46 protein-coding genes, 1 pseudogene and 1 riboswitch are annotated in these 54,130 nt (G+C 28.2%); of the genes and pseudogenes, 40 read left to right on the top strand and 7 right to left on the bottom strand.

Going from position 1 to position 54,130, the window contains the following annotated elements:
• Positions 1-413 precede the first annotated feature (413 nt).
• From RWY47_RS15120 to RWY47_RS15090, 7 genes are all read left to right on the top strand, one after another.
• Entirely contained in the window at positions 414-1,712 is a 1,299-nt protein-coding gene (locus tag RWY47_RS15120; RefSeq protein WP_168932552.1) for a C40 family peptidase, read from the top strand.
• Between the two features lie 369 nt (positions 1,713-2,081).
• Entirely contained in the window at positions 2,082-3,008 is a 927-nt protein-coding gene (gene pyrB, locus RWY47_RS15115) for an aspartate carbamoyltransferase (protein WP_021428336.1), read from the top strand.
• Positions 3,001-4,176, top strand: coding sequence for a dihydroorotase (locus RWY47_RS15110; RefSeq protein WP_150842771.1), 1,176 nt, complete (start codon positions 3,001-3,003; stop codon positions 4,174-4,176). The genes pyrB and RWY47_RS15110 overlap by 8 nt, the downstream gene beginning before the upstream one ends.
• Complete coding sequence (locus RWY47_RS15105) at positions 4,176-4,868, top strand: dihydroorotate dehydrogenase electron transfer subunit (protein ID WP_150842772.1); 693 nt, start codon at positions 4,176-4,178, stop codon at positions 4,866-4,868. Before RWY47_RS15110 ends, RWY47_RS15105 begins: the two co-directional genes overlap by 1 nt.
• A complete protein-coding gene (locus tag RWY47_RS15100) occupies positions 4,861-5,763 on the top strand; it encodes a dihydroorotate dehydrogenase (RefSeq protein ID WP_150842773.1) in 903 nt (300 codons plus the stop codon). The genes RWY47_RS15105 and RWY47_RS15100 overlap by 8 nt, the downstream gene beginning before the upstream one ends.
• A 174-nt stretch (positions 5,764-5,937) precedes the next feature.
• Positions 5,938-6,522 carry an orotate phosphoribosyltransferase gene (gene pyrE / locus RWY47_RS15095; protein ID WP_168932550.1) on the top strand — a complete coding sequence of 195 codons (585 nt, stop codon included), beginning with the start codon at positions 5,938-5,940 and terminating at the stop codon, positions 6,520-6,522.
• A 259-nt stretch (positions 6,523-6,781) separates the two neighbouring features.
• Positions 6,782-9,430 carry a collagenase gene (locus RWY47_RS15090; RefSeq protein WP_150842775.1) on the top strand — a complete coding sequence of 883 codons (2,649 nt, stop codon included), beginning with the start codon at positions 6,782-6,784 and terminating at the stop codon, positions 9,428-9,430.
• A gap of 106 nt (positions 9,431-9,536) precedes the next feature.
• Here the strand turns inward: RWY47_RS15090 and RWY47_RS15085 are convergent, their stop codons facing one another.
• The 3 genes from RWY47_RS15085 to RWY47_RS15075 all read right to left on the bottom strand — a co-directional run bounded on the left by RWY47_RS15085 (position 9,537) and on the right by RWY47_RS15075 (position 11,924).
• Positions 9,537-10,421, bottom strand: a complete 885-nt coding sequence (locus RWY47_RS15085; protein WP_150842776.1) for a LysR substrate-binding domain-containing protein — start codon at positions 10,419-10,421, stop codon at positions 9,537-9,539.
• A gap of 194 nt (positions 10,422-10,615) precedes the next feature.
• Positions 10,616-11,269, bottom strand: a complete 654-nt coding sequence (locus RWY47_RS15080) for a deoxynucleoside kinase (protein ID WP_021428315.1) — start codon at positions 11,267-11,269, stop codon at positions 10,616-10,618.
• The gene (locus RWY47_RS15075; protein WP_021428329.1) at positions 11,262-11,924 is read right to left on the bottom strand and encodes a deoxynucleoside kinase; all 663 of its coding nucleotides are present in this window, start codon (positions 11,922-11,924) and stop codon (positions 11,262-11,264) included. The genes RWY47_RS15080 and RWY47_RS15075 overlap by 8 nt, the downstream gene beginning before the upstream one ends.
• 169 nt (positions 11,925-12,093) lie before the next feature.
• Here RWY47_RS15075 and RWY47_RS15070 point away from each other — a divergent pair, with 169 nt between their 5' ends.
• The 14 genes and pseudogenes from RWY47_RS15070 (at position 12,094) to RWY47_RS15005 (ending at position 30,947) form a co-directional block, all read left to right on the top strand.
• On the top strand, positions 12,094-12,969 hold the full coding sequence (locus RWY47_RS15070; RefSeq protein WP_150841856.1) for a DNA-3-methyladenine glycosylase family protein: 876 nt from the start codon (positions 12,094-12,096) through the stop codon (positions 12,967-12,969).
• Positions 12,970-12,984: 15 nt separating this feature from the next.
• A complete protein-coding gene (cls, locus tag RWY47_RS15065) occupies positions 12,985-14,475 on the top strand; it encodes a cardiolipin synthase (RefSeq protein WP_150841857.1) in 1,491 nt (496 codons plus the stop codon).
• A gap of 171 nt (positions 14,476-14,646) precedes the next feature.
• On the top strand, positions 14,647-14,931 hold the full coding sequence (locus RWY47_RS15060; protein ID WP_021428256.1) for a co-chaperone GroES: 285 nt from the start codon (positions 14,647-14,649) through the stop codon (positions 14,929-14,931).
• 23 nt (positions 14,932-14,954) lie between these two features.
• Positions 14,955-16,577, top strand: a complete 1,623-nt coding sequence (groL, locus tag RWY47_RS15055) for a chaperonin GroEL (RefSeq protein WP_150841858.1) — start codon at positions 14,955-14,957, stop codon at positions 16,575-16,577.
• A 1,121-nt stretch (positions 16,578-17,698) separates the two neighbouring features.
• Positions 17,699-19,825, top strand: coding sequence for a DUF1430 domain-containing protein (locus RWY47_RS15050; protein WP_224170812.1), 2,127 nt, complete (start codon positions 17,699-17,701; stop codon positions 19,823-19,825).
• On the top strand, positions 19,822-20,466 hold the full coding sequence (locus RWY47_RS15045) for an ABC transporter ATP-binding protein (RefSeq protein WP_224170813.1): 645 nt from the start codon (positions 19,822-19,824) through the stop codon (positions 20,464-20,466). Before RWY47_RS15050 ends, RWY47_RS15045 begins: the two co-directional genes overlap by 4 nt.
• Before the next feature lie 62 nt (positions 20,467-20,528).
• Complete coding sequence (locus tag RWY47_RS15040) at positions 20,529-20,669, top strand: hypothetical protein (protein WP_167402736.1); 141 nt, start codon at positions 20,529-20,531, stop codon at positions 20,667-20,669.
• A gap of 169 nt (positions 20,670-20,838) precedes the next feature.
• Positions 20,839-21,582, top strand: coding sequence for a nickel pincer cofactor biosynthesis protein LarB (gene larB / locus RWY47_RS15035; protein WP_142729644.1), 744 nt, complete (start codon positions 20,839-20,841; stop codon positions 21,580-21,582).
• Between the two features lie 3 nt (positions 21,583-21,585).
• Positions 21,586-22,772, top strand: a pseudogene (gene larC / locus RWY47_RS15030) (nickel pincer cofactor biosynthesis protein LarC).
• 64 nt (positions 22,773-22,836) lie between these two features.
• Positions 22,837-22,938, top strand: a riboswitch (purine riboswitch).
• A 250-nt stretch (positions 22,939-23,188) separates the two neighbouring features.
• Complete coding sequence (guaB, locus tag RWY47_RS15025; RefSeq protein ID WP_021428322.1) at positions 23,189-24,652, top strand: IMP dehydrogenase; 1,464 nt, start codon at positions 23,189-23,191, stop codon at positions 24,650-24,652.
• Positions 24,653-24,654: 2 nt separating this feature from the next.
• The gene (gene guaA, locus RWY47_RS15020; RefSeq protein ID WP_021428293.1) at positions 24,655-26,193 is read left to right on the top strand and encodes a glutamine-hydrolyzing GMP synthase; all 1,539 of its coding nucleotides are present in this window, start codon (positions 24,655-24,657) and stop codon (positions 26,191-26,193) included.
• Positions 26,194-26,304: 111 nt separating this feature from the next.
• Entirely contained in the window at positions 26,305-27,639 is a 1,335-nt protein-coding gene (locus RWY47_RS15015; protein ID WP_025161351.1) for an NCS2 family permease, read from the top strand.
• 344 nt (positions 27,640-27,983) lie between these two features.
• Entirely contained in the window at positions 27,984-29,381 is a 1,398-nt protein-coding gene (locus RWY47_RS15010) for an MFS transporter (protein WP_224170814.1), read from the top strand.
• Positions 29,382-29,612: 231 nt separating this feature from the next.
• Entirely contained in the window at positions 29,613-30,947 is a 1,335-nt protein-coding gene (locus tag RWY47_RS15005; RefSeq protein WP_025161349.1) for an NCS2 family permease, read from the top strand.
• 139 nt (positions 30,948-31,086) lie between these two features.
• On the opposite strand, the gene rbr is transcribed toward RWY47_RS15005, so the two are convergent.
• On the bottom strand, positions 31,087-31,668 hold the full coding sequence (gene rbr, locus RWY47_RS15000; RefSeq protein ID WP_021428250.1) for a rubrerythrin: 582 nt from the start codon (positions 31,666-31,668) through the stop codon (positions 31,087-31,089).
• 191 nt (positions 31,669-31,859) lie between these two features.
• Between rbr and RWY47_RS14995 the strand changes: the two genes are divergently transcribed.
• The 14 genes from RWY47_RS14995 (at position 31,860) to RWY47_RS14930 (ending at position 47,483) form a co-directional block, all read left to right on the top strand.
• Positions 31,860-32,228, top strand: coding sequence for a hypothetical protein (locus RWY47_RS14995; RefSeq protein WP_025161348.1), 369 nt, complete (start codon positions 31,860-31,862; stop codon positions 32,226-32,228).
• Between the two features lie 56 nt (positions 32,229-32,284).
• Positions 32,285-32,416 carry a hypothetical protein gene (locus tag RWY47_RS14990; RefSeq protein WP_021431614.1) on the top strand — a complete coding sequence of 44 codons (132 nt, stop codon included), beginning with the start codon at positions 32,285-32,287 and terminating at the stop codon, positions 32,414-32,416.
• 193 nt (positions 32,417-32,609) lie between these two features.
• Complete coding sequence (gene purE / locus RWY47_RS14985) at positions 32,610-33,086, top strand: 5-(carboxyamino)imidazole ribonucleotide mutase (RefSeq protein WP_224170815.1); 477 nt, start codon at positions 32,610-32,612, stop codon at positions 33,084-33,086.
• A gap of 5 nt (positions 33,087-33,091) precedes the next feature.
• Positions 33,092-33,787: a phosphoribosylaminoimidazolesuccinocarboxamide synthase gene (purC, locus tag RWY47_RS14980; RefSeq protein ID WP_021428354.1), complete on the top strand. Its 696-nt coding sequence runs from the start codon at positions 33,092-33,094 to the stop codon at positions 33,785-33,787.
• Positions 33,788-33,803: 16 nt separating this feature from the next.
• Complete coding sequence (gene purF / locus RWY47_RS14975) at positions 33,804-35,174, top strand: amidophosphoribosyltransferase (RefSeq protein ID WP_150841860.1); 1,371 nt, start codon at positions 33,804-33,806, stop codon at positions 35,172-35,174.
• Positions 35,168-36,196 carry a phosphoribosylformylglycinamidine cyclo-ligase gene (gene purM / locus RWY47_RS14970; protein WP_150841861.1) on the top strand — a complete coding sequence of 343 codons (1,029 nt, stop codon included), beginning with the start codon at positions 35,168-35,170 and terminating at the stop codon, positions 36,194-36,196. Before purF ends, purM begins: the two co-directional genes overlap by 7 nt.
• Entirely contained in the window at positions 36,190-36,783 is a 594-nt protein-coding gene (gene purN, locus RWY47_RS14965; protein WP_150841862.1) for a phosphoribosylglycinamide formyltransferase, read from the top strand. Before purM ends, purN begins: the two co-directional genes overlap by 7 nt.
• On the top strand, positions 36,776-38,308 hold the full coding sequence (gene purH / locus RWY47_RS14960) for a bifunctional phosphoribosylaminoimidazolecarboxamide formyltransferase/IMP cyclohydrolase (RefSeq protein ID WP_150841863.1): 1,533 nt from the start codon (positions 36,776-36,778) through the stop codon (positions 38,306-38,308). The genes purN and purH overlap by 8 nt, the downstream gene beginning before the upstream one ends.
• 11 nt (positions 38,309-38,319) lie before the next feature.
• Positions 38,320-39,579 carry a phosphoribosylamine--glycine ligase gene (purD, locus tag RWY47_RS14955; protein ID WP_150841864.1) on the top strand — a complete coding sequence of 420 codons (1,260 nt, stop codon included), beginning with the start codon at positions 38,320-38,322 and terminating at the stop codon, positions 39,577-39,579.
• Between the two features lie 38 nt (positions 39,580-39,617).
• Positions 39,618-43,439 (top strand): phosphoribosylformylglycinamidine synthase, encoded by a 3,822-nt coding sequence (locus RWY47_RS14950; protein ID WP_150841865.1) that lies wholly within the window; start codon positions 39,618-39,620, stop codon positions 43,437-43,439.
• A gap of 299 nt (positions 43,440-43,738) precedes the next feature.
• Complete coding sequence (locus RWY47_RS14945; protein ID WP_224170816.1) at positions 43,739-44,590, top strand: hypothetical protein; 852 nt, start codon at positions 43,739-43,741, stop codon at positions 44,588-44,590.
• 17 nt (positions 44,591-44,607) lie between these two features.
• Entirely contained in the window at positions 44,608-45,846 is a 1,239-nt protein-coding gene (locus RWY47_RS14940) for a glycosyltransferase family 4 protein (RefSeq protein ID WP_224170817.1), read from the top strand.
• A 244-nt stretch (positions 45,847-46,090) separates the two neighbouring features.
• Positions 46,091-46,930: an Mrp/NBP35 family ATP-binding protein gene (locus RWY47_RS14935; RefSeq protein ID WP_150841867.1), complete on the top strand. Its 840-nt coding sequence runs from the start codon at positions 46,091-46,093 to the stop codon at positions 46,928-46,930.
• Between the two features lie 190 nt (positions 46,931-47,120).
• A complete protein-coding gene (locus tag RWY47_RS14930) occupies positions 47,121-47,483 on the top strand; it encodes a C-GCAxxG-C-C family (seleno)protein (protein ID WP_021428340.1) in 363 nt (120 codons plus the stop codon).
• A gap of 28 nt (positions 47,484-47,511) precedes the next feature.
• Here RWY47_RS14930 and RWY47_RS14925 read toward each other — a convergent pair whose 3' ends face one another.
• Positions 47,512-48,645 (bottom strand): AI-2E family transporter, encoded by a 1,134-nt coding sequence (locus RWY47_RS14925; RefSeq protein WP_224170818.1) that lies wholly within the window; start codon positions 48,643-48,645, stop codon positions 47,512-47,514.
• A 149-nt stretch (positions 48,646-48,794) separates the two neighbouring features.
• On the opposite strand from RWY47_RS14925, the gene RWY47_RS14920 reads away from it, so the two are divergent.
• Positions 48,795-49,718 (top strand): ROK family protein, encoded by a 924-nt coding sequence (locus RWY47_RS14920; protein ID WP_150841868.1) that lies wholly within the window; start codon positions 48,795-48,797, stop codon positions 49,716-49,718.
• Positions 49,719-49,823: 105 nt separating this feature from the next.
• On the top strand, positions 49,824-49,994 hold the full coding sequence (locus RWY47_RS14915) for a hypothetical protein (RefSeq protein ID WP_021431629.1): 171 nt from the start codon (positions 49,824-49,826) through the stop codon (positions 49,992-49,994).
• 63 nt (positions 49,995-50,057) lie between these two features.
• On the opposite strand, the gene RWY47_RS14910 is transcribed toward RWY47_RS14915, so the two are convergent.
• The gene (locus RWY47_RS14910; RefSeq protein ID WP_224170819.1) at positions 50,058-50,330 is read right to left on the bottom strand and encodes a hypothetical protein; all 273 of its coding nucleotides are present in this window, start codon (positions 50,328-50,330) and stop codon (positions 50,058-50,060) included.
• Positions 50,331-50,557: 227 nt separating this feature from the next.
• Between RWY47_RS14910 and RWY47_RS14905 the strand changes: the two genes are divergently transcribed.
• On the top strand, positions 50,558-52,159 hold the full coding sequence (locus RWY47_RS14905) for a GGDEF domain-containing protein (protein WP_224170820.1): 1,602 nt from the start codon (positions 50,558-50,560) through the stop codon (positions 52,157-52,159).
• Positions 52,160-52,235: 76 nt separating this feature from the next.
• Positions 52,236-52,499 carry a hypothetical protein gene (locus tag RWY47_RS14900; RefSeq protein ID WP_035117623.1) on the top strand — a complete coding sequence of 88 codons (264 nt, stop codon included), beginning with the start codon at positions 52,236-52,238 and terminating at the stop codon, positions 52,497-52,499.
• Positions 52,500-52,712: 213 nt separating this feature from the next.
• On the opposite strand, the gene RWY47_RS14895 is transcribed toward RWY47_RS14900, so the two are convergent.
• Positions 52,713-53,291, bottom strand: coding sequence for a beta-class carbonic anhydrase (locus RWY47_RS14895; protein WP_053833240.1), 579 nt, complete (start codon positions 53,289-53,291; stop codon positions 52,713-52,715).
• Between the two features lie 209 nt (positions 53,292-53,500).
• Between RWY47_RS14895 and RWY47_RS14890 the strand changes: the two genes are divergently transcribed.
• Positions 53,501-54,130, top strand: a 630-nt coding sequence (locus RWY47_RS14890; protein WP_332843902.1) for a hypothetical protein, incomplete at its 3' end; no start/stop codon positions are given.

The raw sequence follows: 54,130 nt of genomic DNA, 5'->3' as shown, positions 1-54,130 counted from the left end.
GTCTTATACTGATTAAATGTACACTTTTATTTTTATGCAAAAAATAAAAAAAGCATATAAAAAAATTTATATACTAGATATAAAAAATTCCATGCTAATATCTGCTAAAATATCCAAATTTATTTACTTTTTGAAAAAAATAGTATATAATTAATATAAAAATGTATATTAAAAGTTATTTTTGGATAAAATAATAAATTTTTAAATATTATATACAAGATATAAGTTAAATATTGTTAATATAAGAATACTATATAACTTGTAACAATTATTTACAAAACAGTTACAAAGTTGTGACATATAAATACAAAAATGAAAATATCTTGTGTATTAGTATTTTATCCTACATAGGTTTCAGCTATGAAAATAACACGTAAGAATACTTATGGTGAATTTTTGGAGGGAAAAACATTATGAAGAGAAAAATATTAGTACCAGTATTTGCATCATTTATGGCATTATCAATGAACGGGATAGCGCATGCAGACGATGCAAAAGTTGAGAAGGCAACAGATAAAAAAGACGTTAATGAAAAGAATGTAATAAATTTAAAAGACTATAAAGATGTAGATTTTAAAGTTGCAGAAGTTAAAGATGGAGTTGCTGTAAAAGTAAGAAAGCAAGGATCAGTTCAAACTATAGCATACACAGGTGACCAATTTAAAATAGTTGGAGAGCAAGATGGATGGTATAAAGTTCAATTAGATGATGAAACTGAAGGATGGATAGCATCTAGATACGTTGATGTTAAAGCAGCTAATGCTTATATAACAGCAGATAAAGTAAATTTAAGAAAAGATGCTCATGTAGAGTCTGATGTAAAAGATAATTTACCAGCTTCTACAAAAGTTCAAGTTTTAGGAACTGAAGGTAACTGGGTAAAAGTTAAAAATGGAGAAAATGAAGGATTTGTAAGAGATTTATACGTATCTGATAAAGCTCCAGTAGTAGAAGAAGAAAAGACTCAATCAGATGTTAAAGATCAAAATGATGGACAAGTATCTGATAACAATCAAACAACAAACAATGATGCTACTAATGAAAATGAAAGCAACAATGTTGAAAACAACAATAACAACAATAACAACAATAATGATGCTGTTGAAGATAACAATGACAACAGTACAACTAACAATGACAATAATAACAACAGCAACAATAATGTAGATAATAACGAAAATAATAATGATAACAATAGCAACACTAATAATGATAACAACAGTAATGTAGATAATAACGATAATACAAATAACAATAATAACAATAACCATAACAATAACAATAATAACAACAATAACTCAACTGAAGAAGAAAAGCCAGCACCACCAGTTAATAACTCAAATGCTGCCTCAGCTGTAGTTGACTTAGCTTATGCTAAGTTAGGATCTCCTTATGTATGGGGAGCTGAAGGGCCTAACAGCTTTGACTGTTCAGGACTTACTTCATATGTATTTAGAAATGCTGCAGGAGTATCTTTACCAAGAACTTCATCTTCTCAATACGGAGTTGGTAGATCTGTAAGTAAGGCTAATTTACAAGCAGGAGACTTAGTATTCTTCGCAACTGGCGGAGGAGGAGTAAGCCACGTTGGTATATATGTTGGTGGAGGAAACATGGTTCATGCACCAAACTCAGGAGATGTTGTTAAAGTTAGTAACATAAACTCATCTTACTGGCAAAAAGCTTACGTAGGAGCTAAGAGAGTATTATAGTATAGAATTTACAAGGATGTAGTTTAAAATAGATAGACGCTTTAGCAAATATATATGTTTTGCTCCATCAAAGCTGAAAAGATGCTTTGAAATGTCGCTAAAACATATATATTTGATTTCGCTATCTGTTTTAGATACATCCTTTTTTATATTCTATAAAAGTGGGAAGGTGAGTTTGAAATGTCGCTAAAATTCATATATTAACTCTTTGCTAAACATATTAAACCTGTTTTTTTACATTCAAATAAAGCCTAGATTTTTTGAAACTCATATTGACATCGTTTCTTAAAGGTGATAATATTCTATAAAAGAAAAAAATTAAAATACTTTTAAATTTAGTCCAGAGAGGCTAAAAAAGGAGGAACATATATGAAATTACAGGGAAGAAATTTAATCCAACCAGAAGACTTTTCGATAAATGAAATAGATGAAATTCTATCTTTATCTCAAAATATAATTGACAATCCGTCAAAATACTCACGAGTTTGTGAAGGTAATTTACTAGCAACTTTATTTTATGAACCATCAACAAGAACAAGATTTAGCTTCGAAGCTGCAATGAACAGATTAGGTGGAAAGGTAATTGGCTTTTCAGAACCAAATTCTTCATCAACAGCAAAAGGAGAAACATTAGAAGACACTATGGAAACAGTATCTTGTTATGCTGATGCTATAGTCATGAGACACCCAAGAGCAGGTTCAGCTTTAGAGGCGTCAAGGTTTGCTAGAGTACCATTTATAAATGCAGGAGACGGAGGAAATCAACATCCAACTCAAACACTTACAGATATTCTTACAATAAAATCACTTAAAGGAAATTTAGAAAATCACACTATCGGATTATGTGGAGATTTAAAAAACGGAAGAACAGTACATTCACTAGTTAAAGCTATGGCAAGATATAAAAATACTAAATTTGTATTTATATCACCTAAAGAGTTAGAAATGCCTCAATATATAAAAGAAGTTATAGCTGGGCACGAATATGTGGAAACTAATAGTTTAGATGAGGTTATAGAAGACTTAGATGTTCTTTATATGACTAGAGTCCAAAGAGAAAGATTTGAAGATCAAGAACAATATGAAAGACTTAAAGATTGTTATATATTAACAACAGAAAAAATGAAAAAAGCTAAACCAGATATGTTAGTTATGCATCCATTACCAAGAGTAAATGAAATTGATACAGAGGTAGATAAAGATGATAGAGCGGTATACTTCGATCAAGCAAAATATGGAATGTACGTTAGAATGGCGTTAATAATGAAACTTCTGGGGGTAGATGCAAATGAGTAAACTTCTTATAAAAAACGTAAAAATAATTGATTCTAGTATGAACTTTAAAGGAGATTTACTTATTGAAAATGGTAAGATTTCTAAAATAGACTCGAATATAAATCCTACTGATATTGAAGGTTTAAAAATTATAGATGGAAAAAATAAGATTTTAATGCCGGCATTTATAGATTTACACACACACTTAAGAGATCCGGGGTTAACACATAAAGAAGATTTAGAAACAGGACAAAAGGCAGCATTAAAAGGTGGATTCACAGTGCTTTGTCCAATGGCAAATACTAAGCCGGTTTGTGACAACGAACAGGTTATGGAATATGTGTTAAGCAAAGCTAAGAAGTTAGATTTATGTGATATAAAGCAAGTTTGCGCTATAACAGAAAACCTTGAAGGTGAAGAAATTATAGATATAGAAAAAATGAGAACGTATACAGACTTATTCTCTGATGATGGATACACCCTTCACAATGAAAACATAATGAGAGATGCACTTAGTTTATCTAAAAAATTAGATTTTAAAGTTCTAACACATTGTCAGCCGGAATTTGAAATAGTAAAAAGAGATTTGAACATGCTTAAAGAGGTTGGAGGAAACCTTCATATCTGTCATATAAGTTTAAAAGACACTTTAGATGAAATTAAAAAGTATAAAAATGATGGATATAAGTTCACTTGTGAGGTAGGACCTCATCATATATTCGGATATGGATTAGAATATAAAGTTAACCCAGCTTTTGCAGAGGAAGAAGACATGAAACACTTAATTCAAGGAATAAAAGATGGATATATAGATATGATAGGAACGGATCATGCCCCTCATACAAAAGAAGACAAAGAAAAGGGAGCTCCTGGAATATCTAATATAGAAGTTGCATTCCAAATGGTAAACAAAGTATTTAATGAAAATAATATATCTTTAAATAAATTAAGTGAGATGATGAGTGCAAATCCTGCTAAATTACTAGGGTTAAATCAAGGATTAATAAAAGAAGGTTTAAGAGCGGACTTAGTTATAGTAGATTCGGAACAAGAAGAAGTTATAGATGTATCTAAGTTTATATCTAAAGGAAAAAACAATCCATTTGATGGTCAAAAAGTTAGAGGGAAAATAATAATGACTATAAGAGATGGAAGAGTTATGTATGACGTAAAGGGGGATATTCAATAATGTACAAAATTTTAGAAAATAAATATATAGGCGAAGATATGTATTTTATGAAGGTAGAGGGTGAATTTGAAGCTAAGATGGGTCAATTTTACATGCTTAGAGCCTGGGATACATACCCATTACTTTCAAGACCGATAAGTGTTCATGATGTAAATGAAGATAGTATATCTTTTTTATATAAAGTTGTGGGAGAAGGAACTAAAATATTAAGTAATTTAAGGGTAAATGATGAAATTAAATTAGAGGGCCCTTATGGAAATGGATATGAAAATGTAAAAGGGAAGGTTGCTTTAGTAGGAGGAGGCATAGGTATAGCTCCACTATACCTAGTAGCTAAGAACATTGAAAACTGTGATGCATACCTAGGATTCAGAAAAGAAGCTATATTAGAAGAAGAATATAATGAAGTATGTAATGAAGTAAACATAGCTATAGGAGACACTTTTGTTACAGATATATTAGATGTAGAAAAATATGATTATATATTAACTTGTGGCCCTACACCCATGATGAAAAAGTTAGTAAACATGACAGAAGGAACCAATACAAAGATAATGGTATCTTTAGAAAATCATATGGCATGTGGGGTAGGAGCTTGCTTAGTTTGTACTTGTAAAACTAAATTTGGAAATAAAAAAACATGCAAAGATGGTCCAGTGTTCTGGGGAGAGGACGTGATATTTAATGGCTAATTTAAATGTTAAATTCGGAAATATAGAATTTAAAAATCCTTTAGTTATGGCATCTGGGACTTTTGGATTTGGAAAAGAATATGCAGAAATTTATGATATAGAAAAATTGGGTGGAATAAGTAGCAAAGGGCTTACATTGGAAAAAAGAGATGGAAATAAAGGTATGAGAGTCCACGAAACTCCATCAGGGATGATGAATAGCGTAGGACTTGAAAATCCTGGAGTAAGAGGTTTCATAGAAAATGAACTTCAGTTTTTTAAAGAACTAGATACGGTTAGAATTGCAAATTTAGGTGGAGGAACATTAGATGACTATATAAGCGGTGTAGAGTTACTAAACGACCAGCCTATAGATATGATAGAATTAAATATTTCTTGTCCAAATGTTAAGGCAGGAGGTATGGCCTTTGGGATAAAAAATGAGGTTGCAAGGGAAGTTGTTAGAGCGGTTAGAGCAAAAACTAACTTGCCATTAGTAGTTAAACTATCTCCAAATGCTGAAGATATAGTTGGGATGGCTAAAGTTTGTGAAGAAGAAGGTGCGGATGGAATATCTTTAGTAAACACTTTTAAAGCTATGGCTATTGATATAAATAAGAAAAAGCCAATATTTGAAAATGTATATGCTGGATTATCTGGACCTGCTATAAAACCTATAGCACTTAGAATGGTACATGAAGTTTGTAAAGCAGTAAATATACCAGTAATGGGAATGGGTGGAATAACTACTTGGCAAGATGCTATAGAGTTTATAATGGCTGGAGCTACTTGTATACAAGTTGGAACTGCTAATTTTATAAATCCTAGAATTGGATTAGATATAATCAAAGGAATAGAAGATTATATGGATAGAGAAGGAATACAAAGTTTAGATGAAATTAGAGGTATAGTTTAAGTAATTTTAATGAGGTAGCTACGGATGATAAATAGTTGTTTCAGTCGCTAAAGACCTAAAAAACATGGTCTTTAACGCTTCTTCAACAAACTATTTATTATCCTGAGCTGAGCTTAAGTTAAAATTACTGTGGATTAGGAAAAAGAAAAATTAACTATAAGGGAGAATATAATTATGAGTAATGTAAATGTTGTTGAAATATTAAAAGAATGTGATGCTTTATTAGAAGGGCACTTTTTATTATCTTCAGGAAAGCATAGTAATAGATATGTACAATGTGCTAAGGTTTTAAGATTTCCAAATCAAGCTGAGAAAGTATTAAGTACTGTAGTTGATCAAATAAAAGATTTAGGAATAGACTTAGTTGTTGGACCAGCTATGGGAGGAGTTATAGTTTCATATGAATTAGGTAGACAATTAGGAAAAGAATCTGTGTTCACAGAGAGAAAAGATGGAGAAATGCAATTAAGAAGAGGATTTGAAGTTAAGCCAGGGGCTAAGATAATAATAGCTGAAGATGTTGTTACTACTGGAAAGTCTACAATAGAGACAAAGAAAGCATTAGAAGCTTTAGGCGGAGAAGTTATAGGGGTTGCATGTATAGCAGATAGAACTAATCATGATATAGGAATGCCTATATACAGTGCAATAAAATTAGATATACAAGTTTATGAAGCTGATGGATGTCCTTTATGTGAAGCTGGAGATATAGATTTAATAAAACCAGGAAGTAGAGAATTTAAAGAACTAGGCATGTAATATAATTAGTGGGTTTAATTGGAGAATTAATTATCTCAGTCGCTAAAGACCTGAAAATACAGTCTTTAACGCTCATTCAATAATAAATACTCCAATTAAAACATAATGATAGCTACATTTGATGGGGAAAAAAGAAGGTAATAAATGATTAGTCATTTATTACCTTCTTTTTGTTTGGAACGCTTATCCTTATTTACGCATATAGATAAAAGTATATCTTGACTACAAGATTATATTTTAAAGAGCATAAGGAGGCACTATGAAGAAGAGACATTCTAAGTTTTTGATTTTTACTTTAGCTTTAGCCTTGGTTTTAACTAATTTAACATTCATTTCATTTGCAAATACTCAACCACCTAGTTCTAGTAATATTCCAGGTGATATAAATACTATGCCTTTCCATATAGGTCAAAAGATTAAGCACGATACTAAGGAAAATCAGTTCAAGAAAGATTTAAATATTGAGCCTTTAGGAAAGCAAGATACAGACACAAAACTTAAGTCAGGGAAGTCCGCAAAGCTAAGTAAGTCTGCTACCTATACCTATAATGACCTTAATAAATTAAGCTATAAGGAGTTAACAGATTTACTAGTTACGATAGATTGGTTTCAAATAAAAGATATTTTTGTTTATAATGAAGATGCTTACAAATTTTATAACGATGAAGCTCGTGTTAATGCAATTATTAAGACGTTAGAAGATAGAGGAGCAACTTATACTGCTACTGATGATAAAGGAATACCTACTTTGGTAGAAGTTTTAAGATCTGGTTTTTATTTAGCTTATTATAACGATTCACTTAGTCATTTATACGATAGAGCTTATAGAGAAAAATGTATACCTGCCATGATTTCAATTCAGAAAAATCCTAATTTCAAGATTGGGGAGTCTGGTCAAAATAATGTTATTCAGTCTTTGGGTATGTTAATTGGAAATAGTGCTTGCAATGTTGAGGTTATAAATAATTGCGTGCCTATTTTAAATCAGTTTAATAGCAGTTTAGATGCTAATTTAAAAGATTACTCAAAAACAAATGCTGTATTCCAAATCACTAAGGGTATAGAATATGATTTAAATTCCTATTTGTACAATTCTAATACAACTGCAGACAAATCACCTTGGTTTTCTAAAGTTGATGGATATATAGATGCTGTTACAAACTTTGCTATATTAAGCAATGTAACTGATGATAATGATTGGTTAATTAATGCAGGGATGTATTATTGCGCTAAATTATCGAACTTCCATTCAAATTCAACAAATATTCAAAAGAAACTTGATAGCTGTTTAGAAATTTATCCATATTTATCTATTCAATATTTTGATGCAGTCGATTTTATTTCATATTACTTCAATGGGAAGTTAGTTGATGGAACTGTTCTAGATATTAATAAAATAAGAGAAGAGGGAAAATCACACTATTTACCTAATGTGTATACTTTTGAAGATTCATCTATGGTAATTCGTACTGGTGATAAGGTTACGAAGGAAAAAGTTCAAAGATTATATTGGGCATCTAAAGAAGTAAAAGCTCAATTCCATAGAGTTATAGGGAATGATAATGAACTAGAAAAAGGAAATCCAGACGATGTTTTAACTATGGTTTTATATAATAGCCCTAAGGAATATAAACTTAACCAACCTCTATACGGATATAGCACTGATAATGGTGGTATGTATATAGAAGGTGACGGCACATTTTTTACTTATGAGAGAACTCCTGAGGAGAGTATATTTAGTTTAGAAGAGTTATTTAGACATGAGTACTGTCACTATTTACAAGGTCGTTACATGGTTCCTGGTATGTGGGGAACGGGTGATTTTTATCAGGGTAAGGATTGGAGATTGACTTGGTTTGAAGAAGGTAGTGCAGAATTTTTTGCAGGGTCTACTAGAGATAATGATGTACTTCCTAGAAAATCTCAAGTTTCTGGTTTAGCAACTGACCCAGCGGAAAGATTTTCTACAGATAAATTACTTCATTCTAAGTATGGATCTTGGGATTTCTATTATTATGGTTTTGCATTTTGTGATTATATGTACAATAATAGATTAGATATATTTAATAATTTAGTTGATAACATTATATCTAATAATGTATCTGGATATGATTCTTATATAGAAACATTAAGTAAAAGTACTACAGTAGATCAAGGTTATCAAACTCATATGCAAAACTTAGTTGATAAGTATGATTCTTTGACAGTTCCACTTGTTTCTGATGATTATTTGGCTACTCATGATGCTATTGATTTAAATAAAATTTCTTCTGATATTAAAAATATAGTTCCATTAAAAAATGTAAATATAGTTAGAGAAAAAGGCGAATTTTTTGATACATTTACTTTAACAGGAACTTATACAGGAGATACTTCTAGAGGAGAAGCTAAAGATTGGGAAGCTATGAATAACAAATCTAATGAATTTTTAAATTCCTTAGAAAAACTTCCTTGGTCTGGTTATAAGACTGTTACTAATTACTTTGTTGACTACAAGGTTAATAATAATAAATATGAATTTGAAGTTGTGTTTACCGGTATTTTACCAAAAGGTGAAGTTGTAGAAGGTGATATTAAAGAAATTGAGCCAAATGATAGTTTTGAAACTGCTAATACAATATCTTTAGGAAGTGAAGTAAAAGGTTCTTTAAGCAAAGATGATACTAATGACGTTTTTTCTTTTGAAATTAAAGATCCTAAAACTATAGATATAGTTTTAGATAATTTAGATGGTCATGGTATTAACTGGATACTATATAAGTCTACTGATTTAAATAATTATGTTGCTTACCCTAGCATTGAAAACAATTTATTAAAAAATACTTATAATGCAGATGCTGGTTTATATTATTTATATGTCTATAGTTATGACTCTTTAGATAGTAACTATACAATTAATATCAAATAAGTTATAAAATTTGAAAATAGATTAAAAGTGATAGTGTATATTAATTAAATAATAGACCTCGGAAGTATGTTAGTTATAAGACATTTCCGAGGTCTTTGATTTTCTTTTATTTTTCAAAATTTGAAAATTTATTTAACTCATCTATAAATAAAGTTGTTGTACTTGATGGTTTTATATCTTTTGGTGTTATAAAAGAGAAGTATCTATTGTAAGTATCATTTAAACTAACAGTTGCTAAAGAATCTCCTTCTGAGTCTGTTACCAATTTAGATATAATTGAAACTCCAAGATTGCTTTTTACAGCTTCCTTTACAGCATGATTGCTTCCTAATACCATTATTTGTCTAGGTGTTATTTTATTATTACTTAAGAATATGTTTAAATATTCTCTTGTTCCAGAACCTTCTTCTCTTACTATCCATTTTTTATTTTTTATTGAATTTATATTAAAATTTAATGGATCAATTTCTAAATCTGGAGAAAATGTTAAAATCATACTATCTTCAAAGAAGAATTTTTGATTGAAATCAAATGAAGTAAGGCTTCCTTCAACCAACCCAATATCTAGGTTTGAACTTTTTACTTTTTCACAAATTTTATGTGTATTTTCAACAAGCATTTCTACTTCTATATCTGGATATTTTTCAGAAAATACAGCTAAGAAGTTAGGTAAAAAGTATTCGGCAATAGTTAAACTAGCACCTATCTTTATATGACCTTTGATTGAACTAGAAATACTGTTTAGTTCATCCTTTACCGACTCTATAGATGTTATTATTTCTCTAGCTCTTTTATATAATAAGTATCCATTATCAGTTATAGATATGTTTTTCTGCTTAATAGATCTGTTTATTAGAGTTGTATTAAAATAATTCTCTAAATTTTTTATATGAGTACTTACTGTTGGTTGAGATAAATTTATACTTTCACCGGCTTTGGTAAAATTTTGATGTTCAACAACTGCTATAAATGTTTTAAACTCTTCTATCATTAAAAATTCCTCCTTGGATTAAATCATCAAAAAAAGTAATGGTTCATGAAATATATATCTATTTTACCAATAATCATAAGTTTCATATACTGTTTTAAGTAAAAAAATAAAAAAAATAATAAAAAAGATAGAAATATAATTTTAAAAATTTAATAAATTATATTTCTATCCTAGTTAATTCACTATTTTAAATTTTATATATTTAATAAGCTTTTTATTTCATTACATAAAGCATCTAAGTGTTCTGGGTTATTTTTTAAGTCAATTTCATTTATATTTACATAAAGAACAGGAGACTGGTCATACTCAGCAATCCATTTTTTATATCTGTTATGAAGATTAGTCCAGTAATCTAAATCAACAGACTTCTCCATCTCTCTACCTCTCATATTGATTCTATTTACGATAGTATCTATAGATCCATCTAGATAGATCATTAAATCGGGTCTTCTTAAGTGAGGAACCATATCATTAAATAAATCTCTATAAGTTATATAATCTCTTTTACTCATCTTCCCGTTATCATATAAATTTCTAGCAAATATTTCAACATCTTCATATATACTTCTATCTTGAATATTATTAAGTCCGTTACTATCTATTTCTTTTTGTTGTTTGAATCTTTGAGCTAAAAAATATAATTGTAAGTGGAATCCCCAAGTATTTTGATCTTTATAAAAATCTTCTAGGTATGGATTTCCATTAACTTTTTCAAAATGAGTTTCAAAACCTAATTTTTCACCAACTAATTTAGTAAGTGTAGATTTACCCGCACCAACATTTCCTGCAACAGTTATAAATAAATCTCTATTTAACGGTTTATTACACTGATTTACCAATTTAAACATTTTCATGTCCTCCTAAGCTGTTAATAGCATCTTCTACTTTTTTTATTATAAATTTTCTATCATTGTCATTATTTAGAAAATCTAAATTAGAGTTATCTATTTCTAATATAAGAGGTTCTTTACCTACAAAATTATGTTTTATAGATAATGGATTAAAGTAATATTTATACTCTGTACTTAATTCTTGTATATAGTTTCTATCCATTTGTCTTTCAAAGCTTCTATCTCTCATAGCTATTCTATTCATTAATACATCTGTATTTGAGTTAAGATAGATTATTATATCTGGTTGAGGCAGGTCATTAATAAAAATATTATACATTTGTTTATATTTATAAAACTGCATATTATCAAGCGTTATTCCTGCGAATATAAGATTTTTAATAATGTGATAATCACTAACAACACTTGTGCCTTGACTCAATAAATTTTTCTCAGTATCTTCTAATTGTTTGATTCTATTAAATAAAAAAAATGATTCCGTTTGTAATGCGTATTCCTTAATATCTGTATAAAATTTTGATAAAAATGGATTCTCTTCTACTATTTCCCTTAGTAAAGTACAGTTAAAATGATTGTTTAAAATATTAGCTAATGTTGTTTTACCAACTCCTATAGGACCTTCTATAGCTATAAATATACCTCTACTATTCATATAATCACCCTCTAAAAATAATGTCTTATGTATTTTAGCAAAAAAGAATCACTAATTCTACTCTAGACTTTTTAAATTAAATTTGTATTAAAAATAAATAGTTAATTTAAATTTAACGAAATATGGGTAGAATTAAAACTATAAGTTTATATAAAAAGGAGCGAAATTTATGAAAGTTTATGAAAAAGAAAATTCAGTGGTTATAGAAGGTGCATTAGATTTTGATCCTAAGCATATATTTGAATGTGGACAATGTTTTAGGTGGAAAGCAGAAGATGATGGTTCATATACAGGGGTAGCTAAAGGTAGAGTAATAAATGTATCTAGAGAAGGAAATACAGTTTATTTAAAGAATACTAATTTAGAAGATTTCAATACAATATGGAAATCTTACTTTGATTTAGAAACAGATTATGCAAAAATAAAAAATGAACTAAAAAATATGGATGAGTATTTAGAAAAGGCAACAAAATTTGGATGGGGAATAAGAATTCTACGTCAAGATCCATGGGAGATGTTAATTTCATTTATAATATCGTCTAATAATAGAATTCCTATGATTCAAAAAGCTATATCTAATTTATCAAGGGAGTATGGTACTTATATTGGAAAGTTCAATGGAGTAGATTATTACGATTTTCCAACACCAGAGCAATTAAGTAAAGCCAGTATAGCTGATATAAGAGCTTGCTCTACAGGGTTTAGAGATAAATATATAAAGGCAACTACAGAAAGAGTTATAAGTGAAAATGAAGATGTATATAACTATGAGAATTTAGGAACAGAAGATTGCAGAAAAAAACTTATGGAATTTAATGGAGTAGGTCCAAAAGTTTGCGATTGTATAGCGTTATTCGGTATGCAAAAGTATGATACATTCCCTGTTGATGTATGGGTAAAAAGAGTTATGCAAGAATTTTATGTAGAAGATGATATGAGTCTGCCTAAAATAAGAAAGTATGCGATAGATAAATTTGAAGATTTATCAGGATTTGCACAACAATATCTATTCTATTATGCTAGAGAATTGGGAATAGGAAGATAAAAATAAGGAGGATATATGAGTGCTTTAGACATACTAGTTTTAAGTTATGTAGGAATATCTTATCTAGCTAGTATTGTGGTTGCTATAAATATAATACTCGAAAATCGAGATCCAGCTAAGACTATGGCATGGTTACTAATATTTATGGTACTTCCTGGGATTGGGCTAGTTATATATGGGGTGCTAGGCCGAAATATAAGAAAGAGAAAAATATTTAAAACTCAGAAACTAGCCACAGATATAAAAGAAAATAATTTATTTCAAAATTTGAGGTCAATAGAAGAGTTAGTAGATCTTGAACAAGAAGCTATAAAAAATAAAGAGTTATCAAAATTAGATGATTCTGAAGGATTAAAAAAGAAAGTTATAAGTTTGCTTTTAAACACAGGAAAGTTCCCATTTACAGCTAATAATAAAGTAGAAATATTTATTGATGGGAATGAAAAGTTTGAAAGACTAATAAAAGATATAGAAGAAGCTAAAGAACATATCCATTTAGAGTACTTCATAATAAAAGATAGTGAAATTGGAAGAAAGATTAAGGATTTGTTGATAAAAAAAGCTCGAGAAGGTCTGAGTATAAAAATTTTATATGATGATGTAGGATGTTGGAGGTTTTGGTTTCATAGAAAATTCTTTAAAGAGATGAAAAAAGAGGGCATAGAAATAGTTCCTTTTTTACCTGCAAAGTTCCCTCTAATGGGAGGGAAAATTAACTATAGAAATCATAGAAAGATTGTTATAATCGATGGATGCATAGGATATACAGGTGGTATAAATATAGGTGATGAGTATATGGGTAAAAACAAAAAGTTTGGATATTGGCGTGATACTCATATAAGAATTGAAGGAAGTTCTGTTTATATGTTACAAATGGTATTTTTAATAGACTGGTATTATACAACTCAAAAGTCAGTTTTTGATGAAAAATATTTTCCTAAACTAGATTACAAAGGAAATAGCATGATACAGGTGGTAGCAACAGGTCCTGATAGTGACTGGGAAGCTATACACTATGCATATTTTTCAGCTATTTGTAATGCTAAAGAAAGAGTTTATATAGAAACTCCATACTTTATACCAGATGAAAGTTTATTAAGAGCATTAAAGAGTGCAGCATTAAGAGGCGTTGATGTAAGAATTATATTCCCTGGTATAGCTGATCATAAAATAGTACATCAAGCATCATATTCATATTTTGATGATATTTTAAGGTCTGGGGGAAAAGTTTACTTATATAAAAAAGGATTTATACACGCTAAAGTAGTAATTATAGATGATAAGATTGCATCAACAGGTTCTGCAAATATGGACTTAAGAAGTTTTATGCTAAACTTTGAAATTAATGCATTTATGTATGATGAACAAATAGTAAAAAAAATAACTGAAGACTTCTATGACGATTTAAAAAATAGTAAAGAAATACACCTTAAAGATTTTGAAAAAAGACCTTTAATAAAAAAATGGGTTGAATCAGTAGCAAGATTATTTTCACCAATTTTATAAGTTTATAATATGCGAGGAGGTTTGTCGATAACAGTAAAATTTCCTCGCATAAAAATTGCATAAAATTAATTAAGGGTATTGAAAAATAAGCAAATATAATATATTATAAAGTTGTTAGCACTCTAAGTAATAGAGTGATAAAATACATAGATTTCATTAGGAGGGATAATTATGAAAATAAGACCATTAGCTGACAGAGTAGTAATAAAGAAAGTAGAAGCAGAAGAAAAAACTGCAAGTGGTATAGTTTTACCTGGAACAGCTAAAGAACAACCTCAGATAGCAGAGGTTGTAGAAGTTGGACCTGGTGGAATAGTAGATGGTAAAGAAATTAAAATGGAATTAAATATTGGAGATAAAGTTATATATTCTAAATATGCAGGAACAGAAATTAAGTTAGAAGGACAAGAATACACTATATTAAAACAAAGTGAAATATTAGCAGTAGTTGAATAAGTATAAAGGGAGGATTATGAGATATGGCTAAAGAAATAAAATTCGCACAAGATTCAAGAACAGCTTTAGAAGCTGGTGTAAACAAATTAGCAGATACAGTTAAGGTAACATTAGGGCCAAAAGGAAGAAATGTTATATTAGATAAAAAATTTGGGGCTCCACTTATAACAAATGATGGAGTTACTATAGCAAAAGAAATAGAATTAGAAGATAGATTTGAAAATATGGGAGCTCAATTAGTTAAAGAAGTTGCAACTAAGACTAATGATGTAGCTGGAGATGGAACTACAACTGCTACAGTTTTAGCTCAAGCTATAATAAGAGAAGGGTTAAAAAATGTAACTGCTGGATCTAACCCAGTACTTTTAAGAAAAGGAATTCAAAAAGCTGTAGAAGTAGCTGTTGAAGAATTAAAGAAACAATCAAGAACTATAGAGACTAAAGAATCTATATCTCAAGTTGCGTCTATATCTGCAGGAGATGAAGAAGTAGGTAATTTAATAGCTGAAGCTATGGAGATAGTAGGTAAAGATGGAGTTATAACAGTTGAAGAGTCTAAAACTATGCATACAGAGTTAGATGCAGTTGAAGGTATGCAATTTGATAGAGGATTTGTTTCAGCATATATGGTAACAGATGTTGATAAAATGGAAGCTGTTTTAAATGATCCATATATATTAATAACAGATAGAAAAATAAATAATATACAAGATATATTACCTGTACTTGAGCAAATAGTACAACAAGGTAAAAAATTATTAATAATAGCTGAAGATGTAGAAGGGGAAGCTTTATCTACATTAGTAATAAACAAATTAAAAGGTGTATTTGATGTTGTTGCAGTTAAGGCTCCTGGATTTGGAGATAGAAGAAAAGCTATGTTAGAAGATATAGCTATACTTACTGGAGGAACTGTTATATCTGAAGAATTAGGATATGACTTAAAAGATGCTGATATATCTATGTTAGGTAGAGCTGGATCTGTAAAAATAACTAAAGACAACACTACAATAGTAGATGGATCTGGAGATAAAAAATCTATAGAAGACAGAGTAAATCAAATCAAACATCAAGTAGATCAAACTACTTCTGATTTTGATAAAGAAAAATTAATGGAAAGATTAGCTAAACTTGCAGGTGGTGTTGCTGTAATAAAAGTTGGGGCAGCTACAGAAGTTGAGCTTAAAGAAAGAAAATTAAGAATAGAAGATGCATTAAATGCTACAAGAGCAGCTGTTGAAGAAGGTATAGTTGCAGGTGGTGGTACTGCATTAGTTAGTGTAATACCAGTTGTAGATAAGTTAATAGAAGAACTTGAAGGAGAACTTCAAGTAGGAGCTAAGATAATAAGAAGAGCTTTAGAGGAGCCATTAAGACAAATAGCAATTAATGCTGGTCTTGAAGGAGCTGTTATAATACAAAAAGTTGTAAATGAAGATCCTGAAATAGGATTTGATGCATTAAATGAAAAATACGTGAACATGGTTGAAGTTGGTATAGTTGACCCAACTAAGGTTACTAGAACTGCGTTACAAAATGCAGCATCTATAGCAGGTGTATTCTTAACTACAGAAGCAGCTGTTGCAGACCTTCCTGAAAGTGATCCAGTACCAGGAATGGGTGGAGGAATGCCTCCAATGATGTAGGATGGTAAAGCTTGAACATACTTGGCTTCGTGTTGATGATATTGCTTCATGCACTAAAGACCTGAAGAACGCGGTCTTTAACGTTTATTCAGCAAATATAATCAACACTTCGCCTTTAGAAAAGTTCAATACTTTATTGCGGGATGATAGGAATTAAGGATAGTTGCTTCATGCACTAAAGACCTGAAGAACGTGGTTTTTAACGTTTACTTAGCAAATATCATCAACACTTCGCCTTTAGGTAAGTTTAATGCTTTATTTATGATTAAGATAAAATTTATAAATAAATCCCAAGTTCGATAAGAACTTGGGATTTTTTGTGATTTATATATGATTGAATATTATACAAGTTAAATATGTTAATTATGATAACAATTATTAATTAGAACTATATTGATTTTAAAAATATTTAAAATATAAACGAAGTTTTGAATTTATTTTTAATATTAAAATTAAAGAAATTTATAGTATTTATTTACCTTATATATATTTGATTTAGAATAGAGGTAAGGATAGAATATTACTACAATTGAGATTGATAGATTTTCACGATGAAAATCTATAATGTCGAATTATGAAATAATTTGAATGTTGAATTATGTTGAAATTTATTTGTATACAATGTAATAATGAGAATTGTAAAATTTTTACATTATATATTTCATTGGTAGGTTTTATTTTATGAAAAGAGTAAAAAATTTGTATTTTTAACATTAGCAACAGTTTTATTAGTTGAACCTACGGCATCTTTTGATGATTCTACAATCATTGAGCCTTAAGAAGAAGTTGGAATAGAGGTACATAGCCCAACTATGCAAAATGAAAATTTTTCAATGCTTAGAAGCGATAGAGCTAATGATATACAGTGTAATAAAGTTTCTGTCTCAGGAGGATTGGGGCTACGTGGAGCGGTAATGGTAAATCATTTAGAGCTAATTTTTATCATGGTAGTAAAGAGCATAGATCTTCATCTGTGAGTGATAATGGGATACCTCTAAGAAGTGGATTGGCTAGTAAACGAAATACAGCTATTTCTCATTGGAATTACCAAACATTATATGGAAATAGAGTTTTTGGAGCAACTAAATAAGCATAAATAATTTGTAAAGGAGGTTAGGTATTTGAAAAAGAAATCAGTTTTAGTGATCATTATTCTGACTGTATTAATGAATATATTTTCTTTTATACATATTAATAAAAACTTAATTGATAATTTACTATTTGATAAAACAAGAGTTGTATTCCGCTTTAATGAGACAAGTGTAATAGACCAAAAGTTTTTGAATAAAATTATAAACTTTTCTAAAAGTAAAGATGTTGAAATTTCACAGTATAGTTTTTTAAGCAATAATAAAATAGATATATATTCTACTATGAAAGATGATTATAAAGAAATCTTACTTATACCTAACCTTTTATTAAAAAAAGATGTAAAAGTACATGATTTTGATGAGATTTATAATGTTGGATTTAAAAATTTATTTTATTTTGATACAAAGGATAAAAATATTATCCTTGAATTTTCAAAAAAATTTACTAGTTATGGAAAACTTTATGATGATTTAGGATCAGAATATGAAGGTAGTGGAGTTTCTTTTAACAAGATAATTAAATATATGGATGCTGATTTTTTATCTGTATTTACATTATTAATTTTTGTTTTTACTTTAATAATTCTTTTTAACTATTTAAACAATAAAAAGAAATACTTGATTTATAAGCTATGGGGATATTCAAAGATAAGAATATATTGTATTTTAAATAAAACTTTGTATAAGACGCTATTTATAACTACACTTTTATGTAGTTTAATTATGATTGGAATTATATACATTTGTGAATTAACTAGTATTTTATCAGAATTTATTCCTATGATAATTGTGTTAAATTTATTTATGGTGTTATTGTTACTTTTATTTTCTATTATTTTATTTTCAGTATCTTTTATCAACTTGAATAATAAAAATGAAAAAAGAAGACTTTCAAAGATAAGGTTTATTGCTAATTTATCAAAATTTTGTCTATTATTATTAATAATTTTATCATTTAAAAATTTATCATATCAAATGTATATGCTTAAGGATAATGAAGAAAGTTTAAATTTATGGAAAGATACTAAAAATTTATATAATATAGAGGGAATGTATTATGTTGATGAGGAGCATCTAGATATAGATGACGAGATTAATGAAAAAGTATTAAAAGTTTATAAAGAATTAAGCAAGTTAGATAAGATTTTTATAATTAATTCACTTAATTTTGAACATACACCACTTATAAATTCTGAAAATAAAAATATAGATTATAATTATAAAAAAAATGTTAAAGATGAAAAAGATTTATATTCACCTGATGGAAGAAATATAATGGTGGATAAAAATTACTTAAAGAGAAATTCGGTAAAAACTTTCTCTGATAAAAAAAATGTTATTGATAAGATAGATAATAATAGTGATGTTTTAAATGTATTGGTTCCGCAAAAATTTAAAAAATATGAGAAAGATATAGAAAAATCATATAGAGAATGGTTTTACTTCCAAAAGATATATGTATATAATATGTACAAAAATGCTAGGTATCAAGAATTAAGTAAAAAGAAAATTGATGAATTAAAAATAAACTTAATTTATGTAGAAAATAATAAATTTTATTTTACGTATGATACATATAGTGGAGATTATCTTAATAATATTAAAGACCCATTAGTTACTGTGTACACTGAAAATGTAGATAATTCACTTTTAGCATCAACTTTAGGAGCGTACATGTTTCTAGAATCAGCAAATGAATATAGCGCATTAGAAGAAGTTAAAAATATTACGCAAAAGTATAATGCTAATGAATTAAATGCAATTACATCGGTTTATGATAAAAAAGGACAGCAAATTAGTGATATAGAGGATAAAATAGATAGATTAACATTAAATATTATAGTTATATCTTTAGTGTTAATTACGTTAATTGTAGTTATAACGTATGTTTACTATAAATCTTATATCTCAAAAATAGTTATAAAATCTTTATATGGATATAACTTTATAGATACTTACAAAGATTTACTTTTATCAAATACGTATATATATACTTTAGCATTTTTACTTATGACTATTGTCTATAAAGAAATAGATGTTTTTATAGTTATACTTATTATATCTATGTTAGTTATAGACATTGTTACAACAAAAATGGTAAATAATACTTTAATACGTAAAAGTGAGATTAAGTTAATTAAAGGAGAGTTAAAATGATAAAATTAACTAATATTAATAAAAGTTTTGATGAAAGAGTAGTTTTATCAAATGTGTCACTATCTATAAAAAAGAATGAATTTGTATGTATAATTGGAGAAAGTGGTGTAGGGAAAACTACATTATTAAATATTATTGGGTTATTAGATAAAGCAGATAATGGAGAAGTAAATTTGTGTGGGAAAACAAAGTTTTCTCGAAAAGACATATTAGAACTTAGAAGAAATTTTTTTGGCTATATATTTCAAGATTTTTTATTAATGCAAGATGAAACAGTGGAAGATAACATTAAAATATCTAAAAAATACAACAAAGAGTTAACTAAAAAAGATATAGAAGAAGTTATGGAAAAAGTTAGATTAAATAATAGCTATTTAAATAAAAGAGTTTGTTATTTGAGTGGAGGAGAGCAACAAAAAGTTGCAATTGCAAGGATGATGCTAAAACCATATGAATTAGTTTTAGCTGACGAACCCACTGGGAATTTAGATGAAAAGAATAAAAGAGAAGTTATTGAGATTTTCAAAGATATCAAAAAATCTGGGAAAACAATAGTTTGTGTTACACATGATAAAGATGTTTCAGATTCAGCGGATAGAGTTATAAATTTAAATAATTTACAAGTTGGATTTATTAAATAGATAAAAATAAAATAAAAGTAAGCTAAGTATACACTTAGTTTACTTTTATAAAAGGGGGACACATGGAAAAAAACAAGAGAAGTGTTTTAATAATTGGTTTTATATTAATTTTTTGTTCAATGTTAATATTTATTTTAAATAGATACGGATTAACTCAGTTGTATGTAATTTTTCAAAGGATAATACATTTTTTAACAGCATAATGTATTGGAATGGATTAAATATATATAATTAAAATTGTATAATGATATTAATTATTAGAATAAAGTATATTTTATACTTTATTCTTTTTTTATGAAGTTTACTAGATGGAAAAGGTATGCTTACTGTGTTAAAATTAATATTAACAACTTAGAATAGTGGGGGGTACTTATGGATATTAGAGGTTTATTAGAGCAAGTTAAAAATAATGATATAGATATAGATATAGCAATGGAAAAACTTAAAGATTTACCTTATGAGGATATTGGATATGCAAATATAGATCATCATAGACAAATAAGAAATGGGTATCCGGAAGTTATTTACTGTGAAGGTAAAAGTGATGAACATATATTGGGAATTATAAAAAAGATGAGTGAAAAAGGTTCGAATATATTAGGAACTAGATGTAGAAAAGAAACATATGAAAAAATTAAATCTTTATATCCGCATTGTGAATATGAAGACTTATCTAGAATATTAAAGATTCAAAATAAACCTATAGATAATATAGGAAAAGGAAAGATTGTAGTTGTTACAGGTGGAACATCTGATATTTCGGTTGCAGATGAAGCATATTATACTGCAACATTTCTAGGCAATGATGTTGAGAGAGTTTATGATGTAGGAGTTGCAGGTATACATAGATTACTAAATAAAATGAATATAATTAGAGATGCTAGAGTATTGATAGTTGTAGCTGGGATGGAAGGTGCTTTACCAAGTGTGGTAGGAGGTTTAGTAGATGTTCCTGTTATAGCTGTACCTACATCAGTTGGATATGGTGCTAATTTTAATGGTCTTTCAGCTTTATTAACGATGCTAAATAGTTGTGCATCAGGCATATCTGTAGTTAACATAGATAATGGATTTGGGGCTGGGTATCTAGCGGCTACAATAAATAAATTAGACTAAAATATGAAAGAAGGTATTCACATGGAAGAGAGAATTTTGTATTTTGACATAGTAAATGGTATATCTGGAGATATGACTATTGCGAGTTTATTAAACTTAGGGGTACCTAAAGAAATTTTTTTAGAGGAATTAAAGAAATTAAATTTAAATAATGAATTTAGTATAGAAATAGATTCTAAAAATGAAAGTGGTATAGTTGGAACAAAGGTTAATGTAATAGCTAAAGAATCTAATGCACACAGACATTTAGTAGATATTTTTGATATTATTGATAAATCTAATTTAAACGATAGAATAAAAGATAGAGCTAAAAAGATATTTATGACGGTAGGAGAAGCAGAAGCTAAAGTTCATGGGACAACTATAGATAAAATTCATTTTCATGAGGTTGGAGCAATAGATTCTATTGTAGATATTGTTGGATGTTCTATATTAATAGATTTATTAAATATAGATAAAGTGTACTCTAGTTGTGTTCCAGTTGGATCTGGATTTGTGAAATGTGATCATGGGATTATGCCAGTGCCAGCACCTGCAACTATTGAAATATTAAGAGGAGTACCAGTTAGACTAAATAGTGTAGAAGGAGAGTGTACTACACCTACAGGGGCAGCTATAATAAAAACATTATGTAGCGAGTTTATAGATAAATTAGAATTTGAAGTTAATCAAATTGGATATGGGATAGGACATAAGAAATTTGAAATACCAAATATGTTAAGAACTATAGTAGGTATAAAAAAAAAGAAGAAGTAATATATGAAATAAGTTGTAATATAGATGATATGTCGTCAGAGATATTTTCATATTTATATGATAAGGTCATAGAAGAAGGAGCGCTTGATATATACACTGAAAGTATACATATGAAAAAAAATAGACCAGCGATAAAACTGTCTATATTATGTGAAAAAAAGGATTTAGATAAATTTAATGAAATTATATTGATGGAAACTAGTACCTTTGGAATTAGGTATAAGGAGTATAAAAGAAAAACCTTATCAAGAAAGTTTGAAAAAATAAATTGCGAATATGGAGAAGTAACAGTTAAAATTGGGTATTACAAAAATAAAATTATAAAAGTTACTCCAGAGTATGAAGAGTGTAAAAATATAGCTAAAAATGCTAATATATCCATAAAATTTGTATATGATAGCATAAATTGCTCAATAAAAAATAAATTTTTTTAAAATTGTTGACACAAGTAAGAAAATTTGATAAATTAATAAACAACTCATACAACATTGTATACAAAATCATAAATAAAAAATCACTCATATATACTCAGAAATATGGTCTGAGAGTTTCTACCGGAGTACCGAAAATACTCTGACTATGAGTGAAATTATTATAGACAAAACTCTATCATTAATAAAGTAAATCTATAGGCTGAGCATATTCCCTATAGGTTAGCTACAAGTTAAAAGAGTTTTGAGAACCTGTATAGTAATTTCACTTATAAAATGAAGTTATTATACAGGTTTTTTTGTACCCATTTTTAAGGAAATTAAAGTTTTAGGGTAGAAACAGTATAAAAACAACTGATTATATAAAAAATAATAAATAGTAAAAAAATATATATAAAATAACGAAGGGGGCAACCGATATGGCAAAAATATTAAAAGAAGGATTAACATTTGATGATGTACTTTTAGTTCCACAAAGATCAGAAGTGTTACCTAAAGATGTTTGCACACAAACACAATTAACAAAGAGCATTAAATTAAATATACCTCTAATGAGTGCAGGTATGGATACAGTTACTGAATCGAAAATGGCTATTTCAATGGCAAGACAAGGTGGTATAGGAATAATACACAAAAACATGTCTATAGAAGCACAAGCTTTAGAAGTTGATAAAGTAAAAAGAAGCGAGAGTGGTGTTATCGTAGACCCATTCTTCTTAACAAAAGACCATACAATACAAGATGCTGATGATATAATGGCAAGATATAAAATATCGGGTGTACCAATAGTAGATGATAATAATAAATTAATCGGAATAATAACAAATAGAGATATAAAGTTTGAAGCTGATTTTACTAAAAAAGTAGAAGATGTTATGACTAAAGAAAATCTTGTTACAGCAAGAGAAGGAATAAACTTAACTGAAGCTCAACAAATATTAAAGAAACATAAGATAGAGAAATTACCTATAGTTGATGCAGAAGGAAACTTAAAAGGATTAATAACAATAAAAGATATAGAGAAGAAGATACAATATCCAAACTCTGCAAAAGATTCTCAAGGAAGATTATTATGTGGAGCTGCTCTTGGAATAAGTGCTGACTTAATGGATAGAGTTGCTGCATTAGTTAAAGCTAATGTTGATGTAGTTGTACTAGACAGTGCACATGGACACTCTATGGGTGTTATAAATGCTCTTAAACAAGTAAAAGAAAAATATCCAAACTTACAAGTTATAGCTGGAAATGTTGCAACTGCAAAAGCTACAGAAGATTTAATAAAAGCTGGAGCTGACTGTGTAAAAGTAGGAATAGGACCAGGGTCTATATGTACAACAAGAGTTGTTGCAGGTATAGGTGTTCCACAAGTAACAGCAGTTATGGACTGTGCAGAAGTTGGACATAAGTATGGAGTACCAGTAATTGCTGATGGGGGATTAAAATTCTCTGGAGATATAGTAAAAGCATTAGCTGCTGGAGCATCAATATGTATGATGGGATCTATGTTTGCAGGAACAGAAGAAAGTCCTGGGGAAACAGTTCTATATAGAGGAAGATCATATAAAACATATAGAGGAATGGGATCTATCGGAGCTATGGAAAAAGGATCTAAGGATAGATACTTCCAAAATGATGCTAAAAAATTAGTTCCTGAAGGTGTTGAAGGAATGGTTGCATATAAAGGTAAAGCTGAAGATATAGTTTACCAAATGATAGGTGGAATAAGAGCTGGTATGGGATACTGTGGTGCCGCTACAATTAAAGACTTAATGGAAAATGCTGAGTTTATAAAAATAACAGCTGCTTCATTAAAAGAAAGTCACCCACATGATATAACTATAACTAAAGAAGCGCCAAATTACAGCACTCAAGGGGAGGTATAAGAATGAAAAAACAACATGAAATAGTTTTAGTAATAGATTTTGGTGGTCAATACAACCAATTAATAGCAAGAAGAGTTAGAGAAAATAACGTATATTGTGAAATATTACCACATACTACAGATATAGAAGTAATAAAAGCTAAAAATCCAAAAGGAATAATCTTTACAGGAGGACCTAACAGTGCATACTTAGAAGAGTCTCCAAAGATAACTAAAGAAATATTCGAAATAGGAGTACCTATACTTGGAATATGTTATGGAGTTCAGTTAATGGCTCACTTATTAGGTGGTAATGTAAGAAGAGGAAATAATAGTGAAAAAGAATATGGAAAAACTTCTATAACATATAACGCTTCAAACATATTTGAAGGAATTTCTACTAATACTGTTTGGATGAGTCATACAGATTTAATAGATGTTCTTCCTGAAGGATTTGAAGTTGCTGCATATACTGAGGATTGTCCAGTAGCTGCAATGCATCACCCAGAAAAGAAATTATACGGAGTTCAATTCCATCCAGAAGTTGAACATTGCTTAGAAGGAGATAAAGTTTTAAGAAACTTCTTATATAATGTATGTGAAGTAACTGGAGATTGGACAACAGATTCATTTATAGAAGAAAAGATAAAAGAATTAAAAGAAACTATAGGAGATAAGAAAGTACTTTGTGCTTTAAGTGGTGGAGTAGATTCATCAGTTGCAGCTGTACTTGTTCATAAAGCTATAGGAGATAACTTAACTTGTGTATTCGTAGATCATGGATTACTTAGAAAAAATGAAGGTGATGATGTTGAAAGAATATTTAGAGATAAGTTTGATATGAACTTAATAAGAGTAAATTGTGAAGATAGATTCTTATCTAAATTAAAAGGTGTAACAGAACCTGAAGCTAAGAGAAAAATAATAGGTGAAGAGTTTATAAGAGTATTTGAAGAAGAGTCTAATAAATTAGGAAAAATGGATTTCTTAGCTCAAGGAACTATATATCCTGACGTTGTAGAAAGTGGACTTGGAGAATCAGCTACAATAAAATCACATCATAATGTTGGTGGAATACCTGAAGATATAGAATTTGAAATAGTTGAACCTTTAAGAGAATTATTTAAAGATGAAGTTAGAAAAATAGGATTAGAACTTGGAATAGATTATGATTTAATATATAGACATCCATTCCCAGGACCAGGTCTTGGAATAAGAGTTATAGGTGAAGTAACTAAAGAGAGATGTGATATATTAAGAGAAGCAGACGCTATATATATGGACGAGCTTAAAAAAGCTGGTTTATATAGTGAAATATGGCAAGCATTCGCAACTTTACCAGATGTAAAAACTGTTGGAGTTATGGGAGATGAAAGAACTTATGCTTATTTAGTAGGTATAAGAGCTGTTACTTCTTCTGATGGAATGACTTCTGATTGGTACAAAATGCCTTACGATGTATTAGAAAAAATATCTAATAGAATTGTAAATGAAGTTGATGGAGCAAATAGAGTAGTTTACGATATCACTAGTAAGCCTCCAGGAACTATAGAATGGGAATAAAACCAGTTTATTCAAACACTTACAATAAATTATAAAAAAATAAAAAGCTTATGCTTTTTATTTTTTTATAAGGATTTTATCACAAAAAACTTAGCATCAATGGAGGAAAATATGCAAAATTCAAGTGTTAAAGGCTCTAATAATGGATTATTAGAGAAAGTTTTTAAACTAAGTGAAAATAACACAAATGTAAAAACAGAAGTATTAGCAGGAATAACAACATTTATGACAATTGCTTATATATTAGTTGTAAATCCTACTATATTAGGTGAAGCTGGTATGGATAAGGGCGCTGTTTTTACAGCAACTGCAATAGCTTCGGCAATAGGATGTATAATAATGGGATTCTTAGCTAATTATCCTATAATATTAGCTCCTAGTATGGGAATAAATGCGTTCTTTACATATACAGTAGTTTTAGGTATGGGATATACTTGGCAATTTGCACTATGTGCTATGTTTATCGAAGGTATTATATTTATTTTATTAACAGTAACTAATGTTCGTGAAAAGATAATAGAGTGTATGCCAGATGTCTTAAAACATGCTATAACGGCAGGAATTGGATTGTTTATAACATTTATAGGACTTGTTAATGCAGGTATTGTTCAACAAGGTGGAGCTATAATATCATTAGGAAATGTTAAGTCACCAGTTGTATTATTATCTATAATAGGATTAATGATAGCTGCAACTTTATTAATAAAAAATGTGAATGGAGCATTTTTAATATCTATAGTAATTACATCTGTAATTGGGATGGTATTTTCAATAGTTCCTATGCCAACAGGAGTGATAGACTTACCTCCATCAATACAGCCTGTATTTATGAAAGCATTTGATGTAGGTAAAAGCCAAATATTTAGCTTAGATATGTTAGTAATAGTTCTTACATTATTATTTGTTAATATGTTTGACTCAATAGGATTTTTATTAGGAATTGCAGATAAGGCTAATTTATTAGATGAAAATGGAAATATGCCTAATGTAAAAAAAGCATTATTAGCAGAATCTGTTTCAACTACTATATCTTCAGTATTAGGAACATCAACGCTAGCTACAACAGTTGAAAGTGGATCTGGAATAGCAGTTGGAGGAAGAACAGGATTAACAGCAGTAATTACTGGAATTTTATTCTTAATTTCATTATTTTTTGCTCCATTATTTGTTTCTATACCACCTCAAGCTACAGCTCCGATACTTATACTTGTAGGATTCTTAATGGCAAGTTCAATATTAAGAATTAACTTTAATGATTTTACAGATGCAATACCAGCATTTATAACATTTGTAATGATGCCTTTATCATACAGTGTTGCAGATGGTATTATGTTCGGAATCATATCATATACATTTTTAAAGTTAGCTAGTGGGAAGAAAGACCAAGCAAAACTGTCTTTAATTATACTTAGTATAGTATTCATACTAAAATTTGGATTATTATAAAATGAAAAAGATATGTAAATATTTATATTTATATATCTTTTTTTTTTATTTATTTTTATTATTTTAAAAAAGTTTGAATTTTGTTTAAATATGATGAAAATATGAATTATATAGCTTAAAGGTAGAGGAACAGTGCGTTTCAGAAAAATATTTGTGTATTTTATAAAATTTTTATTAGTTTTTAATTTTCTGTATTTTTAAAATAAAACATAAATTTTGATGTGTTAAACAGTTTAAAAAATAGTTTTTATATTTTTTATATGTAATAATTATGTAAACAAAATATAGGTAAACGTTTTCAAAAAAGGTGTATAATTAAAAAAAACGCTCAAGGGGGAACTTGTATGGAAGAAAGATTAGTAGGTTTTGTTACTAGCAATGATAAGAATTGGGACAAAAGATGGAAGTATAATTGTGCAATTTTCATTATTAGTTACATTTTTATGGGAGCCGTTACAGGTATAACCAATGACTCTTATATATCTTACTTGAATTTAACTGTACCCGATGTTGTTAAAGCTTTACCTATGTACACATCAATAGGAACATTTATAATGGCTATGATGCTTTTATTAGTGCATAAGTTAGGGTATAAAAAGATAATAGTATTTGCACCAGTTGTTTTAATAGGGGCATTATTATCTTGTATATACAGTAGTAATGGTAAAGTAATCTTAGTAGCTAACATATTAGTTAATGTAGGTGCAGGTTTATTTGACTTTATATATCCTTTAATGTTCACATCATACACACCTAAAGAAAAAAGAATTTCAATGTTTTCAAGAGTAATGTATTGCAACTTAATCAGTCAATCAATATTAACATTTTTAAATGGTAAAATAGTTGTTTGGAAGTTTAGTAAATATCTAGGTATAAGTTATGATAAAGCATCTGCTTTATCAGAGAATGCAAGCAAATTAACTTCTACACAAATGAGTTATTATATTAATTCATATGAATTTGCATTATGGATAGCAATTGTATTTGCAGTTCTAGCTTTAGGATGTCTATTCTTCTTAAGAGAAAAAGTAGAAGATTATAGAGAAACTGAAGAAGAAATTGCAGCTAGAAAAGCTGAAAATAAATTTAGTTTAAAAGTATTTTGTAATAAATATATAATAATGTGGGTTGTAATATTTAGTACTATAAGATTTGGAGCTCTTTTAATAACTCCTTACTTCCCAATATATTTAAACAATTTCTTACATATAAGTAGAGGTACCGTATCAACAATAATAACATTCCAGACAGTAGCTATGGTATTAGGATTTTTAGCAGCACCGTATTTAGAAAAGAAATTAGGATCAATCGTAACAATATCATTATCCATGATATTATGTATACCGCTTATGTTAATAATGGCAAATGGAACTATATTTGGAGGAAATATAGCTTGGATAATAGGAAGTGTATTATTCTTAAGATCAGGACTTGCAAATGCTTCAAACCCTATTCAACAATCATTGCCACTTACATTTGTTCCTAAAAATTTAGCTCCTGCATATAGTTCAGTTATACTTATATCAAATTCTATAGTAGGTATATTTGCAGGTTTATTTGCTAGATACTCTTTATTAAAAACAGATACTGGATACGGAAAGGCATATTATATAGCTAGTACGTTATATTTTATTGCATCTGTTGTTCTACTAATTGTATTTATTAAAAAATATAATAGAGGTTTAAGTGAAGAAGAAATAAAAATAAATGAAGTAAAAGAAGAGTTTATAGAAGAAAAATAAATACTTTATATAAAAATAAGTTACTTTTATAGAGAATACAGTTAAGTATGTTGTATCTTGAGGTAACTTATTTTTGTACAAATAATAAAAACGAATAAAAAAACTAAAAAATATAAAAATATTCGTAATTTCTATTGCTTAAAACCGAACTATATTATATAATTAACATGTAAGATAAGTTAAAAGACGAACGAAATCATAATTATATTTTATAAAATAAGGAGGAAGGATATGCAAGCAGCGCAAACTTCAAATAATAAGAAATCTATGTTAGATAGAGTTTTCAAATTAACAGAGAATAACACGAACGTAAAAACAGAAGTTATAGCAGGAATGACAACATTTATGACAATGGCATATATACTAGTTGTAAATCCTAGTATATTAGGAGATGCTGGTATGGATAAAGATGCTGTATTTGCAGCAACTGCAATAGCAGCATTTATAGGAAGTTGCATAATGGGATTTTTAGCAAATTATCCAATTGCTTTAGCGCCAGGTATGGGACTTAATGCATTCTTCGCATACACAGTAGTTTTACAAATGGGATATAGTTGGCAATTTGCATTATGTGCAGTTTTAATAGAAGGAGTAATATTTATATTATTGACATTAACTAATGTAAGAGAAAAGATTATAGATTGTATACCTGGAGTTTTAAAACATGCAGTTACGGCAGGTATAGGATTATATATAGCATTTATAGGATTAGTAAATGCAGGAATAGTGCAAGGTGGAGGTGCAATATTACAACTTGGTAATATGCAAAGTCCAACAGTAGTATTAGCTATATTAGGTCTAGTAATAGCGGCAGTTTTACTTTCAAGAAATGTTAAAGGTACATTTTTATTAGCTATGGTAGTAACTACAGCTATAGGAATTATAGCGGGATTAGTTCAACTACCACATGCTTTAGTTTCATCAGTTCCATCACTTAAGCCAGTATTTTTACAAGCATTTTCAGTTCCAGTTGATCAAATATTTAGTTTAGATATGCTAGTAGTAGTATTTACATTCTTATTTGTTGACTTATTTGATACAGTAGGATGTTTAGTAGGAGTAGCATCAAAAGGTAATATGTTAGATGAAAACGGAAAATTACCAAAGGCTAAAGAAGCATTATTTGCAGATGCAATAGCAACTACTACAGGATCTTTATTAGGAACTTCAACAGTTACAGCATATATTGAAAGTGCAGCTGGTATAGGAGAAGGAGGAAGAACTGGATTAACAGCAGTAACGACAGGAATATTATTCTTACTATCGTTATTCTTTGCTCCAATATTTACATCAATACCTCCACAAGCTACGGCGCCAGTACTTATATTAGTAGGTGTTATGATGGCTAGTTCATTACTTGAAATAGACTTTAGCGATTTTACAAATGCAATACCAGCATTTTTAACATTTGCAATGATGCCTTTAGCTTATAGTATAGCAGATGGTATTATATTCGGAATAATATCATTTACAATATTAAAACTAGCTACAGGAAAGAAAAAAGAAGTTAATATATCACTAATATTATTATCAATAATGTTTATACTAAAGTTTGTATTATTATAAATTATAATTAAAATGATCGGATAAATTAAATGCTGAGATTGATTTTACAATTGATCTCAGCATTTTTATTTTATATAAAAAAAGGTTAAACACATATACATATATGTACTTAACCCTTTTTTATACTTAGCTTTAGACTTTAGAAGTTATCAGCTTTTATTTCATAATATCCTTGAGGATGTTTACATGCTGGACATACTTGTGGAGCTTCAGTTCCTACATGAACATATCCACATACTGTACATACCCACTCATGAACTTCTGGTTTTTCGAATACTATATTTTCTTCTATATTTTTAGCTAATCTTAAGAATCTATCTCTATGATGAGCTTCAATTGAATGTATATGAGTGAATGAAGATGCTATTTCTTCAAAACCTTCTTCTCTAGCTTCTTCAGCAAATTTTAAATACATTGTATCTTCTTCATCTTCGCCTTTTGCAGCACCTTTTAGATTTTCTAAAGTAGAACCCATTCCAACACCATAAGAACCTGTTACTTGAACATCATTTCCAGTAAAGTCATTTAATAAATATCTAAAGAATATCTTAGCATGCATTTCTTCGTTATGAGCAGTTTCATCAAATATATCACCTATTTGAACATATCCTTCTTTTCTAGCTATTTTAGCATAAAATTGATATTTATTTTTTGCTTGAGATTCTCCAGCAAAAGCATTCATTAAATTTTGTGCAGTTTTAGTTCCTTTTAAAGATTTCATCTTTAATTCATCTCCTAAGTATAAAATTTATTTTTAATTATAGTAAATAAATACCACTTTAATTTATCTTAAAACAAAATAATTATTTTTCATATAAAGTTGTAATTTTACAAATTGATAGAATTTTGAATGAAATTCATAAATATGTAAATCATATTAGATAGTAAATTTTGTAAGATGGAGGGCTAAAGATGAAACTATATGGAGTTTTGATAACTAGTATATTTATATCAGGTTTTTTAATAATTGGATATGCTAGTACTTCAGATAAAAACTTAAATTCAGTTGAAAAAAGTGCAAAAGAAGTAGTATATGAAAATAAAGAAAGTAAAACTGAAAAGTTAACAGAAAAGGAAGCTGTTGATTTGGTTAAAAAATATATGAAAGAAAAAAATATGTATATACCTAATTTTGTAGAAGTAGATAGCAAATCTAAAGATATATACACAATACATGCATATGATGTTATTACAAATGAAGAAGAAAGCCATGTTGCTACAAGTGGATGGTTTGAGGTTAATGTTAATACAGGTAAAATAAAAGATATAATGAATGAGTAGAAGTGTTGAATTAATAGTAGTACAATTAAACTATAAACTTAATAGGAAGTGATATTTTGGATAGTATTAAAAAGAAATCTATAATATTTTGGTTTATTGATTTAGTTTATGCTATTGTATTTGGATTAATAATAGGCGCTGATTTAGGGTTTGATGTAACTAAAAAGTTAAATAAGTATTTCGGATAATTAAACATAAAAAAGGAGCAATCTAGAAATGGATTGCTCCTTTTTGAGCTTTAAATAAAAATCCGAACAAAATTAAAAATAAGGTTGATAATATACGTATAATAGTATATTATTTAAATATAAAGTTCGTTATATATAACGTATATTCAAAAAAACAAAAAAATATATATACGTAAAAATAGGGAGGATTATGATGAAAGTAGCAGTAGTTATGGGTTCAAAGTCAGATTATCCAAAGTTAGAAAAAGGAATAGAGCTTTTAGAAATGTTCGGAATAAAAGTTGTAGCAAGAGCACTATCAGCACATAGAACACCTAAGCAATTAACAACTTTTTTAAACGAAATTGAAAATGATACAGATGTAATAATAGCAGCTGCAGGAAAAGCGGCACATTTACCAGGAGTAATAGCATCACATACTTTAATACCTGTAGTAGGATTACCAATAAAATCATCTACAATGGATGGGTTAGATTCTCTTCTTTCAATAGTTCAAATGCCACAAGGTATACCAGTAGCTACTGTAACTATAGATTCAGGAATAAATGCAGCATTAATGGCAGCACAAATAATGAGTATAAAATATCCAAATATAAAAGAACAATTGAAAGCTTATAGAGAACAAATGGAACAAAAAGTATTAGACGATGATAAAAACTTAAGGGGGTAATTGAAATGTTATTATACGAAGGAAAAGCAAAACAAATATTTAGTACAGAAAATGAAAATGAGTATCTAGTTTATTATAAAGATGATGCAACAGCTTTTAATGGAGAAAAGAAAGCTTCAATAAACTCAAAAGGAATTTTAAATAACAAGATTTGTACAGTTATGTTTGAGATGTTAGAAAAAGAAGGTATAAGTACACATTTCATAAAAGGTGTATCAGATAGAGAAATGATAGTTAAAAAGGTTGAAATATTACCACTTGAAGTAATTGTAAGAAATATAACTGCTGGATCATTTTGTAAGAGATATGGAATAGAAGAAGGTATTGTACTAGATGAACCTATATTTGAACTATCTTACAAAAATGATGATTATGGAGATCCGATGCTAAATGATGATCATGCAGTTGCTATGAAACTTGCAACTAGAGAGGAAATAGCATTTTTAAAACAAGAAACTTTAAAAATAAATGAAATAATGAAGAAATTTTTCTTAAAGTTAAACTTTAAGTTAGTAGATTTTAAATTAGAGTTTGGGAAAGATGAAAATGGAAATATAATACTGGCAGATGAAATATCACCAGATACTTGTAGATTATGGGATGTAGATACAAATGAGAAGTTTGATAAAGATAGATTTAGAAGAGATTTAGGTGATTTGGTTGAAGGGTATACAGAGGTTTTGGCTAGGATAGAAAATTAATCAGGGGGATATTTAAATGTGCGGTGTAGTAGGAATATACTCAGATAGAGATATATCTAAAGAATTGTATTATGCGTTATACTCGATACAACATAGAGGTCAAGAGAGCTGTGGAATATCTGTTTTAAATGATGGTCAAATAAACCATAAAAAAGACATGGGTCTTGTGGGTGATGTTTTTAAATCTAGTGAGTTAGAAAAGCTAAAAGGAAATATAGGAATAGGACACGTAAGATATTCAACTGCAGGAGGCAGCAGTTTAGACAATTGCCAGCCACTTGTAGGAAGATGTAGAAAAAGACAGTTATCAATAGCTCACAATGGAAATCTTGTTAATGCAAATTATTTAAGAAATATGTTAGAAGAAGAAGGGTATATGCTTCAATCAGATTCGGACACAGAAGCTATCCTTTGTATATTAGCTAGATACTATAAAGGTGATATAGTTGAAAGTTTAAAAATAACAATGGACTATATAAAAGGTGCATATTCATTAGTTGTATCAAGTAGTGAAAATGAACTTGTAGCAGTTAGAGATCCTCATGGGTTTAGACCATTATTATTAGGAAAAAAAGATGATATGTATATAGTAGCATCAGAAGATTGTGCAATAAATATTTTAGGTGGAGAAGTTATTAGAGATATTGAACCTGGAGAGATAGTAGTTATAAAAGACAATAAATTAACTTCTTATCATTATAGAGAAAATTATAAGCCTGTTAAATCAAGTTGCATATTCGAACATATATACTTTGCAAGAAATGATGCAACTATAGATAATGTAAACGTATATGAGTTTAGAGTTAAATGTGGAGAAATTTTAGCTAAAGACGAAAAAATAAAAGCTGATATAGTAGTACCCGTTCCAGACTCAGGATGGGCTGGAGCAATAGGATATTCAAATGCTAGTGGAGTTAAACTTACAGAAGGATTAGTAAAAAATAGATATGTGGGAAGAACATTCATAAAGCCTACTCAAAAAGAACGAGAAATAGGAGTTAAAATAAAATTAAACCCTTTAAGCAATGTAGTAAAAGGTAAATCAATAGTTTTAGTAGATGACTCTGTAGTAAGAGGAACAACATCTAAGCAAATTGTTAAATCATTAAAAGATGCAGGAGCAAAAGAAATTCATTTAAGAATAACGTCACCACAAGTAACACATTCATGTTATTACGGTATAGATACTCCGCATAGATCTAATTTAATAGCATCTAAAAATAATTTGGATCAGATAAGAGATTATATAGGTTGCGATACACTAAAGTTTTTAAGCATAAAAGGAACTTTAGAAGCAGCGGAAGATAAAACAACTTTCTGCAAAGCATGTTTTGATGGAAAGTATCCTGTTGAAAAAATTGATGAGGGGGAACTAATATCATGTTAACATATAGAGCTTCAGGTGTAGATATAGATGAAGGAAATAGAGCTGTAAATCTTATAAAAGATAAGATAAAAGGAACATATGATAAAAATGTTATAGGAGATTTAGGAAACTTTAGTGGTTTATATAGTTTAAAAGATTTTATAAATATGGATGAACCTGTACTGCTGTCTTCTACAGATGGAGTTGGAACAAAATTAAAACTAGCTCAAATGATGGATATTCATAATACTGTAGGTATAGATTTAGTAGCCATGTGTGTCAATGATCTTATATGCCAAGGAGCTAAGCCACTGTTTTTCTTAGATTATATAGCTACTGGAAAATTAATTCCTGAAAAAATAGATGATATAGTATCTGGAATAGTTGAAGGATGTAAGATGGCAGAATGTGCTCTTATCGGAGGAGAGACAGCTGAGATGCCTGGTATGTATTCAGAAGATGATTATGATTTAGCAGGTTTTTCAGTAGGAATAGCAGATAAATCTAAAATAATAAGTGGTCAATATGTTAACTCTGGAGATACATTGATAGGAATATCATCAAGCGGAATACACAGTAATGGATATTCATTTATAAGAAAAATATTTCTAGAAGAATATAAGTATGAACTAACTGATTATATAGAAGAATTAGAAATGACTTTAGGAGAGGCGCTTCTTATTCCGACAAAGATATACGTGAAACTTGTTATGGATTTAATAAAAAAATACGAGTTAAAAGCTATAGCACACATAACAGGTGGAGGTGTTATAGAAAATATACCTAGAGTTATACCGAATGGATTAGGTATAGATATAGAAAAAAATTCTTGGGAAAAACCAGCTATATTTAAAATGATAGAAAAGTTTAATGCAATAGATGAAGTTGAGCTTCATAAAAGTTTCAACATGGGTATAGGACTTGCAATAGTAGTAGATTCAGATAAAGCAGAGGAAATAGTTAGCTATTTAAATGAAAGTGAAAAACAATCATATATAATTGGAAAAGTTGTAGATACCCATGAAGGAGTAAAGCTATGCTAAATATTGCTGTTTTAATATCTGGAGGAGGAAGCAATTTACAAAGTATTATAGATGGATGTGAAAGTGGATATATAAATGGAATTGTTAAATTAGTTATCTCTAATAAGGATAATGTTTATGGATTAGAAAGAGCAACAAAACACAATATCAAAACTTTTGTAGAAAAAGAAGATGAAAAAATAATAGATTTACTAAATAAAGAAAATATTGATTTAGTTGTTTTAGCAGGGTATTTAAAAATTATAAGCCCTAAATTTGTAGAAGCTTTCAGAAATAAAATAATAAATATACACCCATCATTAATTCCTGCATTTTGTGGAGAAGGATATTATGGTAAGAAAGTTCATGAATCTGTAATAAGTTATGGTGTAAAGTTAAGTGGAGCTACTGTGCATTTTGTAGATGAGGGAGCAGATACAGGTCCAATAATAATGCAAAAAAGTGTAGAGGTTAAGGTTGATGATACCCCACAGAGTTTATCTGAGAGGGTACTAGCAGTGGAGCACGAGATACTTAAAGAAAGTGTAAGACTATATTGTGATAATAAGTTAACTGTAAATGGAAGGGGAGTAATTGTAAATGACTAAAAGAGCATTAATAAGTGTAACGGATAAAAGTGGTGTAGTAGAGTTTGCAAGAAGCTTAAATGAATTAGGGTATGAAGTAATATCAACAGGAAATACATTTAAAACTCTGAAAGAAGAAGGGTTAAAAGTTATACAAATAGATGAAGTTACAAACTTTCCTGAGATATTGGATGGAAGAGTTAAAACATTAAATCCATATATACATGGAGGAATATTATACAAAAGAGATAATGAAAAACATGTTAATACAGTTAATGAGCATAAAATAGGAGCAATAGATTTAGTAGTAGTAAATTTATATGATTTTGAAGGAAATTTAAAAGATAACAAATCTCATGATGTAATGATAGAGAATATAGATATAGGTGGACCATCTATGATACGTTCAGCAGCTAAAAATTATAAAGATGTTTTAATAGTAGTTGATACAAAAGACTACGATTCTATAATAGAAAGCTTAAAAGCTGGGGAAGTATCATTAGAAGATAGAAAAAAACTAGCATATAAAGCATTTTCAACAACTGCTAGATATGATGCATTAATATCAAACTATTTCAGAGAGCAATTAGGAGATAAGTTCCCTGAAAGTCTAACAATGACATTCCAAAAAGAAGATGCTCTAAGATACGGAGAAAATCCTCATCAAGGAGCAGTATTATATAAACAGTCTAATGCAAAAAATCCAATATTAAATTATGAACAGCTAAATGGTAAAGAACTTTCTTTTAATAACATAAATGACCTACATGGATGTTTAGAAATAATGAGAGAGTTTAAAGACAGTGAACAAGTAGCTTGCGTAGCTATAAAGCATACAAATCCATGTGGAGTAGCAGTAGCTAAAAATAGCTTTGAGGCTTACACAAAATGTTATGAGGCAGACAAAGTATCTATATTTGGGGGAATTGTAGGATTTACATCTGTAGTAGATGTAGAAACAGCTAAAAAATTAAATGAAATATTTTTAGAAATAGTAGTAGCTTATGATTTCACAAAAGAAGCACTTGAAGTTTTAACTCAAAAGAAAAACTTAAGAGTATTAAAATTATCAAATATAGAAAATAGTCTTCAAGGATTTGACCTTAAATACTTAGATGGCAAATTACTAGTTCAGGATAGAGATGAAAAATTAGCTAATGAATACAACTGTGTTACAAATGAGATAGCAGATGAACAAATATTAAAAGATATGGAATTTGGAATGAAGATAGTTAAAAACATGAAGTCTAATGCAATAGCTATAGTAAAAGATGGACAGACACTAGCTCTTGGATGCGGTCAAACTTCAAGAATATGGGCATTAAAAAATGCTTTAGAAAATAACCAAGATAAAAACTTTGAAGGCGCAGTATTAGCATCAGATGCATTTTTCCCGTTTGATGACTGTGTGAAGTTAGCTAATGATTATAAAATAAAATCTATAGTTCAGCCTGGAGGATCTATAAAGGACCAAGATTCAATAGATGCTTGTAATGAAAATGATATGGTTATGGTGTTTACAGGAATAAGACACTTTAAACACTAGGAGGTAAATACATGAAGATTTTAGTTGTAGGATCAGGTGGAAGAGAGCATGCGATTTGCTATAGTTTGTTAAAAGGAAAAAAGGGTAACGAGATTTATTGTGCTCCTGGTAATGCAGGAATAAGTGAAATAGCTCAGTGTTTAAGTATAAAAGATAATGATATTGATAATTTATATAAATTTGCTAAAGAAAATAAAATTGATTTAACTATAGTTGGACCAGAAGTTCCATTAGTAGATGGAATAGTAGATAAGTTTGAAAAAGAAAACTTAAGGATATTTGGGCCGAATAAAAAGTGCTCAATGTTAGAAGGTAGTAAAGCTTTTTCAAAAGAGTTTATGATCAAACATGATATTCCAACTGCAAAATATAAAGAATACATGGACTTAGATGAAGCTATAAATGAAATTGATTCATTTGGATATCCGGTAGTTATAAAAGCAGATGGTTTAGCGGCAGGTAAAGGTGTTGTAATAGCAAAGGATAAAGAAGAAGGTATAAAAGCTTTAAGAGAAATGATGAGTAACAAAAAATTTGGGATAGCTGGAGAAAAAATAGTTATTGAAGAGTTTTTAAAAGGAATAGAGACATCTATACTAGCGTTTGTTGACAATAATACTATAGTACCTATGGAAAGTGCTAAAGATCATAAAAAAGTCTATAACAATGAAGAAGGACCTAACACAGGAGGAATGGGGACATTCTCTCCAAGTAATATATACGATGAGCAATTATCTCATATAGTAAAAAAAGAAGTTTTAGATAAGACATTAAAAGGATTTAAAGATGATAACTTAGACTATAAAGGTATTTTATTTATAGGACTAATGATAACAGAGGATGGACCAAAGGTATTAGAATATAATGTTAGATTTGGCGATCCTGAAACACAATCAGTACTTTTAAGATTGGAAACAGATTTAATTGAAATAATAGAAGCTATTTTAGAAAATAGACTAAATGAAATTCATATAAAGTATGATGAAAAAAATGCAGTATGTGTGATGTTAACATCAGGTGGTTATCCTGAAAGTTACGAAAAAGGTAAGGTTATAACAGGCCTTGATAAAGTGGATGAAGATATAGTTATATTCCATAGTGGAACTAAAATAATAAATAATAAATTAGTTACTAATGGTGGGCGAGTTATAGGAATTAGCGCAAAAGGAAACTCACTTGAAGAAGCTAGTAAAAAAGTTTATGAAAACATAGAAAAGATAAAATTTGAAGGAATGCATTACAGAACTGACATTGGAGTATTATCAAATTAGTATAAATATACTTAAATAAAAAATTATGGGGGTATACTATGACTACTAGTAATAGTTTGAAATCTACTGTAAAAAGAATATTAGTTGAGAAAAAACAAGGATTTGACTTAGAAGCAAAACATCTAAAATGTGAAATAGAAGAGAGTTTGCATATAGATGGAATAAAAAGTCTAAGACTTTTAAATAGATATGATATAGAAGGAATAGAAGAATCTGTATATGAAAAAGCAGTTAGAAATATATTCTCTGAGCCTAATACAGATAATGTATATCAAGAGGAAGTAAACATAAATATAGATGATAAAGTATTTGCAATAGAATATTTACCAGGACAATATGATCAAAGAGCTGATTGGGCAGCTCAATGTATTCAAATTATAAATGAAGGTGAAAGACCTATAATAAATACTTCAAAGCTAGTAATAATCAGTGGAGATATAACAGATAAAGATCTTAAACAAATAAAATCATATTGCATAAACCAAGTAGATAGTAGAGAAGCTGACTTAGAAAAACCTGAAACATTAAAAATACAAACTGAAATACCTACAAGTGTAGAAACTATAGATAAATTTATAAGCTTAAGTGATGAGGATTTAATGGAATTCATGGATTCTATAGGACTTGCTATGACATTTGAAGATTTAAAGCATGTGCAAATGTACTTTAAAAATATAGAAAAAAGAAATCCAACTATAACCGAAATAAAGGTATTAGATACTTATTGGTCAGATCACTGTAGACATACTACATTCATGACTAAAATAGAGGATGTAGTTATAGAAGAAGGCAAGTACACTAATGTTGTAAAAGAAGCATATGATATGTACTTACAATCAAGGGATTATGTATATGGAAAAACAGATAGAGATATTTGTTTAATGGATATAGCAACAATTGCTATGAAGGAATTAAGAAAATGTGGCAAATTAGAAGACTTAGATGTAAGTGAAGAGATAAATGCTTGTAGTATAAATGTTGATGTTGATATAGATGGAAAAAAAGAAGAATATTTAGTGATGTTTAAAAATGAAACACACAACCATCCTACAGAAATAGAGCCCTTTGGAGGAGCAGCTACTTGTTTAGGAGGCGCTATAAGAGATCCTTTATCAGGTAGAAGTTATGTTTATCAAGCTATGAGAGTAAGTGGAAGTGCAGATCCAAGAACATCATTAAAAGATACATTGCCAGGAAAGTTAATGCAAAAGAAAATAACCACAGAAGCAGCTAATGGGTATAGCTCTTATGGAAATCAAATTGGACTTACAACAGGTCAAGTAGCAGAAATTTATGATGAGAATTTCGTAGCTAAAAGAATGGAAATCGGGGCTGTGATTGCAGCAGCGCCAAAAGAAAATGTAATAAGAGAAACTCCTAAAAATGGAGACGCTGTAATATTATTAGGTGGAAAAACTGGAAGAGATGGATGCGGAGGAGCTACAGGATCATCAAAAGAACACAGCGAAAAATCTTTACAAACATGTAGTGCAGAAGTTCAAAAAGGTGATGCACCAAATGAAAGAAAAATACAAAGATTTTTTAGAAACAAAGAAGTTGCACAAATGATAAAAAGATGTAATGACTTTGGAGCTGGTGGAGTTTGTGTAGCAATTGGAGAGATAGCAGAAAGTATAGATATAAACTTAGATCTAGTGCCTAAAAAATATGACGGATTAGATGGAACAGAGTTAGCTATATCTGAGTCTCAAGAGCGTATGGCTGTAGCAATAAAAAAAGAAAATATAGATAAGTTTATAGAAATGGCTATAGAGGAAAACTTAGAAGCTACTCATGTTGCGAATGTAACTGATAGCGGAAGAGTTAGAATGTATTGGAATGGAACAGCTATAGTAGACATGTCTAGAGATTTTATAGAAACGAATGGAGTAAAACAAAAAATAAATATAAAAGTAAGAAATGTTGAAGAAATGTCTTTATATAAGACAGAAGAAAATTTAGAAATAGCAATAAGTAGTGAATTGAGTTTAAAGGATAAATTTATAAATAACATTACTGATTTAAATGTTTGCTCACAAAAAGGTCTTGTTGAAAAATTTGATAATACTATAGGAGCAAATACTGTGTTGATGCCATTTGGAGGTAAGTATCAAGCTACTCCAGCTCAAGGTATGGTTGCCAAAATACCTGTTTTAAATGGAGAGACTAATACATCTACAATAATGACATATGGATATAATCCGAAGATAGGAAAAGAAAGTCCATTCCATGGTGCGCTTTATGCAGTTGTAGAATCTGTGTGTAAAGTTGTGGCTATTGGGGGTAACTTTAGCACTATAAGACTTACTCTACAAGAATATTTTGAAAAACTGGGGATAAGTGAATATAAGTGGGGGAAACCATTTTCAGCATTGCTTGGTGCATATTACGCTCAAAATAAATTACAAATACCTGCAATAGGTGGAAAAGACAGTATGTCAGGAACTTTTAAAGACATAGATGTCCCTCCAACACTAGTTTCATTTGCTGTTGATACTGTGGATGCAAAACAAGTGTTATCCCCAGAATTTAAAAAACCAGGTTCAACAGTAATAATGTTATTAACAAATGTGTTAGAAAATAAAGTTATAGATTTTGAAGAATTAAAGAAAAATCTTTCAAAAATAACAGAGCTTATAGAAAATAGAAAGGTACTTTCTGCATATTCAGTAGGTTATGGAGGGGTAAGTGAAGCTATAAGTAAAATGAGCTTTGGAAATAAGATTGGATTTAAATTTAATAATGAAAATAATATAAATGATCATTTGTTATTTAATGCATCTTATGGAAATATGATTCTTGAATTAAAAGGAAATGATATAGATGTAAACGAGTTATTGAAAGAGTTAGATGGATACAATTATCAAATATTAGGAAACACTATAGAAGAAAAAAATATAATTATAGAAGATGAAAGCATAGATATAGATTATTTATATGATAAATATAACGGTGTTTTAGAAAGTATATTCCCTGTTAAAACTGAAGAAATAAAAGAAAAAATAGAAACTATAAACTTTTTAAGCACTGAAGAAAGAAGAAATAGTGTTATAAGCTTAGCTAAACCCAAAGTATTTATACCAGCTTTCCCTGGAACTAATTGTGAATATGATTCAGCAAGAGCATTTGAAAAAGCAGGAGCTAAAACATCAGTTAAAGTATTTAAAAACTTAACTTATAAAGATATAGAAAGCTCTATAGATACTATGGTAGAAGAAATTAAATCATCTCAAATAATAATGTTACCAGGTGGATTCAGTGCAGGAGATGAGCCAGATGGATCAGGTAAATTTATTGCAACTGTATTTAGAAATCCTAAAATTGCTGAAGCTATAAATGAATTTTTAAACAATCAGGATGGATTAATGTTAGGTATATGTAATGGGTTCCAAGCTCTTATAAAATTAGGATTAGTGCCTTATGGAGAAATAAGAGATATAGATGAAAGCTGCCCAACTCTAACTTATAATAAGATAGGAAGACATCAAGCTAAAATGGTTAATACAAGAATTGCATCTAATAAATCTCCTTGGTTGTATGATACAGAAGTTGGTGACATTCACAGTATAGCAGTCTCACACGGTGAAGGAAGGTTTGTAGCCAGTGAAGATGTAATGAGAAAATTAATACAAAATGGACAAATTGCAACTCAGTATGTAGATTTTGAAGGAAAAGCAACTTATGATATAGAGTTTAATCCAAATGGATCAACATATGCAGTTGAAGGTATAACAAGTTTAGATGGAAGAGTATTTGGAAAAATGGGTCATTCAGAAAGAATTGGAGACCAAGTTGTTAAAAACATCCTAGGTGAAAAAGATCAAAAGATTTTTGAAAGTGGAGTTAAATATTTTAAATAAAAATATATAAGGTATCTCAAAGTAAACATTATAGTACTTATTTTGAGGTACCTTTTTTGTTTAAATAAATGATTTTTACTAAAATGATGTTGAATGAATATGCTATGTTATGAATGTAAAGAAGTGTCTAAAAAATATATAGAGGAAATTTATCGATTAATGGAGAATAAACTTAAGTAAAGTAAGATATTTGGGTATTAGTGTATATACATATATAAAGCGAAATTTTTATATAATTTTCGACAAGTTTTTCAAAATTAATATGGTAATATATATATGCCATACGCGGAGGGTATGATATGGAAATAAAGGTTTGTGACACTTTATGTTATCAAGGAAGTGCAAAATACAATGAAGATATAATAGGATTTAATCCATTTGGAGCGTGGGTTTTAGATGGAGCTACTGGGCTAAATAATAAAAACCTAATTTCATGCAAAAGCGATGCAAATTGGTATGTAAACTGGTGGAATAATTACTTACACAAAAACATACATAATGAAATAACTTTAAAAGAATTGATGTTTAATGGAGTTAAATGCATAAGCGATGAATATTATAAAAAAGTTGATAAGAATGATATTGAAAGGTTAGATACTCCATCCAGTTCTATTGCAGTTATAAAATTTTATAATAATAAACTAGAGTATTTTTTACTTGGAGATTGTACATTTTATTTTAAATTAGGAAATGAAAACTCTGTAATAAAAGATAGAACTTTATGTGTTTTAGATAAAAGGGTTTATGATGAAATGGAAAAACTCCCTAATTTAGACAGGCTTACGTTTGAAGAAATAAAAAATAGTGTGATGAGTACAATAATAAGCAATAGATTGAAAAAAAATACAAAAGATGGATATTGGATATTAGATTTTGATGAAAATGCTATAGATAATGCTATAAATGGATTTATAGATATAAATGATAATATAAAAATAATGCTTACAAGTGATGGATTTTCATGTATTAGTGATAGATATAAAACTATAGAAGAGGAAAACTTAATAAATGAGGTAGAAAAATATGGAGCAGGAGAAATTTACTCTAAACTTAGAAATATAGAATCAGAAGATTTTTCAACAACTAGATTTCCAAGATTTAAAGTAAATGATGATTCTTCTTGTATATATTTAGATATAGATTTTAGTTAATAATTGAAGGGAGAACTATGAAAATACTACATATAATAACACAAAAACCAAATAGCACAGGTAGTGGTATTTACATGAGTGGAATGATAAAAGGGTTTAAAAAGATGGGATATAATCAAGGGGTAATAGCAGGAATAGATGTTGATGACCCAAAAGAATGTTTTGGGGAAGATATAAAATTTTACCCTATAACTTATAATACAAAAGAGGTCCCTTTTAGCGTTGTAGGGATGAATGATGTCATGCCATATAATAGTACTTTATATAAAAATATGAGTGAAGATATGGTATTAAAATTAAAGGATGCATTTAAAAAAAGGATAGACGAAGCTATTAAAGATATAAAACCTGATTTAGTAATATGTCATCATTTATATTTAATAACTGCATTTGTAAGGGAAATTATCAAGGATATACCTGTAGTAGGAATTTGTCATGGAACATGTTTAAAGCAATTTCAAAGCAATGAATTAAAAAGTAGTTATATAAAAAATAATATATGTAACTTAGATATGATATTTTCGTTGCACAATGAGCAAAAGAAAGAGATTGAAGATATATTTAATCTAAGTGAAGATAAAGTATATACCCTTGGAAGTGGGTATGATGAAAATATATTTTTTGATAAAGAAATAGATAATGATATTATCAATATTACTTTTGCAGGTAAAATTTGTAGATTAAAAGGTATGGAGTCTTTAATAAAATCACTAAATTATATAAGTTATAAAAAAGATATTATAAAAATAAATATAGTTGGGGATGGAAGTAATGAGAAAGAATTTAATTATATTAAAAAGCTTAGTGAAGAAAGTAAATTTGATATAAAGTTTTTAGGAAAAGTAAAACAAAATGAATTAGCAGAAATACTTAGAAAAACTCATATATTTATGCTTCCATCATTTTTTGAAGGGTTACCTCTAGTAGTTATAGAAGCTTTAGCAAGTGGGTGTACTGTTATAACTACCGATATACCGGGGGTTAGTGAATGGATTGGAGAATATATAAATACATCAGGTAAAATTAAATATATAAATTTACCTGAAATGAGAAAAATTGCTGAACCTTTTGAGAATGAACTTCCTGAATTTGAGAAGAATTTGGGTATTGAAATAGATAAAATGATAAATAGCATACTTGAATTTAACGTTAGAAACAAACCTTTAAATATGGAAGACAAAACATGGACTGGTCTATGCCTAAGATTAGAAAATGCAATATCGAACAAATGGTTTATAGCAAAAAACAAAAACTAGAATTATCTTAAATGTTTATTGTGTAACAATTTATTTTATATTAGTTAATAATAATATTAAAATATAAAGTTTAGAAAAATTAAATATAAAATATAAAAATTTGAAAAGGAAAATATAAAAATTTAAAATTTGTATTTTTCTTTTTTGTGTATAAGGGATGAATTGTAATTGGCATTTGACAATAAATAAAAATATAAGTAAAATTAAATTAGCAAATGCCAATTATGTGTAAGGGGATGAAATTATGTCAATGTGCAAAACATGTCCATCTAATAACGGATGTACAAAAGACAAAAACAATTGTGGAGTTAAAAATAATAATTTGAACAATGTAAAAAAAATTATTGGGGTTATGAGTGGAAAAGGAGGTGTAGGAAAGTCTTCTATTTCAGCAATTATAGCAAAACAGTTAAATCAATTAGGATATAAAGTAGGGGTTTTAGATGCAGATATAACAGGGCCTAGTATTCCTAGATTGCTTGGAGTTAGTGGGAAAAAAGCAATTATGTCAGAAGATATGATTTTACCGGTTAACACAAATGATGGGATAAAAGTTATGTCATTAAATTTTCTTATGGAAAATGAAGGTGATCCTGTTATATGGAGAGGACCTATGATTTCAGGGGTTGTTGAACAATTTTGGAAAGATGTTCTTTGGGGAGAACTTGATTATCTAGTAATTGATATGCCGCCAGGTACAGGAGATGTTGCTTTAACTGTAATGAACTCAATTCCGATAAGCGGAGTAGTTATGGTTTCGGTGCCACAAAATCTTGTTTCTATGATAGTTTCAAAAGCTGTAAACATGGCTAGAAAAATGGATATTAATATACTAGGGGTTATTGAGAATATGAGTTATATAACTTGCCCTGACTGTGATAAAAAAATAAGATTATTTAATGGAGAAAATACTGATAAATTCTTAAAGGAAATGAATTTAAAATTGCTAGCAGAATTACCTATGTTAAATAGTGTAAGTAATTTAAGTGATGGAAATACAGCAGATGAAGAAAATAATCTTAAATTGGTGTTTGAGCCTATAGTAAATAAGATAATAGATGAGCTGGAAACTATTCAAAGGTAGAAATCTCATATAGGTTAGAAAAGACAATTTACCTAAAATATGGTAAAATTATTATTCAGATATAAACTATTAATGTGATATTATCACATATAATTTATTTTAAATAGGGTAATATTATTTAAGAAAAGTTAATTTGAAAAGATTATAACATTGATTATTTAAATAATAGAGGAAATTGGAGGATAATAAAATGACAAAACCATCAGAATATCATAAACAAGGATATACATGTGCAGAAGCTATAATAAAATCATATAATGAAGAACATAATACTGATATTCCAGTTGCGTTAGGAAGCGGAATGGGAACAGGAGTTACAGTTGGAAGTTTATGTGGAGCTGTAAATGCGGCTGTATTAGTATTAGGATATATAAAGGGTAGAGAAGATAACTCTCAATCAAACGATGCCAGAGCTTACTCAAGAGAATTAATGAATAGAGTTAGAGATAAATATAATAGTGAGATATGTTTAGACCTAAAGAAAAATAAAGTTAGCTGTTCAGAAATAATAGATTTTTCATATGATGCATTAAAAGAAATTTTAGCAGCATAAAAAAAGATGACATTTAGTCATCTTTTTTTTATAGATTAATATTCTTTTCTTTTATTCTTTTATTTACATATCTAGATAATAGAGTATAAATTACACTAAAAAGAGGAACTCCTATTAAAATACCTAAAACACCGAACATAGAAGAACCTACAAATATAGGTACTAATATCCAAAATGAGGATAGTCCTATAGAGTTACCTACAACAAATGGATATATTAAGTTACCTTCAATTTGCTGAATTACAAGCATCATTATTAAATAATATAATGCCGTTATAGGGTTAACCATAAATATGATAAAAACTGAAAGTGCAGTTCCTATAAATGTTCCGAATATAGGTATTAACGCAGCTATCGCCACTATAGTACTAACAAGCAATGCATAAGGCATACTAAATATAGTCATACCTATGAAACATAAAATACCTAATATAGCACCATCCATACATTGCCCAGCTATAAATTTTGAGAATTTAAATTCTACTAAATGAGAAATTTCTACTAACTTATTTGCATATTTTTCGTCTAAAAAAGCGAAAGTGAATTTTTTACATTGAAGCAAAAGTTTTTCTTTACTTAAAAGTATATAAATTGCAATTATAAATCCTATAACAAAATTAGTTATAGCAGATGTAACACCAACTGTAAATCCTAATATATTTGAGATAAAATAGTTTGCAAATTTAATTACAAAACTTGAAACTTTATCTAATCCAGATAAGATATTAGCATGAATACTATCTGGAATATTTATATGTGAAAAATAATTTGTAACATAAGATTCTAGTGAATCTATATACTGAGGGACCGCACTTATTAAACTAGAAGTACTTTTACCTAATTGAGGAATCACAAAGTTTACAAATGAGTTCACTAATACAAATAAAATAAGTAAAGTAACTAAAAGAGATAATGCTCTGGCTAAAGTTTTTGGATTTTTTAATTTTGTCTTTTTTAAATAGGGTTCTATAATTTTCCTTTCAAAAAACTTCATAGGAATATTTATTAAAAATGCTATTGCTATACCTATTATAAAAGGTTTTGATATAGAAATTAGTTGAAGAAACATATTTCCAACAGACTTTATATTTAAAAGTAAAAAAGATAAAATTATTATATAAGTTGAGAGTAAAATTTGATTTTTAAATTTGAGATTTTTCATAAAATTACAACTCCTTTCATAAATTTATAATTATACAATCAGTATACAGTATAAAAGTATTTTTTTAAAATCATATTACATATATTGGGAAAAAATTATGATAAAATTAATTGTATAAAAAGTATTATTTTAATTGGGAGGTGATATAGTTGAACACTTATTTAGGGATAGATGTTGGAGGAACTTCTATAAAGTATGGAGTTTATGATAAATATGGTAATGAAGTAAAAAAAGGTAAAAGTAAAATAAGAACACCTAAGTACGATATGTCAAAATTTATAAAATCAATAAAATCAATAATGGATGAATGTGGACCTGTAGATGGAGTAGGTCTTAGTTTACCAGGGTGCGTAAATCCCAACAATGGATATATCCAAGATGGAGGATCTATACGGATTTTAGATAAGATAAATATAAAATATATTTTAGAAAAAGAGTTAGGCAAAACAGTAGAAGTAGAGAATGATGCAAACTGTGCACTATTAGCTGAAAAATGGATTGGAAATGCAACTGAATGTAGTAATTTTGTATGTATTACATTAGGTACTGGAATAGGTGGAGCTTTGTACATAAACAATGGATTGGTAAGTGGAAATAATTATTTCTCAGGAGAATTTGGATATATGATTTTAGACAATATACATGAGAAATATAGGCTGAAAACTTTGAATAAAACAAGTTCAACTGTATCATTCGTTAGAGAAATAGCTAATAAAAAGGGAATAAACTCTAAAAGTTTAGACGGAGTATCTGTATTTGATATGATTCAGAATAAGGATAATGAAGTTTTAGAATTATATAAAATGTGGATAAGAAGAGTAGCAATTTGTATTTACAATGTGGGGTTTATAGTTGATCCAGAAAAAATTCTTATTGGAGGGGGAATAAGCAATCAACCTATTTTTATAGAAGATTTGAAATCTGAAATGAAAAGACTTTCTATAGAACTTATAAAAGAAACTGGAAAAATTGAGAATTTATATAAAAAATGGAATATTGGACCTTGTAAGTTTTTTAATGATTCAGGGCAGATAGGAGCTATATATAATTATATAGTTAGAAATGAGCTTTAGGAAATATACATTTATGTTAATTTTACTTATTATGTATAAATAACCACACTTATAACAATAATGGTAGATAGAGTTAAATTTATTGAGGAAAGGGTGTTTATTTAGATGGAAATTTTAAAAACTAGAAAGTTAAAAGAATCAGTTTTTTGTGATAACTGTGAAAAAGAAAGAAAGCATACTATAGTAACATACCAAAATATCAATGAAAATAACGAAGAGTGTATAGTTGAAATGAGAAGATGTAAAGCTTGTGGAAAAGAGCAGTCACTAATGTAATTTATTACTTAAATGTATCGAATAAAAGGAAAAAGACTATCTAATAAGATAGTCTTTTTCCTTTTATTCGATACATTTAAAATTTATATGTGTATACCCTTCAAATGCAGGTTGAGATTGGATTTCAGTTATTATACATTTTTTAAATTCGCCATCTAATAGTAAATCAACACTAAGATCGATATTATCTTCTGCAAATCTTAAAAATGGAGTTTTAGGTATTTGAATAGGGATGTCTTTATCAAGATTAGTACCATAAATTAATCCTAAAATGTAACCAGATTTTCTAAGCTTTTTATTATTTTGACTTAAATCTCTTTTAAATACTTCTAACATAAGTTTCCCCCTAAAATTTTTTTATAGCTTAAAAACTATATTAAATAATATTTAAAATAAATTTAATATATTCGTAAATTTACAAATATAGCGTAAATTAATAAGATATAATAATATATGTTAACTTTAACATAATACAGTTATAGGAAGTTATAAATACATATGCTATAGATATAAAGTTTTTATATGAACAAAAGTGATCAAATAAAGGATCTATGGGGTGATTTATGAATTTTAAAATTAAAGAAAATTATGTAATAGTATTTGCATTTGCAGTAATTTTATTAATTTTTATATTAAAATTAAATAATTTAAATAATTTTAAGCAAGAAGAAAAAATAAAAATTCAAGAGGCAAATGCCCTTATACAAGATGGAGATTATGATTTAGCTGAAAAAAAATTAGAACAAATTGAAAAAAATAAAAAAATATTTAATAGATTAGATAAGTCAGATAAATTTAATTTATATAATTATCTTGGAATTATAAATACATTTCAAGGAGAGACTGTAAGTGCAATACTTATGTATGAAAAAGCTGAAAAATATGTAAGTAAAGAAAATAAGTATAAAGTTGAGATAAATTCCTCTATAGCATACAGGCACATGGGGGAATACATAAAAAGTGCGGAATCTCTTATAAAAATAATAAATTCATTTAATGAAAATAAAACTGAAAATGCTAGAATAAAAACTTATGCATTATTAAACTTAGCAGAAATTTACTTTCAAGTTGGAAGTATGGATGAATACAGTATAATTTTATCTAAAATTGAGCCATTTATTGACTATTTACCTAAATCTCATAAAGATGATTTATTAATAATGTATTACTCAGACTTAATAATAAAAGAATTAAATAAAAAAGATTTTAGTAAAATTGATTTTTATTTTAAAAAAATAGATAAACTAGAAAAGGGAAATAAAATTGTCCAATACACTGAAAGTAAAATGTTAAAGACTAGGGCATATGCATTGTATTTTAAGAAAACTAGAGATATTGATAAGACTATTGAGTACTTTGAGGAATTAGAGGAGTATGGTAAAAAAGAAGGGGACATATATATATGTCAATTTTCTATAAAGGAAAGGATAGAAATTTATAAAAAGTTAAAATATCATAATGAATATGATAAATTAATACAAAAATTTTATGAAAATGAATTGGACATGTCAAAAATAAATAATGAGCAATATGAATTTCATTTGAATAACAAGATAAAAGAAGAAGAAGACATAAGTATTATGAAAAAAACTATCACATTAATAATAATAAGCAATTTGTTTTTAATTGGAATTATTATACTAGTATATAAAAAGATGAAAAAATCTAGATATGAATCGATGAAAGACCCGTTGTGTAATGTTTATAATAGACGATATTTAGAACTATATAAAAAAAATGTAAAAATTAAAGATGTTCCAATATCAGTATTTATGATAGATGTAGACTATTTTAAATTATATAATGATAATTATGGTCATCAGCGTGGAGATGAAGTTTTAAAATCTATATCAGAAGTTTTAAAAAGCAGTTGTAGAAAAAGCGATATGATATTTAGATATGGAGGAGAAGAATTTTGCATTGTTCTTAAAAATACTGTAAAAAAGGAATCTATGTTTTTTGCAGAAAGAATACTTAAAAATATTTCAGATAAAAAGATAAAGCATGAATATTCAAAAGTAAGTAATTATATTAGTCTAAGTATAGGTATTTCAACAATATATTCAAATAAAGATATAAGAAATGCTATAAATTTAGCAGATAAAGCATTATATATATCAAAGGAAAATGGTAGAGGTAAATGTACGCATATAGAAGATATATAATTAAAATAATAAAGTGATATTAATAGCTTTTAATAAATATAATTTATTAAAAGCTTTATTTAATATGGAGGTATATATGAGGATAGTTTCAAAGCCTGCAAAATCAAAAAGAGCAAGTATGAGTAACATACCTAATACTTTTGCATTTACATTTATTAGAAATTGGCTTTCAGACAAACAATATGAAAAAGAAAGAGAAGAGTACTTTATAGGAAATTTGTCATCACAAGAGGTGAGTTTAGCTATGAAGGAAATCAAGTGGCTTTCAAGAAACTTTAAAGATTTAGATATAATAAGTGTTGAAGATAGCAGTGGAAACATAACTCAAGTAATACTTTAAAAAAAGAAGACACCTAAAAGATGTCTTCTTTTTTTCTTATATAGAAAGACCTATATAAGATATTTTTAACAAACAAATAAAATAAAACAAAGTCAGGAGTATGATATTTTATATATCACACAATGTTCATGTATTAAAAATATAATGAACACTTTTATTATATTCCTAATGTTAAAATTTGTAAATGGTAAAAAATCTAATAATCTGATATACCTATTTGTTTTTATAACCGTCTACAACTATCGATAGTTCACCTGTACTAGGAGACATAACTAAACCATGAACTATCATGTCCTTAGGTGTTAAAGGATGCTTTTTAACCATTTTAACACTATCTATTATAGAGTCTTCTACAGACTCGAATCCATGAAGCCATTTTTTCACGTCAATTCCTGAGTTAGAAAGAGTATTTATTGTCTCAATTGATACACCCTTATTTATAATTTTATTTATAAGATTTTCTGTATTTAGATTACACATGCCACATCCTTCATGACCTACTATAAGAACTTCATCGACTTCAAATTCGTAAATAGCAACTATAATACTTCTCATTATACTTCCAAAAGGATGTAAAACAGTAGCGCCTGCATTTTTTATTATTTTAGCATCTCCATTTTTTAAGTTCATAGCCTTTGGAAGCAAATCTGTAAGTCTTGTGTCCATACAAGATAATATAACTATTTTTTTATCGGGATCTTTAGATGTTTCATATTTTTCATACTCTTTATTTTCAATAAAAGCTTTGTTAAAATCTAATATTTTATCTAATTTTCTGTTTTCTATACTCATATTCATATACTCCCTTATTAACTAGATTTATTTTTACTAATTTTATAGCATATAAAATAGTTTTACAAGCAACAAAGTAATATATACTTATTATTGTGTAAATAATTTAGAATGATTATTACACACAATGGGTATAAATGAATATAAATTCAAAAATACATAGAATAAGTAATATTTTATAAAATTTAAAATATAGGATGGAATTTAAGATGAAAAAACAATTAATGAATATAGCTGTATTTTTAATAGCTATAATATCAATAATGTCATTTTATATGTTTGGTAAAGATAATGTACTAATTGGTATTGGTTCGATTACGATAGCTATAACTATGCTTCGTGAAAATCACACAAATAATATACCTCGTACATTTTTAAAATTGAGTGTAGCACAGATAATCATAGGGTGCTGTGCTTATATTGCAAATTACAACTCAATTTATGCAGTAATTACTACATTTGTATTAAGTTTTTCAGTTTATTATATAGGAAGTAGTGAAGTAAGGGGATCTAAAAGTAATGCTTTTATGATGCTTTATGTGTTATTGCTTTATGCACCTGTAGCTATAGAACAAATGCCAAAAAGAATATTAGCATTAGTATTCTCAGCAGCTATTATATTATTTCTATACTTTGCTTTTACTAGATATAATTTTAAGAAAATTACAGATAAACAGCTTAATCAAACTATTCAATTAATAAAAAATCAATTAAATTTAATTGAAAAAAATGAATGCATAGAAAATGAAAATAAAAGAGTGAATATTTTATTAAAAAATTTAGAATTGGATTTACATGAATCTATAGAAAAATCAAATAAGGTAATAAAAAGCATATAT

Source organism: Paraclostridium sp. MRS3W1 (genome assembly GCF_032465715.1).
Taxonomy (GTDB): domain Bacteria; phylum Bacillota; class Clostridia; order Peptostreptococcales; family Peptostreptococcaceae; genus Paraclostridium; species Paraclostridium dentum.
Note: the sequence above shows the minus strand (reverse complement) of the source record. Positions and strands in the feature narration are given on the sequence as shown.

Excerpts from the sequence above, each read along its gene's own strand:
- RWY47_RS15120 (WP_168932552.1), top strand. The coding sequence starts at position 414 with ATGAAGAGAAAAATATTAGTACCAGTATTTGCATCATTTATGGCATTA.
- pyrB (WP_021428336.1), top strand. The coding sequence starts at position 2,082 with ATGAAATTACAGGGAAGAAATTTAATCCAACCAGAAGACTTTTCGATA.
- RWY47_RS15110 (WP_150842771.1), top strand. The coding sequence starts at position 3,001 with ATGAGTAAACTTCTTATAAAAAACGTAAAAATAATTGATTCTAGTATG.
- RWY47_RS15105 (WP_150842772.1), top strand. The coding sequence starts at position 4,176 with ATGTACAAAATTTTAGAAAATAAATATATAGGCGAAGATATGTATTTT.
- RWY47_RS15100 (WP_150842773.1), top strand. The coding sequence starts at position 4,861 with ATGGCTAATTTAAATGTTAAATTCGGAAATATAGAATTTAAAAATCCT.
- pyrE (WP_168932550.1), top strand. The coding sequence starts at position 5,938 with ATGAGTAATGTAAATGTTGTTGAAATATTAAAAGAATGTGATGCTTTA.
- RWY47_RS15090 (WP_150842775.1), top strand. The coding sequence starts at position 6,782 with ATGAAGAAGAGACATTCTAAGTTTTTGATTTTTACTTTAGCTTTAGCC.
- RWY47_RS15085 (WP_150842776.1), bottom strand. The coding sequence starts at position 10,421 with ATGATAGAAGAGTTTAAAACATTTATAGCAGTTGTTGAACATCAAAAT.
- RWY47_RS15080 (WP_021428315.1), bottom strand. The coding sequence starts at position 11,269 with ATGTTTAAATTGGTAAATCAGTGTAATAAACCGTTAAATAGAGATTTA.
- RWY47_RS15075 (WP_021428329.1), bottom strand. The coding sequence starts at position 11,924 with ATGAATAGTAGAGGTATATTTATAGCTATAGAAGGTCCTATAGGAGTT.
- RWY47_RS15070 (WP_150841856.1), top strand. The coding sequence starts at position 12,094 with ATGAAAGTTTATGAAAAAGAAAATTCAGTGGTTATAGAAGGTGCATTA.
- cls (WP_150841857.1), top strand. The coding sequence starts at position 12,985 with ATGAGTGCTTTAGACATACTAGTTTTAAGTTATGTAGGAATATCTTAT.
- RWY47_RS15060 (WP_021428256.1), top strand. The coding sequence starts at position 14,647 with ATGAAAATAAGACCATTAGCTGACAGAGTAGTAATAAAGAAAGTAGAA.
- groL (WP_150841858.1), top strand. The coding sequence starts at position 14,955 with ATGGCTAAAGAAATAAAATTCGCACAAGATTCAAGAACAGCTTTAGAA.
- RWY47_RS15045 (WP_224170813.1), top strand. The coding sequence starts at position 19,822 with ATGATAAAATTAACTAATATTAATAAAAGTTTTGATGAAAGAGTAGTT.
- RWY47_RS15040 (WP_167402736.1), top strand. The coding sequence starts at position 20,529 with ATGGAAAAAAACAAGAGAAGTGTTTTAATAATTGGTTTTATATTAATT.
- larB (WP_142729644.1), top strand. The coding sequence starts at position 20,839 with ATGGATATTAGAGGTTTATTAGAGCAAGTTAAAAATAATGATATAGAT.
- guaB (WP_021428322.1), top strand. The coding sequence starts at position 23,189 with ATGGCAAAAATATTAAAAGAAGGATTAACATTTGATGATGTACTTTTA.
- guaA (WP_021428293.1), top strand. The coding sequence starts at position 24,655 with ATGAAAAAACAACATGAAATAGTTTTAGTAATAGATTTTGGTGGTCAA.
- RWY47_RS15015 (WP_025161351.1), top strand. The coding sequence starts at position 26,305 with ATGCAAAATTCAAGTGTTAAAGGCTCTAATAATGGATTATTAGAGAAA.
- RWY47_RS15010 (WP_224170814.1), top strand. The coding sequence starts at position 27,984 with ATGGAAGAAAGATTAGTAGGTTTTGTTACTAGCAATGATAAGAATTGG.
- RWY47_RS15005 (WP_025161349.1), top strand. The coding sequence starts at position 29,613 with ATGCAAGCAGCGCAAACTTCAAATAATAAGAAATCTATGTTAGATAGA.
- rbr (WP_021428250.1), bottom strand. The coding sequence starts at position 31,668 with ATGAAATCTTTAAAAGGAACTAAAACTGCACAAAATTTAATGAATGCT.
- RWY47_RS14995 (WP_025161348.1), top strand. The coding sequence starts at position 31,860 with ATGAAACTATATGGAGTTTTGATAACTAGTATATTTATATCAGGTTTT.
- purE (WP_224170815.1), top strand. The coding sequence starts at position 32,610 with ATGAAAGTAGCAGTAGTTATGGGTTCAAAGTCAGATTATCCAAAGTTA.
- purC (WP_021428354.1), top strand. The coding sequence starts at position 33,092 with ATGTTATTATACGAAGGAAAAGCAAAACAAATATTTAGTACAGAAAAT.
- purF (WP_150841860.1), top strand. The coding sequence starts at position 33,804 with ATGTGCGGTGTAGTAGGAATATACTCAGATAGAGATATATCTAAAGAA.
- purM (WP_150841861.1), top strand. The coding sequence starts at position 35,168 with ATGTTAACATATAGAGCTTCAGGTGTAGATATAGATGAAGGAAATAGA.
- purN (WP_150841862.1), top strand. The coding sequence starts at position 36,190 with ATGCTAAATATTGCTGTTTTAATATCTGGAGGAGGAAGCAATTTACAA.
- purH (WP_150841863.1), top strand. The coding sequence starts at position 36,776 with ATGACTAAAAGAGCATTAATAAGTGTAACGGATAAAAGTGGTGTAGTA.
- purD (WP_150841864.1), top strand. The coding sequence starts at position 38,320 with ATGAAGATTTTAGTTGTAGGATCAGGTGGAAGAGAGCATGCGATTTGC.
- RWY47_RS14950 (WP_150841865.1), top strand. The coding sequence starts at position 39,618 with ATGACTACTAGTAATAGTTTGAAATCTACTGTAAAAAGAATATTAGTT.
- RWY47_RS14945 (WP_224170816.1), top strand. The coding sequence starts at position 43,739 with ATGGAAATAAAGGTTTGTGACACTTTATGTTATCAAGGAAGTGCAAAA.
- RWY47_RS14940 (WP_224170817.1), top strand. The coding sequence starts at position 44,608 with ATGAAAATACTACATATAATAACACAAAAACCAAATAGCACAGGTAGT.
- RWY47_RS14935 (WP_150841867.1), top strand. The coding sequence starts at position 46,091 with ATGTCAATGTGCAAAACATGTCCATCTAATAACGGATGTACAAAAGAC.
- RWY47_RS14930 (WP_021428340.1), top strand. The coding sequence starts at position 47,121 with ATGACAAAACCATCAGAATATCATAAACAAGGATATACATGTGCAGAA.
- RWY47_RS14925 (WP_224170818.1), bottom strand. The coding sequence starts at position 48,645 with ATGAAAAATCTCAAATTTAAAAATCAAATTTTACTCTCAACTTATATA.
- RWY47_RS14915 (WP_021431629.1), top strand. The coding sequence starts at position 49,824 with ATGGAAATTTTAAAAACTAGAAAGTTAAAAGAATCAGTTTTTTGTGAT.
- RWY47_RS14910 (WP_224170819.1), bottom strand. The coding sequence starts at position 50,330 with ATGTTAGAAGTATTTAAAAGAGATTTAAGTCAAAATAATAAAAAGCTT.
- RWY47_RS14905 (WP_224170820.1), top strand. The coding sequence starts at position 50,558 with ATGAATTTTAAAATTAAAGAAAATTATGTAATAGTATTTGCATTTGCA.
- RWY47_RS14900 (WP_035117623.1), top strand. The coding sequence starts at position 52,236 with ATGAGGATAGTTTCAAAGCCTGCAAAATCAAAAAGAGCAAGTATGAGT.
- RWY47_RS14895 (WP_053833240.1), bottom strand. The coding sequence starts at position 53,291 with ATGAGTATAGAAAACAGAAAATTAGATAAAATATTAGATTTTAACAAA.